Raw genomic sequence first — 54,494 nt, 5'->3', positions numbered from 1 at the left:
TCGCGATCCGCTCGAGTTCCTCGCCCAGTGCATGCGCGGCGGACATCGCCACGGGGCAGCGTGCATCGTCGGTCAGCACACCATGGACATCGAGACCGGCGCCGCCGATCAGCGCCATCAGCAGGCCTTCATCGCGTGTCATTCCCGCTGCGCAACACGGTGCGAGCAGGATCCGGCGACGCGATGTGCGGGCGAGATCGACCACGAGTGCGCGGGCCAGCAGCAACAATTTGCGGAACTCGCTCCCGGCCGCGTCGAGCGCCAACATCGTCGCGCGGGCATCGCTCAACCCGTGTCCGGCCAGCCTGCGGATGAGCACAAGCCCCAATGTCTGGTGCCGCCGCGCGGGTAGCGGAAGGTCGAGAGTGGTCGAATCATGCGAATGGGCCATGCGATCTCCTTTCCCGCCATGATATGCTACTGCAAATCATTCGCAAGTAAGAATCGAAGAACGCCCTCTCCGATATCTTCTATCTTCCGGGGCTAGCGTCCGAGGTAGGGCTCGCAGGCCACTCCGTCGTTGTCGCGGTCGAGCGCGCGGCGGTAGCCGGGCTGGCCGCGATGGATCGGCGCTGCGCCGGCGGCCCGCGCGGCATCGCAATTCGCAAAATAGACCCCGCCTTCGATCCGCGATGCGGGGGCCTGCTGCGTCGCGCGGCGATTGCGGTGACAATGATAGTCGCCCGTCTTGCGATTGTTGTGACAGCCCTCGGCATTCAATCCGCCCGGATGGGCGAATGCCGGCGAAGGCGGGCTGGCGAGTAGCGTCAGCGGCAAGAGCAGCACGAGGCGTTTCATCCTCGTATCCTTAGCACGAAATCGGTATCGCTCCCAGAAAAGGGAGGCCCATTGATGACCAAGACCATCGAATACATCTTCGATTTCGGCGCGCCGAACGGCTATCTTGCGTGGTATCCGCTCAAGGACATCGTCGCGCGGACCGGGGCGCAGCTCACCGTGACGCCGGTCTTCCTCGGCGGAATGCACAAGCTCACCGGCAATGCCCCGCCGATGATCCGCGATGCCGAAGTCAAGGGCAAGGTCGCCTATGCCGCGCTCGAGTTCCAGCGCTTCCTCGACCGGCATGCGATGGACAGGTTCAGGATGCATCCCGCGCTGCCGTTCAACTCGATCCTGCTCCAGCGCGTCCTGGTCGCCGCGCACGACGAGGCGGAGCGGCGCGCGATCGTGGACGCACTGCTCCCCGCGGTGTGGGAACGCAATATCGATTGCAGCGATGCCGAAGCGGTCGGGCGGGAATTGGCCGAAGCCGGCCTCGATGCCGAACGCCTTCTGGCAGCCACGCAGGACCCCGACGTCAAGGCGAAGCTTGCCGAGAACACCGAACACGCCGTGCAGCGCGGCGCCTTCGGTATCCCGACCTTCTACGTCGATGGCGAGATGTGGTTCGGCAAGGAACGCCTGGGCCAGCTCGAGGAATATCTCTCGGGCGGCAAACCCTAAGCGGCGAGGAGCAGCAGCGCGGGATAGGGCAGGGCGAGCGCCAGGGTGGCGATGCAATCGCCGCCGCGATCGCGTTTCAGGCGTCGGATGAAGGCGAATAGCATGTCCCAAGGTCCCCGCTTGCCAAATGTGCCGCCCCGGCAACTCAATGCGACCGACCAGTCGTGTCGGCAGGCCGAATCCGTCGGGGATAGCCTTGCGACAATGAACGGCTGGCGGTTAGAATTTTGTCATAATTCGCCGTAAACCCATCTTAACCATTGTTTGAAAGCCCGATTATACCGCCAGGCAGGGGAAATTTGCCGCGTAGCGCTTGCGCAGCGAGGCTGCGGCTTTAAACTGGACCTGTGATAAAGGAACTCTTCCAGCATGCCGCCATTACCGACGGGATCACCGTCCGGGTGGCGGTCAATTTCCTGCCCGAGCAATCGCGCCCGGATGCGGGCAAGTGGTTCTGGGTCTATCACATCCGTATCGAGAACGGCTCTCACGAGCGCGTCCAGCTGATGACGCGCCACTGGCGCATCACCGATGGCGCGGGCACGGTCAGCCATGTCGATGGTGACGGCGTGGTCGGCGAACAGCCGGTTCTGATGCCCGGGCAGAGCCATGATTATGTTTCCGGCTGCCCGCTCGACACGCCGCATGGGTCGATGGAAGGCTTCTATACCTTCCACGCCGAAGATGGCTCGCCGCTGGAAGTGCGCATCCCCTTCTTCCCGCTCGCGGCGCCTGCCACCGCTGATTGATCGTCAAGCGCGCAGCAACCGGCGCCAGCGTCGCTGTCGGTGAGCGTAGAAAATCCGCACGAAGGCGAGCACGAAGGGTGTGAGGATCCCGGCGGCGACATCGATCCGGTCGGTGTAGTGCGTCCTGCCGCCGGGCGCGGGCCGGACAAAGATCCAGTGATCCCAGGTCTTCGCCAGGTGGCCCGATCCGTTGTCGCGCAGGACCATCCCTTCGGGGCCCTCGGGAAACTCGATCCCGATGGTCTGGCTGCCCAGCGGGATAATGCCCAACAGCCGGAGCGAAGCCCGGTAGCGACCTTCCGCCCACGTCTCGGGAAAAGCGCCGTCATGGGGATGGAAGGCGAGGATCGGCGAGGCGACGAAGTCCAGTGTATCCGACCGGCGAACAAGATCCCAGACCCGCTGCGGGTCCGCCTCGAACACGCTCGAAACCCGCGTTTGCACGGGGGCGCTACTCCTCTTCCTCTTCATCCTCGATACCGGAAAAGTCGAAGCTTCCGATCTTGATCTTCGGCTTGAGGTCGAGCCACGTGGCGAGGATCTCGAAATCCTGGGTCGCCGGATAATTGGCCAGCGCGGCGCGGCTTTCGTCGAGCCGGAGCACGAGGCTCTTCTTCTTGCGGCGCAATGCGCTGGTGGTGAGCGAGACCCGGCTGCCCCCGCCGAGGCGGCGGGCCAGGCGATAGCCCAGTCCCCAGGTCATGCCTTCGCGCAGATCGTCGTCGCTGGCGAGTTCGCGCAGTTTCTCCGGCAGTTCGGTGCGGCCCATGCTGCCGAACAGGGCGGCGCAGATCATCGCGCGGCCGCGCGCGTCGAGGTCGATCCAGCGCTTGCCCAGCGCCCATTCGATCGCGTGGCTGACCCTCAGATTGGGCTCCACCCGCTGGAGCGCGCCGGACAGTTGCGCCGCAGCCAGCCGCAACCGCTCGTTCACGCTGCCGTCGCCATCCGCCAGTTCCACCGTCCACGCGACTAGCAGCGTCGCCTCGGTGATCGAGGCATCGCGCGGCTCGGCATAGGCGGTGACCCCGGCCAGCAGCGGGTCGGCCTTCATCTGCGCCGGCTCGAGCCGTTCGTAGAGCAGGCCTTCGCGGATGCCCCAGGAGGAGAACACCAGCTCGTCGGGCTCGATCTCGTCGAGCAGCGGGCGCAGCAGGGCGGCGGCATCGGGCAGGTAATGCGCGCGCATCGGGCTGATGCCGCTGATCTCCATCAGCCTTTCGGGTTTTGCGTCGACCAGCTCCTTGGCCAGGCGCCGCGCGTCGTCCGGAAGCAGGGTAAAGCCATGCGGATCGGTCAGCGGATAGTCGAAATAGCGCATCGCATAGGCGGCCAGGGCCCGCCAGGTGCCGCCGATCATATACATCGGCCCGGGATGCGCCGCGGCCCAACCGACCGAGGCCAGATGGTCGTGTACCGCGGCTTCGAAGGCATCCGGCCCGTCGGCGCGCAGCGCGGGGAGGCGCAACGTCCCGAGCGCCAGGCTCGATGCCTCGTGGCACTCGTTATCGGCGACCGATACCAGTTCGAGGCTGCCTCCGCCCAGATCGGCGACCACGCCCCTCGCGCCCGGGAACGCACCCAGCGCGCCCATGGCCGAGGCGCAGGCCTCTTCCTCGCCCGAAAGCAGGCGCGGTTCCAGGCCGAGATCGGCCACACGGCCGAGAAATTCCGCGCCGTTTTCCGCATCGCGCGCCGCCGCCGTGGCGACGGTCTGGACGTCTTCGATTCCCAGATCGCCGATAATCAGCGCATAGCGGGCGAGCGCGGCCAGCGCCTCTTCGGCAGCCTCCTCCGGAATACGCCCGGTTTCAGACAGGTCGCGACCGAGACGCGCGGCGACCTTCTCGTTCCACACCACTTCGGGGGCGCGGGCGGTGCCTTCGTAGATCACCATGCGCACCGTGTTCGAGCCGATGTCGATCACCGCGCGGGGAGGCTGGATCAGGCGGCGCTGCCATTTGGCCGAACGCGATTTGTTCACTTGCCGGCACCCCGCAGCGTCAGGCGCGGCACTTCATGGTCTTCGAGCGCCGCGCCGCGCCCGGACAGCGAGGGGTTGGCCATGAAATATTCGTGGCAGTTGAAGCCGCCTTCGCCCTGTCGGATGCGCCGATACTGCCCGTCGGGCTCAAGCTCCCAGCTCTGTTCGGTATCGAGAATATTGGCAAGCATGACTTGTCCCAGAACCTGATCGTGGACGGTCTTGTTGGTGATCGGCACCATCACTTCCACGCGGCGCAGCAGATTGCGGCTCATCGCATCGGCGCTGGTGACGTAGACCTTTGCCTGGCGGCTCGGCAGCGCCTTGCCGTTGGCGAAGGCCCAGACGCGCGAATGTTCGAGAAAGCGGCCGATGATCGACTTGACGCTGATATTTTCCGAAAGGCCGGGCAGGCCGGCGCGCAGGCTGCAGATGCCGCGGACAACCATGCGGATCTCGACCCCTGCCTGGCTGGCTTCGTAGAGCTTGTCGATCATCGCCTTGTTGGTGATCGAATTGAGCTTCACCCAGATGCCGGCCGGCTTGCCCGCCTCGGCATTGGCGATCTCGCGGTCGATCAGCGCGAACAGCTTTTCCTGCATGCCGTTCGGCGACAGCACGATCCGTTCCAGATCGTCGGGCTCGATGTAGCCGGTGATGAAATTGAACATCTTCGCCGCATCGCGCCCCAATGCCGGATCGGCGGTGAAGAAGCTGAGGTCGGTGTAGATCTTCGCGTTGATCGGGTGGTAGTTGCCCGTGCCGAAATGGCAGTAGGTGCGATAGCCGTCTTCCTCGCGGCGCACCACCAGGCTGACCTTGGCGTGGGTCTTCCATTCGGTAAAGCCGTAGATCACCTGCACGCCCGCGCGTTCCAGCTCGCTCGCCCAGTGGATGTTGCGCTCCTCGTCGAAGCGCGCCTTCAACTCGACCACCGCGGTCACCGCCTTGCCCGCCTGTGCCGCCTCGATCAGCGCAGCGATCACCGGCGACTGGTCGCCCGCGCGATAGAGCGTCTGCTTGATCGAGACGACCGCCGGATCGCGCGCCGCCTGGCGCAGGAAATCGACCACCACGTCGAAGCTCTCGAACGGGTGGTGGATGACGATGTCTTTCTCGCGGATCGCGGCGAAGCAGTCGCCGTCATGCTCGAGGATGCGCTCGGGATAGCGCGGGCTGAAGGGTTCGAACTTGAGGTCGGGGCGCGGTTCGCTGCAGATCGTGCCGAGATCGGCGAGCCCGAGCATCCCGTCGCTCTTGACGATCATCTCCTCCTCGACCTCGAGCTGTTCGCGCAGCAGCGCTTCGGCGCCCTCGTCGCATTCCTCGTCGAGTTCGAGCAGCACAACGTGCCCGCGCCGACGCCGCTGGATCGCGGTGCGGAAAAAGCGCACCAGATCCTCGGCCTCCTCCTCGACCTCGATATCGCTGTCGCGCAGCACGCGGAAGATCCCGTCGCCGAGGATCTTGAAGCCGGGAAACAGCTGGTCCGCAAAGCGCGTCACGAGCTGTTCGATCGTGACATAGACGGCTTTCTGCCCGGGCACGCGGACGAAGCGGGGGGCGCCGCTGGGGATGAGGACCATCTCGATCAGGTCCGCCTTGCGCCGCCCGCGTTTGAGGCGGAAAATCACGCCGATCCCCTTATTGGCAACGAAGGGGAAGGGGTGGCTGGGATCGATCGCCTGCGGCGTGATCAGCGGCAGAATATCGCTTTCGAAATATTCGCCGAGCCATTTGAGCTGGCTCTTCGTCAGATCGTCGATCGCGGCGAGCACGATGCCTTCGTCGGCGAGCAGCCCGCGAAGCGTTTCGAGGCTTTCCTGCTGGCGATCTTCCAGCCTGAGCAATTGCTCGCGGATCGCCGCGAGCTGCTGGCGCGGGCTGGTGCCGTCGATCCCCTGCGTCTCGATGCCGCGCTGGACCTGCCCTTCGAGCCCGGCGATGCGGACCATCGTGAACTCGTCGAGATTGCTCGCCGATATCGACAGGAAACGCAGGCGCTCCAGCAGCGGGTAACGCTCGTTCTCGCTCTCGGCGAGCACGCGGCGGTTGAACGAAAGCCAGCTGAGTTCACGATTGGTGTAGCGATCCGCCGGCGCGACGGGCGCGTCGATTCCGGCGTCGTTTGCCGGGATGCTCGGGGATGCTTCGGCAGTCATGCTGGTGCGGCTTTCGGGCATGGTCCTCGGATATGACGGTTCGGTTACAAGATGCTCTAGCGGCTCGCTAAAGGAAAGGTCTGGCCATCGCATCTTGTTTCCTGCGCGTGCCGCATTTATGTCGCATTGCACCATGAAGCGCACCCATCTGCCTCTCAACGCCCTGCGCGTTTACGATGCCGCTGCCCGGCATCTGTCCTTCACCCGCGCCGCGGACGAGCTGGCAGTAACGCCAGCCGCCGTGGGCCAGCAGATCAGGGCGCTGGAAGATCACCTGGGCACCGTTCTGTTCCGCCGCACCAGCAAGGGGCTGGAACTCACGCAGGAAGGCGCGGCCGGCCTGGACGCATTGCGTGAAGGATTCCTCAAATTCGAGGAAAGCGTGTCCGCCATGCAGGCAGGGCAGGCTTCCGACAGCTACACCATTGCCTGTCCGCGCGAATTCTATGCGCAGTGGCTTGCACCGCGCCTGGCCAAATTCGGCGAAGAGAACCCGGATATCAAATTCGTGTTCGTCGCCGATGAGAACGCCGATTTCACCGAAGCCAATCTCGATTGCGCGATCCGGCTGGTCGACGGTCCGGGCGATCTCCAGGGTATCGAACTCGACGAAGCCCGCCGGGTTACGGTGGCACGGCCAAAGGATAACGGCGGCGCGCCCGACAAGTGGATCGACTGGGGCCTGCCGTTGCAGGATGGCGTAGCTGCGCATGTCACGGTGTCGAACGCCGGACAGGCGTTGTCTTCGGCACTCGCAGGGCTGGGCAAGGCGATCCTGCCCGAATTGCTGGCCAAGGAATCGATCGACGGCGGCAAGCTCGAAGTGCTCGACGGGCCGGATACCGGTACGCGCGCCTATTGGCTGGTGGCACCGACGCCGCAATGGCGGACGAAGAAGGTCAAGGCCTTGGTTGCGTTTCTATCGCAATCCAAATGACATTCGCGAATTGAGGCGATTTGGCGCGTGGAATCTCCGATCCATTCGCAAGCGGTTTCGGCGTGAGGGGATCCTTTCGGCTCGCTTCGAGCAATTCATGGCATCGATGACTGCGCGGCGGTTTTCCCGGATTCTCGAATTTTAGGGGTCCGTTAACCACACTGGAGAAACTGCCCTTAACGGTGATCCGGCTAGCGCCACCGCACAGGGGGCTATCCGAATGGACCGCATGCTGCGAAGGCTTTGGAAAGACACGAAAGGCAATACGCTGGCGATCTTCGCGGCAGCGCTTGTGCCGCTTGTCGTGGTCATCGGCAGCGGGCTGGACCTCAGCTTCGCCTATATGGCCAAGGCGAAGCTTCAGAATGCCTGCGATGCCGCGGCGCTGGCAGGACGCCAGTCGATGGATGGCAATTCCTGGACAACGGCCAACGAGACCGAAGCGCGCAAATTCTTCGATTTCAACTTCCCCGATGGAACGCTGGGCGCCCAGAATCTGGCTTTCGACATCGATCAGGACCCCAACGACAATTCGCAGATCATCGGCATCGCCAGCGCGGCCATCCCCACCTCGCTGATGCACATTTTCGGCTTCGATACGATCGACATCCAGGCCAATTGCGATGCCAAGCGCGATCTGGGCCACAACGACGTGATGCTGGTGCTCGATACGACCGGATCGATGACCAATTCCCCCTCGATCGGCGGCGACACCAAGATCGTGCGTCTGCGCAATGGCGCATCGGGCCTCTATCGCGCGCTGGAAGACAGCGCCAATGGATCGATCACCCGCTTCGGCATCGTGTCCTATTCGCAGACGGTCAATGTCGCGCGCAGCCTGAAGAACCGCGACATCCTGAAAGAGCAATCCTACAATGACGGCACCTTCACATGGTCCGAATGCGACGTGTGGTGGGGCTATCTCTACAATTGCGAAAGCGACGGTGAGGTATACGACACGATAGCCGATACCCCCTATATCGGCTGGAACGGATCGAAATACGGCACCACGAGCTTCACGCATGTGGGCGAAAAGACGGTCCATATCGACAATACGCAATGGGCCAGCGCGGGCAATACGACCAACGAGAACCGCCGCGATTTCCGCAAGAGCGGGGACGGTTGCATCGAGGAGCGCTCGAGCATCGGACAGACGGTGAGCCCGGTGACGATACTGCAGACCGTATCGCAGAACGATATCGACGCCGTGGCGTCGAATGGCAACGACACGACCTATCAGTGGGGCCGCTACGACCCGGAAAGCCAGGAAGGCCAGAGTTCGAGCGCCTGCCCGTCCGAGTCGCAGAAACTGGCGACCTATGCTTCGGAAAGCGCCTTCAACACAGCGATCGACAATGCGACCGCCAACGTCACCGGCTATACCTATCACGATATCGGCATGCTGTGGGGCGCGCGCTTCCTCTCGCCCACGGGCATGTTTTCGGCCGACAATCCGACATCGCATGGCGTGGTCCCGGTCAACCGGCACATCGTCTTCATGACCGATGGCGCATTGGTGACCACGGGCAGCACCTATTCGGCTTATGGCATCGACAATTACCATGACCGGATCGACGGTACGGAAAGCCTGCAGGACAAGCACATCAACCGCTTCCATTCGATCTGCGACCTGGTGAAATCGACCGGCACCACGGTATGGGTGATCGCGCTCGACGTGACCGATACCGACGATATCGACGATTGCGCGACCAGTTCGGCGCATTTCTACACCTCCGACGGCTCGGACCTGGAGGAGATCTTCGAGAATATCGGGCGCGGTATCGGCAATCTGAGGCTGACGCGGTGAGGCGGCTGCGCGACACGACGCGCCGTCTGCGCGGCGAGGAACGCGGTGCGACGATCATCGAATTCGCGATGATCAGCGGGCCGATGCTGCTGCTGCTGATGGGCGGGCTCGAGCTTGGCTACAACAGCTATGTGCGCGCGACCATGCAGGGGGCGCTCAACGATGCGGCGCGTACCGCAGCGGTCGAGTTTCCGATCATCAACGTGCCGGGCAGCACGGTCGAAGAGCAGGTCGAAAACCTGATCAAGGAGACGGTCGAACACGTCGCGCCCAATGCCACGATCACCGTTACCCAGAAGAGCTATTTCGACTTCTCCGATATCGGCAATCCGGAAAAGCTGATGACCGATCATAACGGCAACGGCCAGTTCGATGCCGCCGATGGCGATTGCTACGAGGATGCCAACGGCAATGGCAATTACGATACCGATGCCGGCAAGACGGGCAATGGCGGGGCGGACGACGTGGTGCTCTACACCGCCAATATCAGCGCCCCGCGGATCCTGCCGCTCGACGGCTTCCTGCCCGGGGTCGGGTCGACGATCGACTACACGCTGGAAACCGCGGTGCGCAATCAGCCCTACGACCAGCAGGCAACGGCGGCGGTGGTCTGTGCTTAGGACGCTGCGACCTTTGCGCGCGCTGCGGCGCGATACGCGCGGGCTGGCGCTGACCGAATTCGCCTTCGCCGCGCCGGTCTTCCTCACGCTCGTCCTCACCGGGCTCGAACTGTCGAACCTCGCGCTCGCGCATTTGCGCGTGAGCCAGATGGCGATGACCGTGGCCGACAATGCCGGGCGCGTGACCACCGGCATCGACGAGGCGAATATCTACGAGGTCTTCACCGGCGCCGAATATGTCGGCAACGGGCTGGACTTCGCTGCCAATGGCCGCGTCGTGCTCTCCAGCCTCGAACACAACGGCCAGACCGGCTCGGACGAGGGGCAGACCATCGTCTGGCAGCGCTGCTGGGGCGATGCCACCACGGTCCAGCCCGCCTATGGCGTGGAAGGCGACGGGGCGGATGACGACAGCCTCGAAAGCGGCCTCGGCTCGGGCACCGACACGATCACCGCGCTGCCCGATACCGCGGTGATGTTCGTCGAGGCGACCTATGCCTACCAGCCGCTGGTCTCGACCGGCTTCTTCACCCCGCCCACGATCCGTTACGAAAGCGCCTTCAACGTGCGCGGGCGACAGAACAACGCCATCACCAATACGCAAAGCCTCACCGTGATGAGCTGCTGAGAGCTGCCGAGGCGCGCGGTCAGCCCGCCGCCAGCGCATCGAAATAGGCGAATACGTCCGCAACCCCCGGCGGCTCGCATTCCATCCGCAGCCGCTCCAGCGCCGGACCGATCTCGAGCCGGTATTCCGCCTGCGGCCCGTCCTGCCCAACGTGCTGCGCACCCAGCCGCCGGATGAAGCCGCGCGCGGCATCGTTCTCCGCCAGCACATGCGCGGAAAGCGCCTCCAGCCGCCCGCGCGCATCGAGCAGCAGCGTCGCGGTCAGCAGCCGCCCCAGGCCGAGCCCGTGATACTCGTCGACCACGCCGACCGAGAACTCGGCCACCGGGTCGCCCGCATCGGGCCGCATCGCATGGACCACGCCCATCGCGGGCTGCGCCGGGTCCGACAGGTCGATCGCCCCCCAGGCGAGATGCAGCACCCCGTCGACGTCCAGTAGCCGCTCGATGACCCAGTCGGGCGGGCTGGCCCCGCCGGAAAAGAACCGCAAATAGCGCGAGCGCGGGCTCATCCGCGCGATGCCGGTCCGCAGCCGCCCCTCGTCCTCGGGCGAGACGGTGCGGATGCAGATAGCCCGCCCGTCCTCCAGCCGCGTATTGATCGAGGCCTCGCCGCAGGCGCCCTGCCAGCGCAGATCTGCGGGAAACTCGCCTTCCTCAGCCATCGAGCCCGGCCTCCTTCACCGCGGCGCAAGGCGCCTGCGTGCCTCCCGCCATACAGCCTCGCCCGCCGGCATGCGAGCGCGCATCGCGGCGCTGCTCAGCCCCCATCGGGACCGTTCCGCAGCCAGGCGAGCGCACCCGGCGCCATTCCCTTGAACTTGGGCCAGCCCTCCGGCGCATCTGCCAGCGGCGCGCAGGCGAGCGCGGTGCCTTCGGGCAATTGCCGCTTGATCCGGTGGTAGAGCTTCGAGCGCGTCAGCCCCGAGCGCACCAGCCACAACCCGTCGGCCAGCGGATGCGCATCTCCATGCAGGTCGAGCGGCCCTTCCGGCGCAGCGGCCGGATCGTGCCACAGCAGGTAGAGCGCCGGCGTGGCGGCGGCGTCGTCGGCGTCGGTGTCGTCGTGGGGCGGGTCGGTCTCGGCGGATGGCAAGCGCGTGTCTCCTTGCCCGGTCCAGCGCATGGGCGCCGCGCCGGTTCCACGGGGCGTTGCGGTCAGAAGGGCGGGTCCTCCTCCATCTCGGCGAGGATTTCGCGCGCGCGTTCCATCGCGGGACCGGCCCAGTCGGGCAGCTCGGGACAGCCGTCGGGCCCGCTCGCATCCCACGCATCCTCGATGGGGCCGGCATCCGCGCCCGCCGCCTGCCGCTGACGCCAGAGCCGGCGGCGCCGGAACACCTGCAGCGCCATCGCGCGCGAGGTCACCTCCGCGCTCATCCGCCGCCGGATTTCGGCGATTTCGGCGCGCGCCTGCCCGGCCAGCTCGTCATAGGCGGGATGCCCTGGCCCCAGCTCCTGCGCCTGCGAGCCATAGCGCGCGGGCAGGCGGTGCGCGAGGAGGAAGCGCAGCAGCGCATTGTCGGGCTTGTCCCAATGGCCGAGGATTTCGCCGCCCGAGACGATCGGCGTGCGCGTGCCCAGCATGGCGCGCTCCATCGCGATATCCTCCAGCCGCGCCGCCCCGCGCGCGAGCGCCGCGTCCCAGGCCTCGGCAAACCCCTCCGCCCCGCGCCGCGCACGCAGCTTGTAAAGCGCCTCGAGGCTCTTCCCGATCCGCCTGGCGGCGACCTTGACGATGCCGGTCGCGGCAAGCGTGGCGACAAAGCGCCGCTGCAGGTCGGGCGTGATCGAATTGCGGCGCGGCGCCTTGTGGAGGAAGGGTTCGAAGGCGAGGAGGGGGTCGTCGGCATCGGGTTCGTCGGCGACGTAGGCGACCGCGGAGGTGGCCTGCCGGGCGATCTTGCGGGTGGGTTTGCTCATCTCTCACCAGTCATTGCGAGGAGCCGCAGGCGACGCGGCAATCCATCTTCTGGCCTCTCAACAAGGGGAAACGCCGGGAGATGGATTGCTTCGCTACGCTCGCAATGACGAGTAGGAAAATGGTTTCTGGCTGGCGAAATCACAGAGCCCAAGCCGAAGTTTAGCGAAGCAAAACCGGCGATTCCTGGACGACGGCGACCTCTCGTCGCGGCCTATGTGGTTCGTCCAGCGTACTAGGGACAGCAGGAAAATGCAGAAAGCTGGCGGACCCTGAATGTCTGGTGGGACGCGCAAAGCGTGGACCGAATTTTCTGTAAGATTGGCGCCGGCAATTCCGGAGGCTAATAGCAAGCGATCGTATTCAAACGAGTGATCAACATGAAGTTCGATATTCTTGGACGTATTCGCAATATGGGTCTGCCCGATGGGAAGACAGCAATTCTCTATTCGATCTATGAGGCGGTAAGCAATTCGCTGCATTCGATTGAGGATCGCTTTGGCGAAGATAAGATGTCCGACAAAGGCTGGATATACATTGAAATTGACACGGCTGAGGATGGCGACGTCGAAAAGATTGCGGTCACTGACAATGGAATTGGGTTCAACGAGGAGAACCTAGACTCGTTCGAAACTAGCGATAGTCGCCATAAGTACCAGCGTGGTGGAAAGGGTGTTGGTCGCTTCGTCTGGATAAAGACGTTTGACCGCATCGGCGTGTCGAGTGTCACTAAGAATGGGAATCGGAAAGAGAGAGTAACTTTTCGATTTATGCCAGAGAAAAACAATTCGATAGCGTATAAGAGGGTGAGGCCTGCGAAAGGGGAAGATTACGAGACCACGATCGAACTGTCAAAACTCAAGACTGAACAAAAGGGTCAGATCAGAATTGACTCTTACCTCAAAGATTTGGCGTTACATTTCTTTCCTCATTATATAAGTGGTAGACTTCCTGAAATTACAATCTGCCATAATGGCGATGAGGAGTCTCTTTTCGATTTCATTGACGAACGAGCCGATGAAGTAACTTCTAAGACTGTTACCATCGAAATAAATGGGAGGTCAGAGGTCTTCCATTTCGATCATCTGTACGTCGATTCTACCATGCCGCCGAAATTGAAGAATGCGTATCTTCTAACGGCTCACGGTCGGCTCGTCGGTGATCCTATATCTATAGCCAAAAAATTTGACCTTACGAATCTTGATAACGGAAAGGCCTATACGCTCGTTGTGTCTGGAGATTATTTAGACCAACGGGTTGATCAAGAACGGCTTGCATTTAAAATGCCGTCCGAAGCGCGAAAGTTGCTCGAAAAAGCAATTATGAAAGCTTCAAGCGAATTTCTTGCTGATCATCTTGTGGCGGTTCGTGGAAAGCAGCGTTCCGTTGTCGAGAAAGTGCTATTTGAGCATCCGCAACTGGCTAGTCAAATCGCGGATATCGACGAGTATGTCGAAAGTCTCTCGCCGGACATGGATGACGAGAAGATAGCTCAGAATTTGTTCGTCTTACTATTTCGCGATGAGCAGGATATCTTGGACGAGTTGTCGGAGCTTCGCGATCTTGAGTCGCTTGAAGGAGAGGCAAAATCGCGAGCCGAAGAAATCTTGGCCGAAGCCGAAAATCAAGAAAAACACCGATTGGCGGAGCTGGTCGTTAAGCGTCATCAGGTTCTGGAGATTGCGAACCTCCTTATCAAGTTCAAGGACGGAGAAGAGGGCGTCTATGAGAAAGAGGAAGCGATCCACGATCTGATTCTTCCGATGCGCGAAATGTTTCGATCAGGCGAGACATCAAATCACAATCTTTGGATACTGGATGACGCGTACGCACAGCACCAGTTCTTTGCCTCAGACAAGCCCATCAACTCGTTTGTTCGAGAAAAGGGAAGCGGCAAAGAGCCTGATGCTATATTTTTCAATCCGTTAGGATTCCGTCGTGAAGGTTCGAACGAACCGGTGGCACTTGTTGAATTTAAACGGCCGGGGGACGCGCAGCCGTCATCCGACCCCGTTGATCAGGTTCTCGGCTACATTGAAAAGCTAAGGGAGCATCGCGTAACCGGCTTCGATGGGGAGCCGATAACCGATGTTGACAAGGACACTCGCTTCGAATGCGTAATCGTCTGCGAACTTACGAAACAAGCTCGAAAGAAACTAGAGCGATCGTTAGCGCAAAACCCTACGCCAGATGGTGAAGGCTATTATGGTTGGTCGAGAGAGCACAAGGCTACTATTCGCGTCATATCGTTCAAGAAGATGCTTCGCGATGCAGAGCTCAGGAATCGGGCATTTTTTGACCGGTTGAAGCTGGGTAGTCCATCGGCCAAAGCAAAAGCGCGGCTCGCTCGGCGCATTTCGGAGAAGGAGAAGATCAAGATAGAGTGATCTCTCCTCTCCCTTGACCCCGCACCCCCATCCCACTATGTGCGCGGCCATCCGGTGTTGGACCCGCCTCGCGTGATTCCCCATCGGCCAGATAGAGCTGAACATTGCCGGTCATGTCCCGGGGGCCTGTCGCAGATGCGACGAGGCTCTTTTCTATTGCAGCGGAGGTCACTCCGTTCGGGGCAGCCGTCAAAGTAACCCGGTGGCCGTGTGGGCCGGTGGGTGGAGTGTTTCAGGCTCGCCGAAGGACGAGCCCCAACGCAGGCTGGGGTCTCCTGCCGCAAGCTCCACGAGAGTGGAGGGAGGTCCCAGCCTACGCTGGGAACCTGACGCGGCAAGGCGAACCCGATCACATCACCGATCAACCCATTAGTCGTCACCTTCATACGGTGAAGAGAAAGAACTCATATGCCGACGATCAACCAGCTGGTCCGCAAGGGCCGCGTTCCGCAGAAGGCCAAGAGCAAGGTCCCTGCGATGGAACAGAACCCGCAGAAGCGCGGTGTCTGCACCCGCGTCTACACGACGACCCCGAAGAAGCCGAACTCGGCTCTGCGTAAAGTTGCCAAGGTCCGCCTGACCAACCAGCGCGAAGTCATCTCCTACATCCCGGGCGAAGGCCACAACCTGCAGGAACACAGCGTCGTGCTGATCCGCGGCGGCCGTGTGCGCGACCTTCCCGGCGTGCGCTACCACGTCCTGCGCGGCGTGCTCGACACGCAGGGTGTCAAGGACCGCAAGCAGAGCCGCTCGAAGTACGGCGCCAAGCGGCCCAAATAAGGGGTTTTTGTTGGGTGCGCTGACGACATCCGTCGTCAGCTACGGCACCGGCCCGCTCCCCCACCCGGCCACCCATGGCATTATCCCGTTGGGGTAGCCGGGTGGGGAAGCGGACCGGCACCGAAGCCCAAGAGTTCTAACGCGGGGCCAGGCCTCTCCCCCACCCGGACACCATGCGAAGGTAGTCTCTGGGTGGCCGGGTGGGGGAGAGGGCTGGAGCCGCAGGGCGCTCACGGAGGTGAGCGACCACTCCGAAGGAGTTAACGAAAATGTCACGTCGTCGTCGTCCCGAGAAGCGGGAAATCCTGCCTGATCCCAAGTTCGGTGATCAGGTCCTGTCGAAGTTCATGAACAACCTCATGCTCGACGGTAAGAAGGCCGTTGCCGAGAAGATCGTCTATGGCGCTCTCGACACGGTCGAAGCCAAGGCCAAGGCCAATCCGGTGGAGGTGTTCCACGCCGCGCTGGACAACATCAAGCCGCAGGTCGAAGTGCGCAGCCGCCGTGTCGGCGGTGCAACCTACCAGGTGCCGGTCGAGGTGCGCCCCGAGCGTGCCCAGGCGCTGGCCATCCGCTGGCTGATCTCGGCCGCGCGCGGTCGCCCCGAAACGACCATGTCGGCGCGCCTCTCGGGCGAGCTGATGGATGCGTCGAACAACCGCGGCAATGCGGTCAAGAAGCGCGAAGACACGCACCGCATGGCGGACGCGAACCGCGCCTTCTCGCACTACCGCTGGTAAGGCCTGCCTCGGCGATCGTTTCCGCCTCATCGCGGAACGGTCGCCGGGCGGTCACATTAATGACCCATGGGGCGGCGAAATCGTCACCCCGAACCCACGAGGAATTCAACATGGCCCGCGATTATCCGCTGGAGCGGTACCGCAACATCGGCATCATGGCTCACATCGATGCCGGCAAGACCACCACGACCGAGCGTATCCTCTACTACACCGGCAAGTCCTACAAGATCGGCGAAGTCCACGACGGCGCCGCGACGATGGACTGGATGGAGCAGGAGCAGGAGCGCGGCATCACCATCACGTCGGCGGCGACCACGACCTTCTGGTCGGCCGAGGACGGTGAAGGTCCCAAGCACCGCATCAACATCATCGACACCCCCGGCCACGTCGACTTCACCATCGAAGTCGAACGCAGCCTGCGCGTCCTCGACGGCGCGGTCGCGGTGTTCGACGGCGTTGCCGGGGTGGAGCCCCAGTCCGAAACCGTATGGCGCCAGGCCGACAAATACGGTGTCCCCAGGATGTGCTTCATTAATAAATTGGACCGCACCGGCGCCGACTTCTACTACTGCGTCCAGTCGATCATCGACCGCCTCGGAGCGACCCCGCTGGTGCTCTATCTCCCGATCGGTGCCGAAAGCGACCTGCAGGGCGTTGTCGACCTCGTCAACAACCGCGCGATCGTGTGGGAGAACGACGGCCTGGGCGCGACGTTCAACTACGTCGACATTCCAGCCGACCTCACCGACAAGGCTGCCGAATACCGCGAGAAGCTGATCGAGACCGCCGTCGAGCAGGACGACGATGTCATGGAAGCCTATCTCGAAGGGGAAGAGCCCGATGCGGCGACGCTCAAGCGTCTCATCCGCAAGGGCACCATGGAACGCGCCTTCGTGCCCGTGCTGTGCGGTTCGGCGTTCAAGAACAAGGGCGTCCAGCCCCTGCTCGACGCCGTTGTCGACTACATGCCGTCGCCGCTCGACGTTCCGGCGATCAAGGGCGTGCTGCCCGACAGCGACGAAGAACAGACCCGTCCGTCTTCCGACGACGAGCCCTTCGCCGCGCTGGCCTTCAAGATCATGAACGACCCGTTCGTCGGCTCGCTCACCTTCACCCGCATCTATTCGGGCAAGCTGTCCAAGGGTTCGGTCCTGAACTCGGTGAAGGACAAGAAGGAAAAGATCGGCCGCATGCTGCTGATGCACTCGAACAACCGCGAGGACATCGATGAAGCATTCGCCGGCGACATCGTCGCGATCGCGGGCCTCAAGGAGACCACGACCGGCGACACGCTGTGCGATCCTTCGAAGCCGATCATCCTGGAGCGCATGGAATTCCCCGAGCCGGTCATCGAGCTGTCGGTCGAACCGAAGACCAAGGCCGACCAGGAAAAGATGGGCGTCGCGCTCAATCGCCTGGCTGCCGAGGACCCCAGCTTCCGCGTCAGCACCGACCACGAATCGGGCCAGACGATCATCAAGGGGATGGGCGAGCTTCACCTCGACATCCTGGTCGATCGCATGAAGCGCGAGTTCAAGGTCGAAGCCAATGTCGGCGCGCCGCAGGTTGCCTATCGCGAATACCTCGGCAAGCCGGTCGACGTCGACTACACCCACAAGAAGCAGTCGGGTGGTTCGGGTCAGTTCGGCCGCGTCAAGGTCAAGGTCACCCCGGGTGAGCGCGGCCAGGGCTTCGTCTTCGAAGACGAGATCAAGGGCGGCAACATTCCGAAGGAATACATCCCGGCGATCGAAAAGGGCTTCCGCGAGCAGGCCGAAAGCGGCCATCTCGTCGGCTTCCCGATCATCGACTTCACCGTCAACCTGTACGACGGTGCATACCACGACGTCGACTCGAGCGCGATCGCGTTCGAAATCGCCGGTCGCGGTGCAATGCGCGAAGTCGCAGACCGTGCGGGCATCAAGCTGCTCGAGCCGATCATGAAGGTCGAAGTCGTCACGCCCGAGGATTACCTCGGCGACGTCATCGGCGATCTCAACTCGCGTCGTGGCCAGATCCAGGGCACCGACAGCCGTGGCAACGCCCAGGCGGTCGACGCCTTCGTGCCGCTGGCGAACATGTTCGGTTACGTGAACGAGCTGCGCTCCTTCACCCAGGGCCGTGCTCAGTACTCGATGCAGTTCAGCCACTATGACGAAGTGCCGGCCAACGTCGCGCAGGAAGTCAAGGAGAAGCTTGCGTAAGCCAGCTTTGAGGTCTAGGGGCGGCGCCTGATTCCGCGGGCGCCGTTTCCTCCCCCGCAGAAATCCCAAATTTTAAGACAGAGGTTATTGGAAAAATGGCGAAGGAAAAGTTCGAGCGCACTAAGCCGCACGTCAACGTCGGCACCATCGGTCACGTCGACCACGGCAAGACCACGCTGACCGCGGCGATCACCAAGGTTCTCGGTTCGGCCGTCGACTTTGCAAACATCGACAAGGCTCCCGAAGAGCGCGAGCGCGGCATCACCATCTCGACCGCACACGTCGAGTACGAAACCGACAACCGCCACTATGCGCACGTCGACTGCCCGGGTCACGCCGACTACGTGAAGAACATGATCACCGGTGCCGCCCAGATGGACGGCGCGATCCTGGTCGTGAACGCAGCCGACGGCCCGATGCCGCAGACCCGCGAGCACATCCTGCTTTCGCGTCAGGTCGGCGTTCCGGCGCTGGTCGTCTACATGAACAAGGTCGACCAGGTCGACGACGAGGAAATCCTCGAACTCGTCGAACTGGAAGTCCGTGAACTCCTCAGCGAGTACGGCTTCGACGGCGACAACATTCCGATCGTCAAGGGTTCGGCTCTGGCCGCTCTCGAAGGCCGCGATCCGGAAATCGGCGAAAACTCCATCAAGGAACTGATGGAAGCCGTCGACACCACCATCCCGCAGCCCGATCGTCCGGTCGATCAGGACTTCCTGATGCCGATCGAAGACGTGTTCTCGATCTCGGGCCGCGGCACGGTTGTCACCGGCCGTGTCGAAACCGGCGTCGTGAACGTTGGCGACGAAGTCGAAATCGTCGGCATCAAGGACACTACCAAGACGACCGTGACCGGCGTCGAAATGTTCCGCAAGCTGCTCGATCGCGGTGAAGCCGGCGACAACATCGGTGCCCTGATCCGTGGCGTCGGCCGTGACGAAGTCGAGCGTGGCCAGGTTCTGGCGAAGCCGGGTTCGGTTACGCCGCACACCGAGTTCAGCGCCGAAGTCTACGTCCTGTCGAAGGACGAAGGCGGCCGTCACACGCCGTTCTTCGCGAACTACCGTCCGCAGTTCTACTTCCGCACCACCGACGTGACCGGCGAAGTGATCCTTCCCGAAGGCACCGAAATGGTGATGCCGGGCGACAACGTGACGATCAACGTCAAGCTGATCGCTCCGATCGCCATGGACGAAGGTCTGCGCTTCGCAATCCGCGAAGGCGGCCGCACCGTCGGCTCGGGCGTCGTTGCGAAGATCACCAAGTAATCTTCGCGCGCAAGCGCACTCAAATCGTGGGCCCGCTCCTCTTTCGCAGAGGGGCGGGCCTTCGCCTTTTAGTGAAGGCGTGCAAGCTGCGCTAATGCACGGTTTGTCGCGTCCGGTTCCGTCTCGCAAATTCGGGCGGAATTGAGGGGTTGCCAGATACGCGTCTCACCCGTATATGCGCGCCCACAGACGGGGATTCGTCCTCGGCACACAGTTTCAGTAGGGCCGCCCACTGACGGGAAACCGCAACGTGGGGCCGGCCTTTGTTTTTTGAGGGGTGGAAACGCTCCTTTGGCTCTTTCGCATCGGTGTAGGTAATGGAAGCTCAGAATATCCGCATTCGCCTCAAGGCGTTCGACCATCGCGTTCTCGACCAGGCAACTGGCGAAATCGCAGACACCGCGCGTCGTACGGGTGCTCTTATTCGTGGCCCCATTCCCATGCCGACGCGTATCGAGAAGTTCACCGTGAACCGCGGCCCGCACATCGACAAGAAGTCGCGCGAGCAGTTCGAGGTGCGCACCTACAAGCGGTTGCTCGACATCGTGCAGCCCAACGCCCAGACCGTCGACGCGCTGATGAAGCTCGACCTCGCCGCGGGCGTGAACGTAGAGATCAAGCTCGCTTGATCCGATTCCCCGCGAAGGCGGGGGTCTCAGTCCGCCTGGTAGGACTCTAAACGACCGGGGAGTTCAGAGGTCGCGCCCAGCGGCCTGAGGTTTCTGCCTCCGCAGGAACTCTCGAAGACAAAAGGGATACCGCCGGATCTGATCCGGGCCTGCGTCCCCCGTCTCGCTACCAAGGCATTCTTGCCGCGGTGGCACTCAGCCCGGACGGGGCGACGCATCACAAAACGGGCTGGCAAGCACCTCGGATGGGCCGGGGTGCCTCTGTTTAGGAGTTTTACGATGCGCACTGGCGTTATCGCAAAGAAAGTCGGGATGACCCGCCTCTTCCAGGAGGACGGTCGGCACGTGCCGGTCACCGTTCTCGCGCTGGAAAACTGCCAGGTCACCGCTCACCGCACCGAAGATCGCGATGGTTACTTCGCGGTCCAGGTCGGCTCGGGCGAAGCCAAGCAGAAGAACGTGAACAAGCCGCAGCGCGAAGCTTTCGCCAAGGCCGAAGTTCCGCTGAAGATGAAGGTCGCCGAATTCCGCGTCGACACCGAAGAAGCGCTTCTTCCGGTCGGTGCCCGCATTTCGGCAGAGCACTTCATTGCCGGCCAGAAGGTCGACATCACCGGTCACACCCAGGGTAAGGGCTTTGCCGGCGCCATGAAGCGTTGGGGCTTCGGCGGTCTGCGCGCCACCCACGGTGTCTCGCTCTCGCACCGCTCGCATGGTTCGACGGGTAACCGTCAGGATCCGGGCCGCGTGTTCAAGGGCAAGAAGATGGCCGGTCACATGGGTGATCGCCAGCGTACGCAGCAGAACCTCGAAATCGTGCGCACCGACGCCGATCGCGGCCTGCTCTTCGTCAAGGGTTCGGTCCCGGGTTCGAAGAATGGCTGGCTGCTGGTCAAGGACGCGGTCAAGATCGATCACGGCGAGCTGCCGTTTCCCGGCGTGATGCGTCGCAACGAAGACCAGTTCAAGACCGAAGAGGCCGATGCCGGCCTGGTCGAGAGCGCTGCCGAGCACGAAGTCGGCACGGAGATTTCCGCCGAACAGCAGGAAAAGCTGCTGAAGGAACAGGAAGCCGGTGCCGAAAGCGAAACCACCACCGATACGCCCGCAGCCGACACCGGCTCGGACGAGAACAAGGAGGGCTGATCCGTGAAGGTGAAGGTCCAGAAAATCGACGGCAAGGCGTCGGGCGACATCGAACTGAACGATGACGTGTTCGGTGTCGAGCCGCGTGCCGATATCCTGCATCGCGTTGTCACCTGGCAACTCGAGAACCGCCGCGGCACCGCCCGCCCGACGCGCGAGCGTTCGGACGTTGCCCGCACCGGCAAGAAGTGGGGTCGCCAGAAGGGCGGCGGCACGGCTCGCCACGGCGACCGCGGCGCCCCGATCTTCATCGGCGGCGGCAAGGCCCACGGTGCGCGCAAGCGTGACTTCGAGCAGTCGCTGAACAAGAAGGTTCGCGCGCTCGGTCTCAAGATGGCCCTGTCGAGCAAGGCGAAGGACGGCCTCGTCGTCGTCGACAGCCTCGAGCTCAAGGACGCCAAGACCAAGGCTCTCAAGGGTCACTTCGACAAGGCCGGCTGGAACGGCAAGGTCCTCGTGATCGACGGCGAAAGCGTCAACGACGGTTTCAGCAAGGCTGCCCGCAACCTGCCCGGCGTCAACGTGCTGCCGGCCATGGGCGCCAACGTCTACGACATCCTGAAGCACGACACGCTGGTCCTCACCAAGGACGCGGTCGAAAAGCTGGAGGCCCGGTTCAATGGCTAAGAAGCAGGAAGTGGAAGCGCGTCACTACGACGTCGTGCTCGCACCGCATATCACCGAGAAGGCTACGCTGGCGTCGGAAAACAACGCCGTTGTCTTCAAGGTCGCCAACGATGCCACCAAGCCGCAGATCAAGGAAGCGGTCGAGGCGATCTTCGGCGTGAGTGTGACGGGCGTGAACACCATCAACGTGAAGGGCAAGACCAAGCGCTGGAAGGGTAAGCCCTACAAGCGCAACGACCTCAAGAAGGCCGTGGTCACCCTGAAGGACGGCGACTCGATCGACGTCACCAGCGGTATCTGAGGGCAGATAAGAAATGGCACTCAAGAACTACAAACCAACGAGCCCGGGCCGTCGCGGCCTGATCCTCGTCGACAAGTCGGGCCTGTACAAGGGCAAGCCGGTCAAGTCGCTCGTCGAAGGCAAGCGCAAGACCGGTGGCCGCAACAACAAGGGCCACGTCACGTCGCGCGGCATGGCCGGCGGCCACAAGCAGAAGTACCGCTATGTCGACTTCAAGCGTCGCAAGTGGGACGTCGAAGGCACCGTCGAGCGGATCGAATACGATCCCAACCGCACCGCGTTCATCGCGCTGGTGAAGTATGACGACGGCGAGTTGGCCTACATCCTCGCTCCGCAGCGTCTGGCTGTCGGCGACAAGGTCATCGCTGCCGAGAAGGCCGACACCAAGCCGGGCAACGCCATGCTGCTCGGCCAGATGCCGGTCGGTACGATCTGCCACAATGTGGAAATGAAGCCGGGCAAGGGCGGCCAGATCGCCCGCGCCGCAGGCTCTTACGTCCAGCTGGTCGGTCGCGATCGCGGCATGGTCATCGTCAGGCTCAATTCAGGTGAGCAGCGCTATCTGCGCGCCGACTGCATGGGCACCGTCGGTGCCGTGTCGAACCCGGACAACCAGAACCAGAACCTGGGCAAGGCCGGTCGTCGTCGCTGGATGGGCATCAAGCCGCTGACCCGCGGTGTCGCCAAGAACCCGGTCGACCACCCGCACGGCGGTGGTGAAGGCCGCACGAGCGGTGGCCGTCATCCGGTCACTCCGTGGGGCAAGCCGACCAAGGGCGCCCGCACCCGCAAGAACAAGCAGACGGACAAGATGATCATCCGTTCGCGCCACGCGAAGAAGAAGAGGTAATCCGACATGGCTCGTTCCGTCTGGAAAGGTCCGTTCGTCGAGCTCAGCCTTCTGAAGAAGGCCGAGACCGCCCAGGACGCCGGTGGCACCAAGCCGATCAAGACCTGGTCGCGCCGTTCCACCATCCTGCCGCAGTTCGTTGGTCTGACGTTCAACGTCTACAACGGTCACAAGTTCATCCCGGTCTCCGTTTCGGAAGAGATGGTCGGCCACAAGCTCGGTGAATTTGCGCCCACGCGCACCTTCCCGGGCCATGCTGCCGACAAGAAGGGTAAGCGCTGATGAGCAAGCAGAAAGCACCCCGTCGCGTAGCCGACAACGAGGCGCTCGCCGTCGGAACCACGATCCGTGGTTCGGCGCAGAAGCTCAACCTCGTTGCCGAACTGATCCGCGGCAAGAAGGCCGAAGAGGCGCTCAACATCCTCGCTTTCTCGAAGAAGGCGATGGCGAAGGACGCCACCAAGGTTCTCGCATCGGCGATCGCCAATGCGGAAAACAACCACAACCTCGATGTCGACGCGCTGGTCGTTGCCGAGGCTTCGGTTGGCAAGTCGATTACCATGAAGCGTTTCCACACCCGTGGTCGCGGCAAGTCGACGCGCATCCTGAAGCCGTTCAGCCGCCTTCGTATCGTCGTCCGCGAGCAGGAAGAGGCGTAAGATGGGCCAGAAGAGCAATCCGATCGGTCTGCGCCTGCAGATCAACCGTACCTGGGACAGCCGCTGGTACGCCGAAGGGCGTGACTATGCCAAGCTCCTCAGCGAAGATATCGAAATCCGCAAGCACATCGTCGAGAGCCTGCCGCAGGCAGCCATCTCGAAGGTCGTGATCGAGCGTCCGGCCAAGCTGTGCCGCATCTCGATCTATGCGGCTCGCCCCGGTGTCATCATCGGCAAGAAGGGCGCGGACATCGAGAAGCTGCGAACCAAACTGGCGAAGATGACCGAAAGCGAAGTGAAGCTGAACATCGTCGAAATCCGCAAGCCGGAAATCGACGCGAAGCTCGTCGCCCAGGGCATCGCCGATCAGCTGATCCGCCGCGTCGCTTTCCGCCGCGCCATGAAGCGCGCCGTGCAGTCGGCCCTTCGTCTCGGCGCGGAAGGCATCAAGATCGTCTGCGGCGGCCGTCTCGGCGGCGCGGAAATCGCGCGTGTGGAATGGTATCGCGAAGGCCGTGTGCCGCTTCACACCCTGCGCGCCAACGTCGACTATGCGGAAGCCGAAGCGCTGACCGCCTACGGGATCATCGGCATCAAGTGCTGGATCTTCAAGGGCGAGATCATGGCGCATGACCCGACCGCGCAGGATCGCCTCATGATGGAAGCCCAGACCTCGGGCGTCCGTCCGGCGCGCTGATTGCAGGATTAGGAAAGAACCATGCTGCAACCGAAGAAAACCAAGTACCGCAAGGCCTTCAAGGGCAAGATCAAGGGCGACGCCAAAGGCGGCACGACCTTGAACTTCGGCTCCTACGGCCTGAAGGCGCTCGAGCCCGAGCGGATCACCGCTCGCCAGATCGAAGCGGCTCGCCGTGCGATCACCCGTCACATCAAGCGTCAGGGTCGTCTGTGGATCCGCGTGTTCCCCGATGTGCCGGTGTCGAAGAAGCCTGCCGAAGTCCGTCAGGGTAAGGGCAAGGGTTCGGTCGAATATTGGGCTGCTCGCGTGAAGCCGGGCCGCATCCTGTTCGAACTCGACGGCGTCGCCGGCCCGCTGGCTGCCGAAGCATTCGAACGTGCAGCGATGAAGCTGCCGATCAAGACCAAGGTCGTTGCCCGCCTGGGCGACACCGCCCACCTGGGAGGCGAATGATGGCCAAGACCGAAGACCTGCGCCAGAAGTCGGACGACCAGCTGGCCGAAGAACTGACCACGCTGAAGCGCGAGCAGTTCAACCTGCGCTTCCAGTCGGCGACGAACCAGCTCGAGGCGCCGGCCCGCATCCGCGAAGTCCGCCGCACGATCGCCAAGATCAAGACGCTGCAGAACGAGCGTTCGCGCTCGGCCGAAGCGAAGGCTTAAGGAGTAGACCATGCCCAAGCGTATCCTGATCGGGACCGTCACCTCCGACAAGACCGACAAGACCGTGACCGTGCTCGTCGAGCGTAAGGTGAAGCATCCCCTCTACGGGAAGATCATCCGTCGTTCGAAGAAGTACCATGCCCATGACGAGAAGAACGAGTTCACCCTCGGCGACGTCGTGCGCATCGAAGAAACCAAGCCGATCTCCAAGACCAAGACCTGGCAGGTGATCGATCGCGTTACCGCTGGCGGCACGCAGGCTGTCGAGGCTGACCTCGAAGTCGAAGCCGCAGGTAACTGAAGCTAGTTTGACGTAGGAACTGCCGGGCAAACGTCCCGGCAAGCCATTGAGAAGGAACCGGATCGATGATCCAGATGCAATCCAATCTCGACGTCGCGGACAACAGCGGCGCGAAGCGCGTCCAGTGCATCAAGGTACTGGGCGGCTCGAAGCGCCGGACTGCCTCCGTGGGCGACGTGATCGTGGTTTCCGTCAAGGAAGCCCAGCCGCGCACCAAGGTGAAGAAGGGCGATGTCCATCGCGCCGTCATCGTGCGCACGAAAAAGGACGTCCGCCGCCCCGATGGCAGCGTGATCCGCTTCGACAGCAATGCCGCGGTGCTCGTGAACAAGAGCGAAGAGCCGATCGGCACCCGTATCTTCGGACCCGTCGTGCGCGAACTGCGCGGCCGCGGCTTCATGAAGATCATCTCGCTTGCTCCGGAGGTGCTGTAATGGCCGCCGCTAAGATCAAGAAGGGTGACAGCGTCGTCGTCCTGTCCGGCAAGGACAAGGGCAAGACCGGTACTGTCGCGAAGGTCATGCCGAAGGATGGCAAGATCGTCGTCGAAGGCGTGAACGTCGCCGCCCGTCACCGCAAGCCGACCCAGCAGAACCCGCAGGGTGGCATCGACCGCTTCGAAGCGCCGATGGCCATCAGCAAGGTTGCGCTGGCAGATCCGAAGGATGGCAAGCCCACCCGCGTCCGTTTCGAAGAAAAGGACGGCAAGAAGGTGCGCGTTGCCGTGAAATCCGGGGAGACCATCGATGGCTGATTATACGCCCCGCATGAAGCAGCGCTATGACGACCAGATCGTCAAGGCGATGACCGAGAAGTTCGGATACAAGAACCGTCTCGAAGTCCCGAAGCTGGAAAAGATCACGCTCAACATGGGCGTCGGCGAAGCCAGCCAGGACAAGAAGAAGGTCCAGACGGCCGCCGAGGAAATGGCGCTGATCGCCGGCCAGAAGCCGGTCATCACCAAGGCCAAGAAGTCGATCGCGCAGTTCAAGCTGCGCGAAGGCATGCCGATCGGCTGCAAGGTCACCCTGCGCCGCGACCGCATGTACGAGTTCATGGATCGCCTGGTGACCGTGGCCATGCCGCGCATCCGCGACTTCCGTGGCCTCAACCCGAAGTCGTTCGACGGCCGTGGCAACTACGCCATGGGCCTGAAGGAACAGATCATCTTTCCCGAGATCAGCTACGATCAGATCGACAAGGTCCGGGGGATGGACATCATCGTAACCACGACGGCGAAGACCGACGAAGAGGCGCGCGAACTGCTCCGCCTGTTCGGCTTCCCGTTCCCGGCCGAAGCGTCGGAAGAGAAGGAGGCGGCGTGAGCCGCTAGAAGAGGAACTTAAGTCCAATGGCGAAACTGAGTTCGATCAACAAGAACGAGCGTCGCAAGAAGCTCGTCAAGCAGTATGCGGACAAGTACGCGAAGCTGAAGGCTATCGCGAACGATGAAAGCCTCGACGAGAGCGAGCGTCTTATCGCGCGCCTCAAGATGGCGGAACTGCCGCGCAATGCGAACCCGACCCGGGTGCGCAACCGCTGCTCCACCACCGGCCGCCCGCGCGGCTATTACCGCAAGTTCGGCCTCAACCGCATCGAACTGCGCGACCTCGGCAACAAGGGCCTGATCCCGGGCCTGACCAAGTCGAGCTGGTGAGGTAAAGACAGATGGCTATGACCGATCCCCTGGGTGATATGCTCACCCGCATCCGCAACGGCCAGCGCGCGAAGAAGGACAGCGTCCTTTCGCCCGCCAGCAAGCTGCGTGCGAACGTCCTCGAAGTGCTCCAGCGCGAAGGCTACATCCGTGGCTACAGCGAAGACGCTTCGGCCAAGCACGCACAGCTGCGGATCGAACTGAAGTATTTCGAGGGCGAACCTGCGATCAAGCACGTTGCCCGCGTCTCCAAGCCTGGCCGCCGCGTCTATTCGGGTTCGAAGGAACTCCCGGTTGTGCGCAACGGCCTGGGCATCACCATCGTCTCGACGCCCAAGGGCGTGCTTTCGGACAACGAAGCGCGCACCGAGAACGTCGGCGGCGAAGTGCTGGCGGAGGTGTTCTGATGAGCCGCATCGGCAAGAAGCCGGTGGCGATCCCTAGCGGCGTCACCGCCAATATCGATAATGGCACGCTCAGCGTGAAAGGGCCCAAGGGCACCCTCACCATGGGCCTGTCGGACCTGATCGAATACAAGCTCGAAGACGGCGAGATTTCGGTCAAGCCGGCCAACGACACACGCGCTGCCCGCAACCACTGGGGCATGCAGCGCACCATGGTGTCGAATCTGGTCGAAGGCGTGACCGAAGGCTTCACCAAGGTCCTCGAGATCAGCGGTGTCGGTTACCGTGCGCAGGCGCAGGGTAAGAAGCTCAAGCTTCAGCTCGGCTATTCGCACGACGTCGACCTGGACGTGCCGGAAGGCATCGAAGTGAAGACGCCCGATCAGACCACCGTCGAGATCAGCGGTATCGATAAGCAGGCCGTGGGCCAGTTCGCGGCGAACGTCCGCAAGTGGCGTAAGCCCGAGCCCTACAAGGGCAAGGGCATCAAATACCGCGGCGAATATGTCTTCCGCAAGGAAGGGAAGAAGAAGTAAGATGGCAAAGCTCTCTCTCTTTGAACGTCGCCGTCGCCGCGTCCGCACCGCGCTTCGCAACGTGTCGGGTGGCAAGCCCCGCCTGTCGGTGCACCGCACCGGCAAGCACATCTACGCGCAGATCATCGACGATGCTGCCGGCAAGACCGTTGCCGCCGCCTCGACGCTGGGCGCGAAGGGCTCGGGCGCCAATGTCGATGCCGCCAAGAAGGTCGGCAGCGATATCGCCGCTGCTGCCAAGAAGGCCGGCGTGACCACCGTCGTGTTCGATCGCGGCGGCTTCCTATTCCATGGCCGCGTCAAGGCGCTGGCCGACGCCGCTCGCGAAGGCGGGCTGGAGTTCTGATGATGGCTGACGACAAGAAAACCGAAAACACCGAAGCGGAAACCAAGGTCGAGGAGACCAAGGTTGAAGCGACCGAGGCGAAGGCCGAGACCGAAGCAGCCGTGACCAAGGAAGAGCCGGCAGTAGCCGATACTCCCTCGGAAGCCGCCGCCAACCAGAGCCCTGCTCAGGGTGCCGAAGGGCAGCCGCAGCAGCGCGAAGGTCGTGGCCGCGGTGGCCGCGGTGGCAACGATCGCGGACGCGGTCGTGGCGGCCGCGACAACCGTCGCGGCAACCGCCGCGAGGAAGAGGACGACGGCATCATCGAGAAGCTCGTCCACATCAACCGCGTCAGCAAGACGGTGAAGGGCGGTAAGCGCTTCGGTTTCGCTGCACTCGTGGTTGTCGGTGACGGCCAGGGCCGTGTCGGCTTCGGCAAGGGCAAGGCCCGCGAAGTTCCCGAGGCGATCAGCAAGGCGACCGCCGCTGCGCGCAAGAAGATGATCCGCGTCGCGCTGAAGGAGGGCCGTACCCTCCATCACGACGGCAAGGGCCACTTCGGTGCCGGCAAGGTCACCGTCCGCACCGCGCCTGCGGGTACCGGTATCATCGCCGGTGGTCCGATGCGTGCCGTGTTCGAGAGCCTCGGCGTCGCCGACGTGGTGACCAAGTCGGTCGGCACCTCGAACCCCTACAACATGATCCGCGCCACTTTCGACGCGCTGCAGGACCAGACTTCGCCGAAGTCGGTTGCCCAGCGTCGCGGCAAGAAGGTCGCCGACCTGCTCGGCCGTGGTGGCGCTTCGGAGGCCGAGGCTGAAGCCGACGCCGCCGCTATCGCGGAGTAAGATCGATGGCCAAAGCGAAAACCATCAAGATCAAGCAGATCGGTTCGCCGATCCGTCGCCCGGAAAGCCAGAAAAAGATCCTGGTCGGCCTGGGCCTCGACAAGATGCACAAGGTCGTCGAACGTCAGGACACCCCCGAGGTGCGCGGCGCGATCGCCAAGATCCCGCATCTGGTAGCGGTGGTCGACTGAACGTAACCGCGGCGAGGGGGTTTGCCCCTCGCCATTCCCGCCTCGGTGGGGATCCGGCCTGCGATGCGCGTTGCAGGCCCGGGCACAGCAAACCGGTTCCCCGCCTGGGCGGGGACGAACTATAGCGAGTGCAGAATAATGAAACTGAATGACATCCGCGACAACTCGGGCGCACGCAAGAACCGCATCCGTGTCGGCCGTGGCATCGGCTCGGGCAAGGGCAAGACCGGCGGCCGTGGCCAGAAGGGCCAGAAGAGCCGTTCGGGCGTGGCCATCAAGGGCTTCGAAGGCGGCCAGATGCCGCTCCACATGCGTCTGCCGAAGCGTGGCTTCAACAATCCCTTCGGCAAGGACTACGCCGAAGTGAACATCGGCATGGTCCAGAAGTTCATCGACGCCAAGAAGCTCGACGGCAAGAAGGTCGTCGACCACGAAGCGCTGCAGGCCGCCGGCCTCGCGCGTGGTGGCAAGGACGGCGTCCGCCTCCTCGGCAAGGGCGAGCTCAAGGCCAAGGTCAGCTTCAAGGTCGCCGGCGCTTCGAAGGGCGCCATCAAGGCGGTCGAAAAGGCTGGCGGCAAGGTCGAAGTGATCGCGCCGAAGCAGGCTGAAAAGGCTGACGCCGAATAATCGGCGGGAAATTCGGGGAGCGGGGTTCGACATTCCGCTCCCCGCTTCCTATCTAGCCTTCCTGTGCCGGGAGGGACCGGCGCCAATTCAGGATTGAACAGATTCCCATGGCATCACGCGCCGACAATATCGCGAGCAATATGAGCCTCGCAAACTTCTCCAAGGCCACCGAGCTGAAGAACCGTATCTGGTTCACCATCGGGGCCCTGATCGTCTTCCGCTTCCTCAGCTTCGTTCCGCTCCCGGGTGTGAATCCGCTGATCCTGAGCGACCTCTACGATCAGACGCGGGGCGGCATCCTCGACCTGTTCAACACATTTTCGGGCGGCAGCCTTGAGCGCATGAGCCTCATCGCGCTCGGCGTCATGCCTTACATCACCGCCTCGATCGTCGTGCAGCTGGCCGCAGCCCTGCATCCGACGCTGGCCGCGCTCAAGAAAGAGGGCTCTGCCGGGCGGCAGAAGCTCAACCAGTACACCCGCTACGGCACCGTGTTCCTCTGCGCGATCCAGGGCTGGTTCCTGGCCTCGGGCCTGGAAAGTTTCGGGGCGCAGAGCGGCATGCAGGCCGTGGTCGATCCGGGCGTCATGTTCCGCGTGGGCGCGGTCATCAGTCTCGTCGGTGGCACCATGTTCCTGCTGTGGCTGGGCGAGCAGATCACCAGCCGCGGTATCGGCAACGGCGTTTCGCTGATCATTATGGCGGGCATCGTGGCGCAGTTTCCGACCTTCGTCTCGAACCTCGGTTCGGGCTATTCGGAAGGCTCGATCGCTACCGGCATCATCGTCGGCCTGATTGCAATGGTCGTGATCCTGATCCTCGTCATCTGCTTCATGGAGCGTGCGCAGCGCCGTCTGCTGATCCAGTATCCCAAGCGCGCGACCCAGAAGGGCATGATGCAGGCCGACCGCTCGCACCTTCCGCTGAAGCTGAATACCGCCGGCGTCATCCCGCCGATTTTCGCCAGCTCGCTGCTGCTGTTGCCGCTCACGATAACCCAGTTCGCCGGCAATACGGTCGACACCGATACTGCCGCGGGCGGGGCTCTGCAGACGACGCTGCAATATCTCCAGCACGGCCAGCCCCTCTACATGACGCTGTACGGTCTTGGCATCATCTTCTTCTGTTTCTTCTACACCGCGATCGTCTTCAATCCGGAAGAGACCGCCGAGAACCTGAAGAAGAACGGCGGCTTCATTCCCGGCATCCGTCCGGGCAAGCGGACCGAGGAATATCTCGACTACGTGCTGACCCGCATTACCGTGATCGGAGCGATCTATCTCACGGTGGTCTGCGTGCTGCCCGAATATATGATCGCGCAGACGGGCGTTCCGCTGTTCCTTGGTGGGACCAGCCTGCTCATCGTCGTCAACGTGACGGTCGATACGATAAGCCAGGTCCAGTCGCATTTGCTGGCGCACCAATATGGCGATCTCATCAAAAAGGCGAAGTTGAAGGGCCGCCTGCGATAAGGCACAGCAGGCGCGAAGGGGACTTTACGCAATGGACATCATCCTCCTGGGCCCTCCGGGCGCTGGCAAGGGAACGCAGGCACAGCGACTGGTCGAGCATCACGGGATGCGCCAGCTTTCGACCGGCGACATGCTGCGCGAAACGCGCAAGGCCGATACCGAATTGGGCCGCAAGGTGGCGGACATCATGGATACCGGCGGGCTGGTGTCCGACGAGATCGTCTCGGCCATGATCGATGCGAAGCTGGCCGACATGGGCCCCGAAATCGGTGCGATCTTCGACGGGTATCCGCGAACCGCGGCGCAGGCCGACCAGCTGGACGAGATCCTCGCCAAGCACGGTCGTAAGCTCGACCACGTGATCGAGCTCGAGGTGAACGAGGATGCTCTGGTCGAGCGTATCACCGGCCGCTTTACTTGCGCGAATTGCGGCGCTGGCTATCACGATGTCTTCAATCAGCCGGCAAAACCGGGCGTGTGCGACAAGTGTGGCTCGACCGAATTCAAGCGCCGCCCCGACGACAATGAGGAAACCGTGCGCAAGCGGATGCAGGAATATCGCGGCAAGACCGCGCCGATCCTGCCGGGTTACGAAGCACGCGGTATCGTGACGCGGATCGACGGCATGGGCTCGATCGATGAAGTGACGCATGCGATCGACGCGATCCTTTCGCGCTGACGCCGCAGGTGCTTTCAAAGCTTCCTGACTTCGCTTAGGGCTTCTCCCCAATCAGGGAGAGAGGTCTTATGCGTCCAGTAGCCACCGTCCTAGCAGCCGCTGCCGCGCTCGGAGCGGCTCCGCTTTCGGCCAAGGTCGCCGAGACGAGCGAGACCGGTTTCGTCACACAGGACATGGCCGAAGTGGCGGCGAGTCCGTTGGACACATGGCTCGCGCTGACCCGCCCGGGCACATGGTGGAACGACGCGCACACCTGGTCGGGCGATGCCGACAATATGACGCTGACCCCGCAGGCCGGCGGATGCTTCTGTGAGCGCGTGCCCGGAGAAGATCGAGCGGACGGTTTCTCGCTCGACGGCAGCGTGCAGCACATGAGTGTCGTGCAGGCCTATCCGCTCAGAAACCTGCGTATGCGCGGGGGGCTCGGCCCGTTGCAGGGCGAACCGGCCACGGGCGTGCTGACGATCACGCTCGAGGAAATCGAGGGCGGCACGCGGATCCGCTGGGAATATGTCGTGGGCGGCCACATGCGTTACGAGATCGATACGATTTCGAAAGCCGTCGATGGCGTGATGAGCCAACAGCTTGCCGGACTGCGCGATCAACTCGGTGCGCTGGAAAGTGCCGATGCGCCGCAGGAGGACGCGGATAATGTCCCGGACGAGGAACCGAGCATCGAGGCGCAGATTGATGCCATGCAGGACACCGAATAGGACAAGCTGAGAAGCACCCGGTTCGCGGGTGCCGCGGTCGCCTGGATCAATCGCCCGATCGGGCAGCAGGGGAGGTGCACCATGGCATCCGTCTATGACAGGCACGTGGATCTTTCGACCTTCATAGAGGGTGTGAAGAAGCGCAATCCGGGACAGCACGAGTTCGTCCAGGCGGTCCAGGAGGTGGCGCAGGACGTCTTCGAATTCATCGAGGACAAGGAGGAATATCACGAGGCGCAGATCCTGCGCCGGATCGCCGAACCCGACCGCGTGGTCAGCTTTCGTGTCTGCTGGGAGGACGACAATCACTGCATCCGCGTCCAGCGCGGGTGGCGGGTGCAGAACAACAATGCGATCGGGCCCTATAAGGGCGGCATTCGCTTCCACCCCACCGTCAACGAAAGCGTGCTCAAGTTCCTCGCTTTCGAGCAGACATTCAAGAACTCGCTCACCGGCCTGCCGATGGGCGGCGGCAAGGGCGGGGCGAACTTCAATCCCAAGGGCAAGAGCGACAGCGAGGTCATGCGCTTCTGCCAGAGCTTCATGACCGAACTGCAGCGCCATATCGGCCCCGATACCGACGTTCCGGCGGGCGACATCGGCGTCGGCAGCCGCGAGATCGGCTATATGTTCGGCCAGTACAAGCGGATCACCAACCGCTGGGAAGGCGTGCTGACCGGCAAGGGCACCGAATATGGCGGCTCGAAGATGCGGCCCGAGGCGACCGGCTACGGCGCGGTCTATTTCCTCCAGAATATGCTCAAGCATGCGGGCCAGGACGTCGAAGGCAGGACTGCGGTCATTTCGGGTTCCGGAAACGTCGCAACGCATGCCGCGGAAAAGCTCGTCAGCCTGGGCGGCAAGGTCGTCACCCTGTCGGACAGCGACGGTTTCATCCACGATCCCGACGGGATCGACCAGGAGAAGATCGACTGGGTCAAGCGGCTCAAGAACGAGCGACGCGGCCGGATCAGCGAATATGCCGATCACTTCACCAATGCCACGTTTCACGAGGGCAAGCGTCCATGGAATGTCGACTGCGATCTGGCGCTGCCCTGCGCGACGCAGAACGAACTCAACGAAGACGAAGCGAAGGCGCTGGTCGACAATGGCTGCATCGCCGTGTCCGAGGGGGCCAACATGCCGACCACGCTCGATGGTGTGAAGGTCTTCCACGATGCCAAGATCATGTACGGTCCGGGTAAGGCGGCCAATGCCGGCGGGGTGGCGGTTTCGGGCCTCGAGATGAGCCAGAATGCCGAGCGCATCAGCTGGAACCACGATCGGCTCGGCGAGATGCTCACCGAGTTGATGGAGGGTATCCACGGAAAATGCGTCGAATATGGCGAGAACGGCGACTACGTCGACTATGTCCGCGGGGCCAATATCGCGGGGTTCAAGAAGGTCGCGGACGCCATGCTTGCCTTCGGCGTGATGTAAGGGTTTTGACCTGGCCGCTCGCAAGGGCTAGAAGGGTTGCATCTTCCGGCGGGCCGCCCATATCGGTGGCCTCGCGCTTTTGCGTGCGCTGGACGGTTGACGCGGCAGGCGAATCCTCCTAAGCGCGCGGTTCATTCGACATTGCGGTGAGTCCGGCAGGCGGCAGCCAATTGTGCGCCATCCGGGCTTTTTGCGTTAGGCAAGCCGCCGGAACCATCGAATGAATGGAGCGATGAGATAGGGAAACCGGACACACCGGCCCCTGTGGAGCATGGAGAAGTAAGTGGCTCGTATTGCCGGGGTCAATATCCCCACCAACAAGCGCGTTATCATCGCGCTCACCTACATTCACGGAATCGGCCGCACCAAGGCCGTCGAAATCGCCGACAAGCTCGGCATCGATCACGCGCGCCGCGTGCAGGACCTGTCCGACGAGGAAGTCCTGCGTATCCGCGAAACGATCGATGCGGATTTCACCGTGGAAGGCGACCTTCGTCGCGAAACCGCGATGAACATCAAGCGGCTCATGGACCTCAAGTCCTATCGCGGCCTGCGTCACCGTGCCGGCCTGCCCGTTCGCGGCCAGCGCACTCACACCAACGCCCGCACCCGCAAGGGCAAGGCCAAGCCGATCGCCGGCAAGAAGAAGTAAGCTTCGGCTCGTCCGTCAGCTTTTCCCTTCTTGATAGACTGTAAGGAAGACACACCATGGCACGCGAACCCGGCCGCGTAAGGCGCCGCGACAAAAAGAACATTTCGAGCGGCGTTGCGCACATCAACGCCAGCTTCAACAACACGATGATCACCATCACCGACGCGCAGGGCAATGCGATCAGCTGGTCCAGCGCCGGCATGATGGGCTTCAAGGGCAGCCGCAAGTCGACTCCCTATGCCGCCCAGGTCGCCGCCGACGATGCAGGCCGCAAGGCAGCAGAGCACGGCGTGCGCACTCTCGAAGTCGAAGTGAAGGGCCCGGGTTCGGGCCGTGAAAGCGCGCTGCGCGGTCTCGCCGCAGTCGGTTTCACGATCACCTCGATCCGCGATGTGACGCCGATCCCGCACAACGGTGTCCGTCCGTCCAAGCGTCGTCGCGTCTGATCCGTACCTGCCTGGCGGCTTGGCTTGCTGAGCCGCCGACACCCTTTCACGGACCGGACGCTCCCATAAAGAGCGCCGGTCCCGCCCGCATCCGAACCAGGGGATTTTCATGTCCGTCAACATCAAGAACTGGCAGGAACTCAAGAAACCCAATGTCCTTGATATCAAGGAAACCGGCGACAAGGCCCGCAAGGCGACCTTCGTGGCCGAACCGCTCGAGCGTGGCTTCGGCCTGACGCTCGGCAATGCGCTGCGCCGCGTGCTCCTGAGCTCGCTTCAGGGTGCCGCGATCACCTCGATCAAGATCGAGAACGTCCTCCACGAATTCAGCAGCCTCGCCGGCGTGCGCGAAGACGTGACCGACATCGTCCTCAACGTGAAGCAGATCGCGCTGAAAATGGAAGGCGAAGGCATGAAGCGCCTGCAGCTTTCCGCAACCGGTCCGGGCGAAGTCAAGGCCGGCGACATCGCCGTTTCGGGCGACATCGAGATCATGAACAAGGATCTCGTGATCTGCCACCTCGATGAAGGCGCCACGCTCAACATGGAGCTGACCGCCGATACCGGTAAGGGCTATCGCCCGGCCGTCATGAACCGTCCGGCCGATGCGCCGATCGGCCTCATCCCGGTCGACAGCCTGTATTCGCCGGTCCGCCAGGTGAGCTACAAGGTCGAGAACGCCCGCGTCGGCCAGGAACTGGACTACGACAAGCTCTCGCTGACCGTCGAAACCGACGGCACCGTCACTCCGGAAGACGCCGTGGCCTATGCCGCGCGCATCCTCCAGGACCAGCTGACGCTGTTCGTCCACTTCGAAGACGGTATCCCGCAGCCGACCTCGGCCATGATCGGCCAGGCCGCGGAGCCGCAGGAAAGCGACACCAACCAGCTCAACCGTTACCTGCTCAAGAAGGTCGACGAGCTGGAACTGTCGGTCCGCTCGGCGAACTGCCTCAAGAACGACAACATCATCTATATCGGCGACCTGGTCCAAAAGACCGAGGCCGAGATGCTCCGCACGCCGAACTTCGGCCGCAAGTCGTTGAACGAAATCAAGGAAGTGCTCTCGTCGATGGGTCTGCGCCTCGGCATGGACATTCCCGGCTGGCCGCCGGAAAACATCGAGGAAATGGCCAAGAAGCTCGAACAGGAGCTGCTGGGCTAAGACGATCGGTGAGCCCCGGCGAAGGCTGGGGCCTCCTTCCACCGGCGTATTGCCGATGGAGGTCCCAGCCTGCGCTGGGACGCAAGAATGGGCGAAGGTGACGGCCAAAACGGTCACCGGCTACGGGCTACCTAGAACGGGCCCCTATCGAACGAAGGACAAGATACGATGCGTCACAAGATTTCCGGCCGTAAGCTTCAGCGCAAGACCGGCCACCGCAATGCGATGTTCCGCAACATGGCTGCCGCGCTGATCAAGCACGAGCAGATCATGACCACGCTGCCCAAGGCGAAGGAAATGCGGCCCTACATCGAGAAGCTGATCACGCTGGCAAAGCGTGGCGGTCTTTCGAACCGTCGCCTCGCCATGAGCCGCCTGCAGGACGAAACCCAGCTCAAGAAGCTGTTCGACGTCCTCGCCGAGCGTTACGCTGATCGTGAAGGCGGCTACACCCGCGTGATCAAGGCCGGCTACCGCGGCAGCGACGCCGCCCAGATGGCCGTCATCGAACTCGTCGACCGTGACGAAGACGCCAAGGGCCAGGATTCGGGCCCCGTCATGAACGACGAGGACATGGAAGACGCGTAAGCGCGTAGCGTCCTCGCGAAGGCGGGGACCTCGGGCCGCAAGCGCCGATCCATATTCCTGAGACCCCCGCCTTCGCGAGGGATCAATAGGGCCGGGAGGGAGACCTTCCGGCCGTTTTGTTTTGCGCGTAGGTGAAGCCGTGGCACAAGGCGCGCATGATCAGACACGCCCTGGCAGCTGCAGCGCTGCTCGCCTCAGCCCCTCTCGCCGCGCAGTCGACCTCGCAAGACGAAATCGAGGCGCGCTACGACCGCGCTCTCGCGGCAGGCTACAAGGCGCTGTTCCTGTGCAGCGCGATTGCCAATGCCGAACGCAACGGAGCGACACGGACGCCCGAAAGCGTCGAGGCATGGGAGCTGACCGGTATTCAAGCGCCGCTCGACGAAATCGTTGCCGATTTGCCCTACCGGATCCTTCGCGATCCCGACGGAGAGTTGAACCAGGTATCGGTGGAATGGGCTGGCGACATGCCGCCGCGCGTGGCGGTGCACGATTCCCGCCGTGGTTGCCAGCAGATGCCAATCGGCGGGGCGCCGCATCCCATCCGGACCAAGCGACCACATGCCGGGAGCGAGCATATCGCGGTCGTGCCGCCGACCGGGCTATTGGCCGAGAGTCTCTCGCGCGCCTTTGGCGGAGCGCATGGTGAAGGCACGCGGACCACTGCGGTATTGGTCCAGCGAGGCGCCAGCACACTCGCCGAGCAATATGCGCCCGATTTCGGGCCCGCCGTGCCGCAGCGCACGTGGTCGGTCGCGAAGAGCATCGCTGCGACGTTGGTCGGTGTCGCGGTCCATGACGGGCAAGCGGAGGTGAACCGCAGCGCCGGCCTCGCGGTCGCGCCCAACGACCGCAGGCGAGCAATCACCATCGACCACCTGCTGCGCATGGCCTCGGGCCGATTCTCGGACACGGCGGGCAACCGAACCAATCCACTCTATTACGGTGGGTCGAGCGTGGCGGAGACGGCCATGCACTGGCCGCTGGTCAATGCACCAGGCACCGTGTTCCGTTATGCCAACAACGATACGCTCGCCGCGGTGAAGGCGATCGAGAGCGCGCTCGAAGCGCAGTCGCCGGCCCAAGTCTTTGCACGGATCGGAATGCACGACACCGTCGCCGAGACCGACTGGCGCGGCGATTACATCCTCTCCAGCCAGGTCTGGTCGACCGCGCGCGATCTGGCGAAACTCGGGCAGCTCTATCTGGACGATGGCGTGCTGCCCTCGGGCAAGCGCATCCTGCCCGAAGGCTGGGTGGAGTATGTGTCCTCCCCATCCGGGCCGCAGCCCGATGGTCCCTTCGGCTATGGTGCGGGCTTCTGGCTGTTCGACAAGTCCGAGGGCATTCCCCGCGACACATTCGCCGCCATGGGCAATCGCGGGCAATTCATCGTGATCGTCCCGAGCCTGAACACGGTCATCGTCCGGCGGGGCGAGGATCCCGCCGGCCACCGCTTCGATATCGCCGGTTTCACGCGCGATGTGCTTGAAAGCCTTGCGGAATAGGCGTTCAGAAAAGTATCCATTAAACTGAACAGTTCCTGTAACCCAAGTTCAGCGTGACCTCACGGCGCCTCGTCTAGAACGCTTCTCACAGCCGGGGCAGTCCCGCCGCGGCCTCGATGAGGAGGACCTCGAGATGAAACTATTTCCCAAGGCGTTCGCGAAAGGTGGGATCGCAACGGCTGCAGTCGGCGCGATGGCGCTGGCCGGAGCCACCCCGGTGCAGGCCGGCGACCGCGACGGCGATGGAATTTCCGTCGGCGACGTTATCGCCGGTGCCGTGATCATCGGTGGCATTGCTGCCATTGCGAGCGCGGCCAGCAAGGATCGCGATTATTACCGCGGCGGTCGCTACTATCGCGATGGTCGCTATTACCGCGACGGGCGCGACTATCGTCGTCATCACTATGCGCGCCGCGGCAATCCGCGCAGGGCCGTCAAGCGCTGCGTCAGGGCGGCACAGCGGGACGCTCGCCGCTATGGCTATCGCTATGCCCAGGTGACCGATATCCGCGATGTAGACGACACGCGCTACGGCTGGCGGGTCAAGGGTCGGATCGTGGTCGAGGGGCAGCGTGGCTATTACAACAGCCGCTATGATCGACGGGGCCGCTATGATCGCCGGGGCCGTCATGACCGCTGGGGCGGCTACGACCGCGGGTACCACGACCGTGATCGCGGCAGGTTCACCTGCTATATCGAGCGTGGCCGCGTCGCAGGGGTCGATTTCCGCGGTATCCGCGGACTCTAATCCCCACATTACCCGAACGCCATGGGCGGTTCAGGCAGTATTTAGCCTGGACCGCCTATACGTATGGGATTGTCAATCATGCGCCTTGGTGGGGGTGCGCCAAACGGGGTAACGGACCATGCCGTCCAAGCAATCGCTCTTAGCCGCGCCGGCCATGTTCGCAGCGCTGTCCCTCACCGCCACTCCGGTCCAGGCTGCCGAACTGCCCATGCCAAGCGTGCCGCCGGCTGTCCATGTCGCGCCGGTATGGGCTCCCGGCGACGATACTGCAGCCAAGCACCGTCGCTACCGCCACTATCGTCATCATCGCCATCGCGGTGTTGGCGCAGGTGATATCCTGGCCGGCATCCTGATCATCGGCGGGATTGCCGCAATCGCCAGCGCCGCCGAGAAGTCGCGCGATCGCTATCCGCGCCGCGAGACGCGTTATCCGCAGCCGCGCCGGGGCGATTATCGCTATGACGACGGGCGCGGGATCGACCGTGCGGTCACGATGTGCGTCGACGAAATCGAGCGCAACGCGCGGGTCGAAACGGTCGATACGGTCAATCGCAACGCACGCGGGTGGAGCGTTACCGGAACGCTCTTCGACGGCCAGGGCTTCACCTGCTCGATCGGAGAGGACGGCCGGATCGAGGCGCTCGACTATGGCCAGGGCAATACGCGCTATGGCGCTGAGGGTTCTACCGCGGGGGCCTATGGGATGGACACAGCGGACGCGGACCGCCAGCACGGCGACGACGTCTATCGGGCTGCCCGGGCGCGCAGCGAGACGGCTCAACCCGCCTATCCCGGCGGGCCGCTGCCCGGCGAGGACGAGGGCGCAATCGATGCCGATATCGAATACGGCACCGGCTATCAGGGCGCGCCTCGTTAGTCGCGGCCGTAGGCGGGCAAGGCGAGATTCCACCTGATCGCGGCGAGCCGCAGGCCATAGCCCGCGGCCGTTGCGCCGACCCAGACCCATTCGCGCATGATCCCGACAAATTCGCCCAGGACGGTCAGGCTGGCCGAAAGCGCTGCTGCGGTCACATAGAGTTCGGGACGCATCAGGATCGACGGTCGCCCGGCGACGACGTCGCGGATAATCCCGCCCACGCAGCCCGTGATGACGCCCATCAGGGCGGCGGGCACCGGCGGCAGTCCGTATTCGAGCGCCTTGGCGGCGCCCAGCACGGCATAGGCGGCGAGACCCAGCCCATCGGCGATCGATAGGAACCGGCCCTCCCACCAGCGCGTGGGTGTGAACCAGGCGAATAGCGCGACGCCCAGGCACACGCCCGCCACCCAGGCATCGTGGATCCAGAACACCGGCGCGCCGATCAGCAGGTCGCGCACCGTGCCGCCTCCGACGCCGGTAACCAGCGCGAAGAAGGCCAGCGTGACGAAAGTCTGCTTCTCCTTCGCCGCGACCAGTGCGCCCGTGAGCGCGAAGATCGCCACGCCGGCAAGGTCGAGCCAGTCGAGGACGGGTGTGAGGACCGCCGGGTTCACTTCGGCACGACGCGCGTTTTGCGGCGGCGGAACATCAGGATGCAGCCGAACAGCGCGCCGATCACCGACAATATGGCGAACAGGATCAGGACCGGGTGGCTCGTGTCCTCGCGGGTTTGCAGGTCCATGATATGCAGACCCCAGACGAAGTCGAAGGTGCGCCACCATTGCGTGCGCACGGCCTCGATGCGTCCGGTTTCGGTGCCGACATAGACGTGGGTGCCATCGGCAAGTGCAACCTGCCAGACGGGCATCGGGCGGCGGAAATCGAACGGCACGTCATCGGCGTCGAACCGCGCCGTTCCGGTCACGGCTTCGCCGCCGACGATGCCCTCGGCGACGATCAGCCGCGCCTCGACCTCGCTCAGCGGGCCCATGGGGCTTCCATCGGGACGGAAGCGCTCGGTCGTCCCGTCCATATAGGCGATCCGCGTGATCGTCTCGCCGCGTTCGACCTGCGTGGTGACCGAGCGCACCGGCCGGGTGCTTTCGGCGGGCAGCGAGACCGCGATTTCGGTATCGGCGGGCAGCGCGCGTTCGGGCACATCCATGCGCAAGTGGTTGCCGCGCACTTCCTCGATCGGCTTGGCGACCATGACGAGGCCGGTGACCGTCCACATCAGGATCGGGAAACCGACCAGCCACCCCAGCCAGATATGCCATCTGGCAAAGCGTTGCATGACGCGCTGATTGCCCATTGACGTCGTGGCTCCCTAGCCGTGGAGGATCTGTCCGATCGCTTCTGCCGCGGCGATGCAATCGAGGTCCGCCCACCTGCGCGATATGACCTGTATGCCGCAAGGCAGGCCACCCGTTTCGCCCACAGGCAAGACCGTCGCCGGAAGATTGGGAAAGGTCGCGAGGCCCGCCCAGCACAGCGTGCTGCCACCCGGCTGCTCGCCGCCATTGATCGTTACCGTCCCGTCGAAGATGCGGCCTTCGCGATGCGGCACGGCGAGGACGGGGGCGGGCGGGGTGAGCACGAAATCGTAGGTCTCGAACAACTTAGCCCAGGCGTTTTCATTGCGCGCCTGCGTGTCGAGCATGTCGAACCAGTCGGTCGCGCTGGCGCGCTTGCCGTTGGGCCCCGGCATTCCGCGCGCCATGGCGACATTGAGCATCCGCATATAGTCGGCCTGTTGGGCTTCGAGGTCGGGAACGAGATCGCTCGTGCGGTCCACTCTCACCCCCGCTTTCTCGATTTCGGCGAGGGCAGCCTCGATGGGTGCCCGCACGGCGTCGTCGGTTGGGCAGGACGGGTGATCGACCAGCGCGAGCAGGCGGCAGTCCTTCAGCGGTTTTCCTTTTGCAGTCAGCGGGATCGTCTGCGTCAGCCCGAGCAGCAGGCGCAGGTCGGCAGCATTGCGGGCCAACGGACCGGCGATCGACAGCGCGCCGTCATGCGCATCGCGGCCCGCCATCAGCGGATGATCGTGCCCCTGTTTCGACACCAGCCCCCAGCTGCTCTTATGTCCCCAGATACCGCAGAAATGCGCTGGTACGCGAACCGATCCGCCGATATCGGTGCCGTATTCGCAGGGCACCATGCCACTGGCGACCGCGGCGGCCGATCCGCCCGACGAACCGCCGGGCGAGCGCTCGTGATCGTGCGGATTGTTGGTACGGCCATAGACGGGATTGTTCGATTGCCAGTCGGCAAGGTCGGGCGGGATATTGGTCTTGCCGAGGAAGATCGCGCCCGCAGCCTTCAGCTGGCGCACGACTTTCGCATCGCGTTTGGCGATGTTGTCGGCATATTCCTCGTGCCCCCAGCAGGTCGGCAGACCCTCGATGTCGAAGCTTTCCTTAATCGTCATCGGCACGCCGAACAGCGGTTGGTCTTCGCCCCTCTGCTGGTCCGTCATCTGCCTTGCGCGGTCTCGAGCGCGGTCGAAATCGGTGACCACCACGGCATTGATATGCGCATCGAGACGCTCGATTCGGGCAATCACCGCCTCGACCGCTTCGAGCGGCGACAGCTCGCCTTTCCGGATCGCTGCCGCAGTCTCGATTGCGCCCGGTTTTTTCGTCAGCTTCGGATAGCTCATCGACTTTCCCCCCTCGGCGGAAGGAATGTCGGACTAGCAGGGCGCGGTCAATCGCACTCTTGGCCCAGAGGTGATCCTCCATCCCGGGCCGAGAGGTACCTCACTCGCGGGTTGCGAGCGTTTCGCTGCCGCCTTGAGACAGGGTGACCGAAACGACTTCATTCTCGTCATTGCGATTGAAGGCCAGCTGCGCATCGACGACCTTGAGGAAGAACCGATCCGGACCTTCGGCAAAGACGGGGTAGGCATCCTGCCCGGTGGCCTGCGTCACCAGCGCACCGTCCTCGACGCGGAAGGCGATCTTGAAATGGTCCGTTACCGCATAGGAGCCGGCATATTCTGCAAGCTGCTGGGCAGTCAGATCGACCGTCGCGCGTTCGCCAGCCAGCGTCACTTCGCCGCCGCGGGCGAGCTTCGTCAGCGACTGGCCGAGCGTGTTGGCTTCGCCGCCATTGAGGTTGGCCAGCACCACCACGGTGATGTCGCGTGCCGGATCATGCCCGAGCCAGGCATTGAACCCTTCGATCCCGCCGCCGTGCCATATCAGCGTGCCTTCCTCATTTTCGGTAACGAGCAAACCCATGCCGTAAGACGACTGACGCACGGCCTCGACTGCCGGACGGGTCATCTCGGCCAGGCTCCGGGTATTCACGACCTTGCCGCCGAACAGGCCTCGCTGCCATTTCAGCAGGTCGTGCGTGGTCGAATAGAGCGCGCCGGCACCCTGCGGGATGCCCATATCGACATAGTCGGCGTTGACGACCCCGGACGGGGAAGGGGAGTAGCCTTCCGCCCGGCGAGGCACGATTGCACTGGTCACATCGATCGCCGTGTCGGTCATGCCGAGCGGGCGGAAGATGTTTTCTTCGACGAATTCGGCATAGGGCTTGCCGGACGCATCCTCGACGACCGCCGACAGCAGGAGATAGCCCGAATTCGAATAGCTCCATTTCTCGCCCGGCGTGAATTCGAGAGGCCTCTCGGCGAAGCGGGCGATCAGCTTTTCGCGCGTCGTCGGGAGGTATTTCCACGTTCCGAAATCGTCGAAATCGGTCAGGTTCGGTATGCCGGAAGTGTGGTGGAGCAGATGTCGCAAGGTGACGGCGTCCCAGCTTGCAGGCGTGTCCGACAGATAGGTACCGACCGGCTGGTCGATATCGAGCTGGCCACGCTCCTGCAGCAACAGGATCGAAGCCGCGGTGAACTGCTTGGTGACCGAGCCGATACGGAATTTGGTGTCGGGCGTGTTGGCGATATTCCATTCGAGGTCGGCGGAGCCGAAGCCTTCGTCGAGCAGGATCTCGTCACCGATGGCCACCAGGGCCGCACCCATGAACTTACGTTCGTCGGCCGAAGCCGAAACAACCTGCTCCATCCGCTCGGCATTCTGGGCAAGGGCGGATGAGCCGGCGACCAGCATGGCCAGCGGCGAAAGGGCCAGTACGACCCGACGAGTTGCAAACATGCGATACCTCCCAAGTGATTTAGTGATCTAATACACTAAAGAGGAGGCCGATCAATTGTCAGGTCCCGTCATCGCCCGTCGTTCGTCGAGGCCCGGCAACCGCCAGTCCGATGGCAAGGCCGAAGCCGAGGATCGGTGCGGCTCCGTAACCGATGAGGATGGTCGGATAATTCGACACCACCGCCGCGAGCGAAAAGCCGAACAGGCAACCCGCCAGAGAGTGCCGAACCGCCTTTTCCGCGCGGATGCCATGCGCCATCAGAAAGAAGGATGCCAGTAGCGCCAGGGCGAGCCCCATCGCCGCGAGGGGTTGATAGAAGGCGAGGCTTACCAGCACGCGCTCGACGAAGGGCTGGGCAGGCAATTCGCCCCGCAATCCTGCAACCAGGCTCGCGAAGAACGCGATCCCCGCCACCGGGACCAGCCGCCAGTCGCCGCGCGCATTGTAGAGCCCGACGGCCGCCAGCATTACCGCGAGGCCGGTTGCCGCATCGGGCTGGAGCGAGGAAGCCAACAGCGCGGCGAGCAGGATCGGCGGCGCGAAGTCCTCGTCCCGCGCGGCGAGTACGACGATGGAGGGGAGACACAGCGCGCCCGCATGCAGGGCGAAAGGGCCAAGCGGCAGCCAGCGCGCGATCCCGTTGACGTGCGGCCCGAAGAGGAGCGGCACGAAGAGCAGTGCGATGAGAACGACCGCAAGGATGCGGCGCGCCTTGGCAGTCTGTAGTGCCGGGACCGTGAGAACGAGAGCCGCCGCCAGGCCCAGCGCCGCCGCATTGATCGCCGAATAGGCCAGCGGCGCCGCCATCATCCAGAGATATGCGATCCCGGCGAGGACGGGGATTGCCAGCGCGAACAGGGCAGGGCTGCGCCCGCGCATTCAGCCGGCCCCGTCGGTTTCGTAGAGGCCCGCCGTCATCGTCACGTCAGATGTGGATCGGCTTGCCCTGGACCGCCATGGCCGCTTCCTTGATCGCTTCGGAATGCGTCGGATGGGCGTGGCAGGTATAGGCGATGTCCTCGCTGGTGGCGCCGAATTCCATCGCCTGGGCGGCCTGCGCGATCATCGTACCGGCGACGCTGGCGATGGCCCAGACGCCCAGCACGCGGTCGGTTTCGGCCTCGGCGATAACCTTCACGAATCCGAAGGGCTCGTGGTTGGTTTTCGCCCGGCTGTTGGCCAGCATCGGGAACTTGCCTACCTTTACCTTGGCCTTGTCGCCGCCCATCTTCTCGATGGCTTCTTCCGTGGTCAGGCCGACGCCTGCGAATTCGGGCCAGGTGTAGACCACGCCCGGAATGATATCGTGATTGACGATGCCGGTCTGGCCCGCGACATTTTCGGCGCAGGCAATGCCTTCATCCTCGGCCTTGTGCGCGAGCATCGGACCGGGGACGCAATCGCCGATGGCCCAGACGCCGTCGACCGAGGTGCGGAAATCGTGATCGATCTCGATCTGGCCGCGCTGGTTGACCTCGAGCCCGATGTTTTCCAGGCCGAGGCCCTCGGTGTTCGGGCGGCGGCCGATCGAGACCAGCACGCAATCGGCTTCGAGCGTTTCCTCGTCGCCGCCGGCGCTGGGTTCGAGTGTCAGAGTGGCTTTCTTGCCCTTGACCGTGCAGCCGGTGACCTTGGTCGACAGGCGCAATTCCATGCCCTGCTTCTTGAAGATCTTGGCCGCTTCCTTGCGCACATCGTCGTCCATGCCGGGCAGCAGCTTGTCGAGGAATTCGACCACGACCACTTCCGCGCCGAGCCGGTTCCAGACCGAGCCGAGTTCCAGCCCGATCACACCGCCGCCGATGACGACCATTTTTTTCGGCACCTTGGGCAGTTCGAGCGCGCCGGTGGAATCGACGACGATGTGCTTATCGTTATCGACCTCGACGCCTGGCAGCGGAGTGACCGAGGAACCGGTAGCGATGATCACGTCCTTGGCGGTGACCGTCTCGTCGCCGACCTTGACCGTGTGGGCGTCCTGGAAGGTCGCGAGACCCTTCTTCCAGTCGATCTTGTTCTTCTTGAACAAGAGCTCGATTCCACCTGTCAGCCCCTTCACCGCATCGCGGCGCTGGGCGTGCATTGTGTCGAGATTGAGCTTGGGCGCGACCTCGATGCCCATGTCGGCCATCTTGCCGCTCGATGCGGCGTCGAAATATTCGGACGCATGCAACATCGCCTTGGAAGGGATGCAGCCTACGTTGAGGCAGGTCCCGCCCAGCGTTTCGCGGCTTTCCGCGCATGCGGTCTTCAGCCCCAGCTGCGCCGCGCGGATCGCGGCGACATAGCCACCCGGGCCGGCGCCGATGACGAGGACGTCGTAGTCGTAATTCTGATCAGCCATTGATTGCCTCCGCAGGCTCGCCTGCCGGTTCGCCCGGCTGCGCCTGCACACATGTTTTCAGAACTTCTTCGATGCGATCCCGATTGATTTCGAGCTCGCCATCCGCCGCATCGGCGGAGAATTTGTCGGCGCTGCATTCGCAGGCAGGCGCCACCAGATCGCCCGCAAATCCATTGTCGCTGGCGATCTGTTCGCATTGCTGCACGAACTGCGTGCGGATCTCGCCCTTGATCGCATCGCCGGCCATTTCGGTGGCGACATCGCATGCGCCGAGAGAGACGGCGGCAAGCGGCAGAGCAAGGAATTGCGGTCGAAACGGCATGGAAAAGCTCCCCGGCGGGTTCCTAGAGGTCGATCAGCATCCGGGTCGGATCCTCGATCGCTTCCTTGATGATCTTGAGGGCGGTCACCGCTTCGCGGCCGTCGATCAGGCGGTGGTCGTAGCTGAGCGCGATATACATCATCGGGCGGATGACGATCTCGCCATCGACCACGACCGGGCGGTCCTCGATCCGGTGCAGGCCGAGCACGGCGCTCTGCGGCGGGTTGATGATCGGGGTCGACATCAGCGATCCGAACACACCGCCATTGGAGATCGTGAAGGTGCCGCCCTTCATGTCTTCCATCGTCAGCGTGCCTTCCTTGGCGCGCTTGCCGAAGTCGGCGATGTCCTTTTCGATGCGGGCGAAGCCCTTGTCCTGCGCATCGCGGATGACCGGGACCACGAGTCCGTTGGGTGCCGACACCGCAACCGAGATATCGACGTAGTCATGGTAGACGATCTCGTCGCCCTCGATATAGGCGTTGACCGCCGGCACGTCCTTCAGCGCAAGGCAGGCGGCCTTGGCGAAGAAGCCCATGAAGCCGAGACGGATGTCGTGCTTCTTGGCGAACAAATCCTTGTACTTCGCGCGCGCTTCCATGACGGCCGACATGTCGACGTCGTTGAAAGTGGTGAGCAGCGCGGCGTTTTCCTGCGCGCCCTTCAGCCGCTTGGCGATGGTCTGGCGCATGCGCGTCATCTTGACGCGTTCCTCGCGACGCTCGCCGGCGGTTGCGGCGGGGGCTGCCGAGCTTGCGGCCGGAGCCGAGCCGCCCGACTTCTTGGCCTGCGCCGCGGCGATTACGTCTTCCTTCGTCAGGCGTCCGTCCTTGCCGGTACCCTTGATGGTCGACGGATCTACGCCGTGTTCGAGCACGGCGCGGCGTACCGCGGGCGAGAGCGTCTGCGCGGCGTCCGAGGAGGCTGCGGGTGCCGGCGCGGCAGCGCGCTCGTCCTTGCCCTCTTCGCGCTCTTCCTTGGCGCGGCCGGCTTCGTCGCCCTTGGCGGCGGGTGCGGCGCCTTCCTCGACAATCGCGATCACCGCATCGACCTCGACCGTGTCGCCGACCTCGACCTTGATCTCCTTGATCACACCGGCGACGGGCGAGGGCGCCTCGACCGCTACCTTGTCGGTCTCCAGGCTGATTAGCGGCTCGTCGACCGCGACGGCATCGCCGACGTTCTTGAGCAATTCGCCGACGGTCGCTTCGGTGACCGACTCGCCCAATGTTGGGACTTTGACTTCGGTGGCCATGTGTTGTGGTTCCTTCGGCCTTCTTGGATCAGTTGCAGTCGCTGCGGACTTTGGGGTCGGACCCGTTCAGTCCCAGCGCGATGTTGACGAGAGCTTCCTGCTGCACCTGGTGGCGGCTGGCATAGCCCGTGGCGGGAGAGGCCGCGACCTCGCGCCCGGCATAGCAGGGGCGCATGCCATCCTTGCCCGCGGCGGTCAGCGATTCCTCGATCAGGCGGTCGACGAAGAACCAGGCGCCATTGTTCTTCGGCTCTTCCTGGCACCAGACCACGGTTTCGAGATTGCTCATGCGTTCGAGGCGCACCGCCAGCGGTTCGCCCGGGAAGGGGTAGATCTGCTCGATCCGCACGATCGAGACGTCTTCCAAGCCAGCTTCGTCGCGGCGCTGCATCAGATCGTAGGCGACCTTGCCGCTGCACAGCACGAGGCGCTTCACCTTCTCGTCGGCAATCTCGGTCATGTCGGACTTGATCCGCATGAAGTGGTGATCGCCCATGAACTCTTCGGCGCTCGATTTGGCCAGCGGATGGCGCAGCAGCGACTTGGGAGTCATGATGACCATCGGCTTGCGGAAACTGCGCAGCATCTGGCGGCGAAGGACGTGGAAGTAGTTCGCCGGCGTGGTGATGTTGAGCACCTGGATATTGTCGTTCGCGCACAGCTGCAGGAAGCGTTCGAGGCGGGCCGAGCTGTGCTCGGGACCCTGGCCTTCATAGCCATGCGGCAGCAGCAGCACGAGGCCGTTGGCGCGCAGCCACTTGACCTCGCCCGCGGCGATGAACTGGTCGATCATGATCTGCGCGCCATTGGCGAAATCGCCGAACTGCGCTTCCCACATCACCAGGCTCTTCGGATCGGCCATGGCGAAGCCGTATTCGAAGCCGAGCACGCCGTATTCGCTCAAGGGGCTGTCGTAGACCTCGAACTTGCCATGCGGCAGCGTGGTAAGCGGGATGTATTTGCGCTCGTCCTTCTGGTCGACCCAGACGGCATGGCGCTGGCTGAACGTGCCGCGTCCCGAATCCTGGCCGGACAGGCGCACGCCGAAGCCTTCGGTGACGAGGCTTCCGAACGCCAGCGCCTCCGCGGTCGCCCAGTCGAAACCTTCGCCCTTAGCGAACATGTCTTCCTTGGCCTTGAGCACGCGGCCCAGGGTCTTGTGGATGGTGAGGTCGTCCGGCACGGATGTGAGCGTGCGACCGAGGCTGTCGAACAGCTTCTTCTCGATCGCGGTTTCGACATTGCGGCGCGCGGTTTCGGGGTCGGCGGGCTTGTTCATGCCCGACCAGCGGCCCCCGAACCAGTCGGCCTGGTCGGGCTTGTAATCCTTGGCAGCGGCGAATTCCTGCTCGAGCAGTTCGGTGAACTCGGCGGTCAGATCGTCGGCATAGCCTTTCTCGATCACCCCCTCTTCCTCGAGGCGCGCCGTGTAGATCTTGCTCACCTTGGGGTGCTGGCGGATTTCGTCATACATCAGCGGCTGGGTGAACTTGGGCTCGTCGCCCTCATTGTGACCGAAGCGGCGATAGCACCACATGTCGATCACGATGTCGCGGCCGAAGGTCTGGCGATATTCGATCGCCAGCTTGCAGGCGAAGGTCACCGCTTCGGGATCGTCGCCATTGACATGGAGGATCGGCGCCTGGACGCCCTTGGCCACATCGCTGGGATAGGGCGACGAACGCGCGAACTGCGGGCTCGTCGTGAAGCCGATCTGATTGTTAATGACGAAGTGCAGGCAGCCGCCGGTGTTGTAGCCGCGCACGCCCGAGAAGCCGAGGCATTCCCACACGATGCCCTGGCCGGCAAAGGCCGCATCGCCGTGGAGGAGGACGGGCAGGACCTGCTCGTGCTGCTTCAGATCGTCGCGGATCGCCTGCTGCGCCCTGGATTTGCCGAGCACGACGGGGTTCACCGCCTCGAGATGGCTGGGATTGGGAACGAGCGACATATGCACGTTGATGCCGTCGAATTCACGGTCGGTGCTGGTGCCGAGGTGGTATTTCACATCGCCCGAACCGCCGACATCGTCGGGATTGGCGCTGCCGCCCGAGAATTCGTGGAAGATGACCTTGTAGGGCTTGCCCATCACGTTGGCGAGCACGTTTAGCCGGCCGCGGTGGGCCATGCCGTAGATGATCTCGCGCACGCCGAGCTGGCCGCCATATTTGATCACCGCCTCGAGCGCGGGGATCATCGATTCGCCGCCATCGAGACCGAACCGCTTGGTGCCGACGTATTTCTTGCCGAGGAAGGCTTCATACTGCTCGCCGCGGATCACCGAGGCGAGGATCGCGCGCTTGCCTTCCGGAGTGAACTGGATCGTGTCCTCGGGCGTCTCGAACTTGTCCTGGAGGAAGCGGCGCTCCTCCGTGTCCGAGATATGCATGTATTCGAGCCCGACATTGCCGCAATAGGTCTCGCGCAGCACGCGGTAGAGTTCACGCACGGTGACCCATTCGAAACCGAACACGCCGCCGACGTAGACTTCCTTGTCTTCCTGCCCGGCAAAGCCATGCCATTCGAGCGTCAGGTCTTCGGGTACGTCGCGGTTCGAGAGGCCGAGCGGGTCGAGATTGGCGGCGAGATGGCCGCGCACGCGGTAGAGACGCACCAGCAGCATGGCGCGGATCGAATCGTCCGCCGCCTGCTCGATCGCTTTGGGATCGAGCGCCTTGCCCGCCTTTTCCGCCGCCTGCGCGATGGCCAGGCGCATCTGCGTCGGGTCGAGCGCAGCGGTCAGGTCTGCGCCGCTGTCGACCACTTCGGCCAGCCAGTTGGGGTTGCCCCAGCTCGGGCCCTGCTGCGGGCCGTCCTGGTCGCCCATTTCGGGCAGGAAATCGTGGCTTTCGTTACCCATCCGGGTCACCTTTCGCGCGCCGACCTGCTGTCGGCTCCTTATGGCAATGCCTCAGCGGCGCGGACGGTCCCGGGGAGGAGGGGGTCCGCGCCAGCTATCACGCCATCTCCTTCAGCATCGCATCAAGCGTGGTGCCGAGTTCGCTGGGCGAGGGCGACACGCGGATGCCCGCAGCCTCCATCGCGGCGATCTTGTCGTCGGCGCCGCCCTGGCCGCCCGAGACGATCGCACCGGCATGGCCCATGCGGCGGCCCGGAGGCGCCGTGCGGCCGGCGATGAAGCCGACGGTCGGCTTCGAACGGCCCTTGGCGGCTTCCTGCTTGATGAATTCGGCCGCTTCCTCTTCCGCGGAGCCGCCGATCTCGCCGATCATGATGATCGACTTGGTATCCTCATCGTCGAGGAAGAGGTCGAGTACATCGATGAAATTGGTGCCGTTCACGGGATCGCCACCAATGCCGACCGCGGTGGTCTGGCCGAGGCCGACCTGCGTGGTCTGGTGGACGGCTTCATAGGTCAGAGTGCCCGAGCGCGAGACGACGCCGACGCTGCCCTTCTTGAAGATGCTGCCGGGCATGATGCCGATCTTGCATTCGCCGGGGGTCAGTACGCCGGGGCAGTTCGGGCCGATCAGGCGCGACTTCGAGCCTTCCAAAGCGCGCTTCACGCGGACCATGTCGAGCACGGGGATGCCTTCGGTGATCGCGACGATCAGTTCCATCTCGGCATCGATCGCCTCGAGGATCGAATCTGCCGCGAAGGGCGGCGGAACGTAAATGCACGATGCGGTCGCGCCGGTTTCGGCCTTGGCTTCGGACACGGTGTTGAAAACCGGCAGGTCGATATGCGTGGTGCCGCCCTTGCCGGGGGTAACGCCCGCAACCATCTGCGTGCCATAGGCAAGCGCCTGCTGCGTGTGGAAGGTGCCGGTGTCACCGGTCATCCCCTGGGTGATGACCTTGGTGTTCTTGTCTACGAGGATGGACATGATCTTCCTTCGACTAAATTAGGAGTGATGCGGCGAAAGTGGGTATTGCGACGACTATCAGGTAGGATGCCAGAAATTCTAAAGTTCGGCCCCGCCATCGCTTACGTTCGAGAATTCCGAATAGTGGTGGAACAATCAGAGCAAAAAGCAAAAACGGTGCGAGCCAAAGAATGACATAGGCAACCGCAAACGAGATAATGGCGCCCACCCCATAGATCAGAACCACATCCTTGTGCGGAGACGGTCCTATTCGCTTGGGGTAGCCAGACTTCGCCATTACGCCAGCGAGCTATCCAGACCCTTGCAGGCTTCCAGCAGTTCCTCGACCGCGTCGGTCGAGACCTTGAGGTTGCTCTTCTCTTCGTCCGACAGCTCGATCTCGATGACATCCTCGGTGCCGTCCGCGCCGAGCACGGTCGGGACGCCCACGTAGAGGCCGTCGAGGCCATACTTGCCTTCGACGTAGCTGGCGCAGGGCAGGATGCGCTTCTGGTCGCCCAGATACGCCTCGGCCATGGCGATCGCGCTGGTAGCCGGCGCGTAATAGGCCGAGCCGTTGCCGAGCAGGCCGACGATCTCGCCGCCGCCGCCGCGGGTGCGCTTGACGATTTCGTCGAGGCGATCTTCGGAGACGCCCTTGATCTTGGCCATGTCCTTCACGGGAATGCCATTAATGGTGGAATAGGACAGAACCGGGACCATCGTGTCTCCGTGGCCGCCCAGCACGAAGGCGTTCACGTCCTTGACCGACACGTCGAATTCCCAGGCGAGGAAGGTGGCGAAACGCGCGCTGTCAAGCACGCCGGCCATGCCGACGACCTTGTTGTGCGGCAGGCCGCTGAATTCGCGCAGCGCCCAGACCATCGCGTCGAGCGGGTTGGTGATGCAGATCACGAATGCGTCAGGGCAGTTGTTCTTGATACCTTCGCCAACCGCTTTCATCACCTTGAGGTTGATGCCGAGCAAATCGTCGCGGCTCATGCCGGGCTTGCGCGGCACGCCGGCGGTGACGATCACCACGTCGGCGCCGGCGATGTCGGCATAGTCGTTCGAACCGGTGATCTTGGCGTCGAAGCCTTCGATCGGGCCGCACTGCGACAGATCGAGCGCCTTGCCCTGCGGCATGCCTTCGGCGATGTCGAACAGGACGATGTCGCCCATTTCCTTCTTCGCCGCGAGGTGGGCGAGGGTGCCTCCGATCATTCCGGAGCCGATGAGGGCGATCTTCTTGCGTGCCATGGAGGGTAGCGTCCTTGTTCCTGCCGTGCGGGACAGTGATGATACCCGGACCGTCGCTGGGCCGCGCTACATGTGTCCCGCAAAGGAAGCACGGCACCCGGTCGATTGCGCGTGCGGCCTAGGCTGCCGCGCAGACGAATGCAACCGGCAATCGACCCTGGGAAAGAACTATCTTTGCAAATAGTTCGCAATTGCAATAAATAGGTGAAAACTCGACGTTTGCACCGCATCGACGCATGGTGCGGCATTCGGTTCCGGGTGCAGTAGGCGCTGCGTCAACCGGCACGCAGACGGGCCTGCCTGGAAGCGCCAGCGGTCCGCTCGTCGGCCAGCAACTGCGCTGCTATCTCGCTCGGGACCGCGCGACCGAAATGATAGCCCTGGCCGAGCGTACATCCCGCCGCACGAACCAGGCGGACCTGCTTGCGTGTTTCAATTCCTTCGGCCACGATCTCGATCCCCAGCGTCCGGCCCATCTGCGCGACTGCATAGATGATCGCGTCGCTCTTGCGCCCGGCGCGCGCGCCCGAGACGAAGCTGCGATCGACCTTGATCTTCGAGAACGGCCACTGGCTGATATAGCCGAGCGAGGAATAGCCCGCGCCGAAATCGTCGAGCGCGAAACGCACGCCTGCCCGAGACAATTCCTCGATGAACAGTGCGATGTGCGGACTGTCTTCGAGAAAGAGGTTTTCGGTCACCTCGAGTTCGAGACGTTCGGGCGGCAGGCCCGCTTCGCGGATCGCCCTGAGGATGCCCAGCGCCGAACCGGGCGCCCGGATCTGGAGCGGCGAAAGATTGACCGCCACGCGCACGTCGCTCGGCCAGCTTGCCGCGGCTCGCGCCGCTTCGCCGGTGAGCCAGTTGCCCAGCGAGACGATGGCACCGCAATCCTCGGCAATCGGAATGAACACGTCGGGCCGAATCTCGCCGAGCTTCGGGTGGGTCCAG

The 54,494-nt window shown here is 63.2% G+C and carries 63 protein-coding genes (2 of these 63 only partly in view); 43 read left to right on the top strand and 20 right to left on the bottom strand.

The window, feature by feature from the left end:
• Window positions 1-391, bottom strand: partial view of a DUF6628 family protein gene (locus ACQY4G_RS15110; protein WP_421992071.1) — the 5' portion only. Its footprint begins 23 nt before the window's first position; the window shows 391 of its 414 coding nt (coding positions 1-391); it begins with the start codon at window positions 389-391; the stop codon falls past the left edge of the window.
• Window positions 392-483: 92 nt separating this feature from the next.
• Window positions 484-798, bottom strand: a complete 315-nt coding sequence (locus ACQY4G_RS15105; RefSeq protein ID WP_421992069.1) for an excalibur calcium-binding domain-containing protein — start codon at window positions 796-798, stop codon at window positions 484-486.
• Window positions 799-852: 54 nt separating this feature from the next.
• Between ACQY4G_RS15105 and ACQY4G_RS15100 the strand changes: the two genes are divergently transcribed.
• Window positions 853-1,464: a 2-hydroxychromene-2-carboxylate isomerase gene (locus ACQY4G_RS15100; RefSeq protein WP_421992067.1), complete on the top strand. Its 612-nt coding sequence runs from the start codon at window positions 853-855 to the stop codon at window positions 1,462-1,464.
• Window positions 1,465-1,814: 350 nt separating this feature from the next.
• Window positions 1,815-2,213 carry a Co2+/Mg2+ efflux protein ApaG gene (apaG, locus tag ACQY4G_RS15095; RefSeq protein ID WP_067690444.1) on the top strand — a complete coding sequence of 133 codons (399 nt, stop codon included), beginning with the start codon at window positions 1,815-1,817 and terminating at the stop codon, window positions 2,211-2,213.
• A 3-nt stretch (window positions 2,214-2,216) separates the two neighbouring features.
• On the opposite strand, the gene ACQY4G_RS15090 is transcribed toward apaG, so the two are convergent.
• The 3 genes from ACQY4G_RS15090 to ACQY4G_RS15080 are packed head-to-tail and all read right to left on the bottom strand — an operon-like array spanning window position 2,217 to window position 6,380.
• Complete coding sequence (locus tag ACQY4G_RS15090) at window positions 2,217-2,657, bottom strand: hypothetical protein (protein ID WP_421992065.1); 441 nt, start codon at window positions 2,655-2,657, stop codon at window positions 2,217-2,219.
• Between the two features lie 7 nt (window positions 2,658-2,664).
• Window positions 2,665-4,197, bottom strand: coding sequence for a Ppx/GppA family phosphatase (locus tag ACQY4G_RS15085; protein ID WP_421992063.1), 1,533 nt, complete (start codon window positions 4,195-4,197; stop codon window positions 2,665-2,667).
• Window positions 4,194-6,380, bottom strand: coding sequence for an RNA degradosome polyphosphate kinase (locus ACQY4G_RS15080; protein WP_421992061.1), 2,187 nt, complete (start codon window positions 6,378-6,380; stop codon window positions 4,194-4,196). The genes ACQY4G_RS15085 and ACQY4G_RS15080 overlap by 4 nt, the downstream gene beginning before the upstream one ends.
• A 112-nt stretch (window positions 6,381-6,492) precedes the next feature.
• On the opposite strand from ACQY4G_RS15080, the gene ACQY4G_RS15075 reads away from it, so the two are divergent.
• The 4 genes from ACQY4G_RS15075 (at window position 6,493) to ACQY4G_RS15060 (ending at window position 10,351) form a co-directional block, all read left to right on the top strand.
• Window positions 6,493-7,296: a LysR family transcriptional regulator gene (locus ACQY4G_RS15075; RefSeq protein WP_067690157.1), complete on the top strand. Its 804-nt coding sequence runs from the start codon at window positions 6,493-6,495 to the stop codon at window positions 7,294-7,296.
• A gap of 229 nt (window positions 7,297-7,525) precedes the next feature.
• Window positions 7,526-9,103, top strand: coding sequence for a pilus assembly protein (locus ACQY4G_RS15070; protein WP_421992059.1), 1,578 nt, complete (start codon window positions 7,526-7,528; stop codon window positions 9,101-9,103).
• Entirely contained in the window at window positions 9,100-9,723 is a 624-nt protein-coding gene (locus ACQY4G_RS15065; protein ID WP_421992057.1) for a TadE/TadG family type IV pilus assembly protein, read from the top strand. The genes ACQY4G_RS15070 and ACQY4G_RS15065 overlap by 4 nt, the downstream gene beginning before the upstream one ends.
• A 13-nt stretch (window positions 9,724-9,736) precedes the next feature.
• The gene (locus ACQY4G_RS15060) at window positions 9,737-10,351 is read left to right on the top strand and encodes a TadE/TadG family type IV pilus assembly protein (protein WP_234002312.1); all 615 of its coding nucleotides are present in this window, start codon (window positions 9,737-9,739) and stop codon (window positions 10,349-10,351) included.
• A gap of 19 nt (window positions 10,352-10,370) precedes the next feature.
• Here the strand turns inward: ACQY4G_RS15060 and ACQY4G_RS15055 are convergent, their stop codons facing one another.
• The 3 genes from ACQY4G_RS15055 to ACQY4G_RS15045 all read right to left on the bottom strand — a co-directional run bounded on the left by ACQY4G_RS15055 (window position 10,371) and on the right by ACQY4G_RS15045 (window position 12,273).
• The gene (locus ACQY4G_RS15055) at window positions 10,371-11,015 is read right to left on the bottom strand and encodes a GNAT family N-acetyltransferase (protein ID WP_421992055.1); all 645 of its coding nucleotides are present in this window, start codon (window positions 11,013-11,015) and stop codon (window positions 10,371-10,373) included.
• A 95-nt stretch (window positions 11,016-11,110) separates the two neighbouring features.
• Window positions 11,111-11,446 carry a hypothetical protein gene (locus ACQY4G_RS15050; RefSeq protein WP_421992053.1) on the bottom strand — a complete coding sequence of 112 codons (336 nt, stop codon included), beginning with the start codon at window positions 11,444-11,446 and terminating at the stop codon, window positions 11,111-11,113.
• A 62-nt stretch (window positions 11,447-11,508) separates the two neighbouring features.
• Window positions 11,509-12,273, bottom strand: a complete 765-nt coding sequence (locus ACQY4G_RS15045) for a hypothetical protein (RefSeq protein ID WP_421992051.1) — start codon at window positions 12,271-12,273, stop codon at window positions 11,509-11,511.
• A 378-nt stretch (window positions 12,274-12,651) separates the two neighbouring features.
• On the opposite strand from ACQY4G_RS15045, the gene ACQY4G_RS15040 reads away from it, so the two are divergent.
• From ACQY4G_RS15040 to ACQY4G_RS14860, 37 genes are all read left to right on the top strand, one after another.
• Entirely contained in the window at window positions 12,652-14,658 is a 2,007-nt protein-coding gene (locus ACQY4G_RS15040) for an ATP-binding protein (RefSeq protein WP_421992049.1), read from the top strand.
• Window positions 14,659-15,066: 408 nt separating this feature from the next.
• Window positions 15,067-15,438, top strand: a complete 372-nt coding sequence (rpsL, locus tag ACQY4G_RS15035) for a 30S ribosomal protein S12 (RefSeq protein ID WP_006831873.1) — start codon at window positions 15,067-15,069, stop codon at window positions 15,436-15,438.
• 269 nt (window positions 15,439-15,707) lie between these two features.
• Window positions 15,708-16,178, top strand: coding sequence for a 30S ribosomal protein S7 (gene rpsG, locus ACQY4G_RS15030; protein WP_067690140.1), 471 nt, complete (start codon window positions 15,708-15,710; stop codon window positions 16,176-16,178).
• A gap of 110 nt (window positions 16,179-16,288) precedes the next feature.
• A complete protein-coding gene (gene fusA, locus ACQY4G_RS15025) occupies window positions 16,289-18,382 on the top strand; it encodes an elongation factor G (protein ID WP_067690138.1) in 2,094 nt (697 codons plus the stop codon).
• Between the two features lie 95 nt (window positions 18,383-18,477).
• A complete protein-coding gene (gene tuf, locus ACQY4G_RS15020) occupies window positions 18,478-19,653 on the top strand; it encodes an elongation factor Tu (RefSeq protein ID WP_067690137.1) in 1,176 nt (391 codons plus the stop codon).
• Between the two features lie 317 nt (window positions 19,654-19,970).
• Window positions 19,971-20,282 carry a 30S ribosomal protein S10 gene (gene rpsJ / locus ACQY4G_RS15015; RefSeq protein ID WP_006831877.1) on the top strand — a complete coding sequence of 104 codons (312 nt, stop codon included), beginning with the start codon at window positions 19,971-19,973 and terminating at the stop codon, window positions 20,280-20,282.
• Window positions 20,283-20,561: 279 nt separating this feature from the next.
• Window positions 20,562-21,428, top strand: a complete 867-nt coding sequence (rplC, locus tag ACQY4G_RS15010; protein WP_067690135.1) for a 50S ribosomal protein L3 — start codon at window positions 20,562-20,564, stop codon at window positions 21,426-21,428.
• 3 nt (window positions 21,429-21,431) lie between these two features.
• Entirely contained in the window at window positions 21,432-22,055 is a 624-nt protein-coding gene (gene rplD / locus ACQY4G_RS15005) for a 50S ribosomal protein L4 (protein WP_291172776.1), read from the top strand.
• The gene (locus tag ACQY4G_RS15000; protein WP_067690130.1) at window positions 22,048-22,356 is read left to right on the top strand and encodes a 50S ribosomal protein L23; all 309 of its coding nucleotides are present in this window, start codon (window positions 22,048-22,050) and stop codon (window positions 22,354-22,356) included. Before rplD ends, ACQY4G_RS15000 begins: the two co-directional genes overlap by 8 nt.
• Before the next feature lie 13 nt (window positions 22,357-22,369).
• Entirely contained in the window at window positions 22,370-23,206 is an 837-nt protein-coding gene (rplB, locus tag ACQY4G_RS14995) for a 50S ribosomal protein L2 (protein ID WP_067690127.1), read from the top strand.
• Window positions 23,207-23,212: 6 nt separating this feature from the next.
• Entirely contained in the window at window positions 23,213-23,488 is a 276-nt protein-coding gene (rpsS, locus tag ACQY4G_RS14990) for a 30S ribosomal protein S19 (RefSeq protein ID WP_067690124.1), read from the top strand.
• Window positions 23,488-23,865: a 50S ribosomal protein L22 gene (gene rplV / locus ACQY4G_RS14985; protein ID WP_067690121.1), complete on the top strand. Its 378-nt coding sequence runs from the start codon at window positions 23,488-23,490 to the stop codon at window positions 23,863-23,865. The genes rpsS and rplV overlap by 1 nt, the downstream gene beginning before the upstream one ends.
• Window position 23,866: 1 nt before the next feature.
• Window positions 23,867-24,562 (top strand): 30S ribosomal protein S3, encoded by a 696-nt coding sequence (rpsC, locus tag ACQY4G_RS14980; protein ID WP_291172768.1) that lies wholly within the window; start codon window positions 23,867-23,869, stop codon window positions 24,560-24,562.
• Between the two features lie 21 nt (window positions 24,563-24,583).
• Complete coding sequence (gene rplP, locus ACQY4G_RS14975; RefSeq protein ID WP_067690115.1) at window positions 24,584-25,018, top strand: 50S ribosomal protein L16; 435 nt, start codon at window positions 24,584-24,586, stop codon at window positions 25,016-25,018.
• Complete coding sequence (gene rpmC, locus ACQY4G_RS14970; protein WP_067690436.1) at window positions 25,018-25,227, top strand: 50S ribosomal protein L29; 210 nt, start codon at window positions 25,018-25,020, stop codon at window positions 25,225-25,227. The genes rplP and rpmC overlap by 1 nt, the downstream gene beginning before the upstream one ends.
• A 10-nt stretch (window positions 25,228-25,237) precedes the next feature.
• Window positions 25,238-25,528: a 30S ribosomal protein S17 gene (gene rpsQ, locus ACQY4G_RS14965; protein ID WP_067690112.1), complete on the top strand. Its 291-nt coding sequence runs from the start codon at window positions 25,238-25,240 to the stop codon at window positions 25,526-25,528.
• 65 nt (window positions 25,529-25,593) lie between these two features.
• On the top strand, window positions 25,594-25,962 hold the full coding sequence (gene rplN / locus ACQY4G_RS14960; RefSeq protein WP_067464754.1) for a 50S ribosomal protein L14: 369 nt from the start codon (window positions 25,594-25,596) through the stop codon (window positions 25,960-25,962).
• The gene (rplX, locus tag ACQY4G_RS14955; RefSeq protein ID WP_067690109.1) at window positions 25,962-26,282 is read left to right on the top strand and encodes a 50S ribosomal protein L24; all 321 of its coding nucleotides are present in this window, start codon (window positions 25,962-25,964) and stop codon (window positions 26,280-26,282) included. Before rplN ends, rplX begins: the two co-directional genes overlap by 1 nt.
• A complete protein-coding gene (rplE, locus tag ACQY4G_RS14950) occupies window positions 26,275-26,853 on the top strand; it encodes a 50S ribosomal protein L5 (RefSeq protein ID WP_291172757.1) in 579 nt (192 codons plus the stop codon). Before rplX ends, rplE begins: the two co-directional genes overlap by 8 nt.
• Window positions 26,854-26,879: 26 nt before the next feature.
• Complete coding sequence (rpsN, locus tag ACQY4G_RS14945) at window positions 26,880-27,185, top strand: 30S ribosomal protein S14 (protein WP_067690105.1); 306 nt, start codon at window positions 26,880-26,882, stop codon at window positions 27,183-27,185.
• An 11-nt stretch (window positions 27,186-27,196) separates the two neighbouring features.
• On the top strand, window positions 27,197-27,592 hold the full coding sequence (gene rpsH, locus ACQY4G_RS14940) for a 30S ribosomal protein S8 (RefSeq protein WP_067690104.1): 396 nt from the start codon (window positions 27,197-27,199) through the stop codon (window positions 27,590-27,592).
• Complete coding sequence (rplF, locus tag ACQY4G_RS14935) at window positions 27,592-28,125, top strand: 50S ribosomal protein L6 (RefSeq protein WP_291172750.1); 534 nt, start codon at window positions 27,592-27,594, stop codon at window positions 28,123-28,125. The genes rpsH and rplF overlap by 1 nt, the downstream gene beginning before the upstream one ends.
• Window position 28,126: 1 nt before the next feature.
• A complete protein-coding gene (gene rplR / locus ACQY4G_RS14930; protein ID WP_067690102.1) occupies window positions 28,127-28,471 on the top strand; it encodes a 50S ribosomal protein L18 in 345 nt (114 codons plus the stop codon).
• Window positions 28,471-29,298, top strand: coding sequence for a 30S ribosomal protein S5 (gene rpsE, locus ACQY4G_RS14925; protein ID WP_234002309.1), 828 nt, complete (start codon window positions 28,471-28,473; stop codon window positions 29,296-29,298). Before rplR ends, rpsE begins: the two co-directional genes overlap by 1 nt.
• Window positions 29,299-29,303: 5 nt before the next feature.
• The gene (gene rpmD / locus ACQY4G_RS14920) at window positions 29,304-29,489 is read left to right on the top strand and encodes a 50S ribosomal protein L30 (protein ID WP_067690099.1); all 186 of its coding nucleotides are present in this window, start codon (window positions 29,304-29,306) and stop codon (window positions 29,487-29,489) included.
• A gap of 138 nt (window positions 29,490-29,627) precedes the next feature.
• A complete protein-coding gene (gene rplO / locus ACQY4G_RS14915) occupies window positions 29,628-30,116 on the top strand; it encodes a 50S ribosomal protein L15 (protein ID WP_421992047.1) in 489 nt (162 codons plus the stop codon).
• A gap of 107 nt (window positions 30,117-30,223) precedes the next feature.
• A complete protein-coding gene (secY, locus tag ACQY4G_RS14910) occupies window positions 30,224-31,588 on the top strand; it encodes a preprotein translocase subunit SecY (protein ID WP_067690096.1) in 1,365 nt (454 codons plus the stop codon).
• A 31-nt stretch (window positions 31,589-31,619) separates the two neighbouring features.
• Complete coding sequence (locus ACQY4G_RS14905) at window positions 31,620-32,267, top strand: adenylate kinase (RefSeq protein ID WP_291172732.1); 648 nt, start codon at window positions 31,620-31,622, stop codon at window positions 32,265-32,267.
• A 68-nt stretch (window positions 32,268-32,335) separates the two neighbouring features.
• Window positions 32,336-32,980, top strand: coding sequence for an SRPBCC family protein (locus ACQY4G_RS14900; RefSeq protein WP_421992045.1), 645 nt, complete (start codon window positions 32,336-32,338; stop codon window positions 32,978-32,980).
• Between the two features lie 81 nt (window positions 32,981-33,061).
• The gene (gene gdhA, locus ACQY4G_RS14895) at window positions 33,062-34,420 is read left to right on the top strand and encodes an NADP-specific glutamate dehydrogenase (RefSeq protein ID WP_421992043.1); all 1,359 of its coding nucleotides are present in this window, start codon (window positions 33,062-33,064) and stop codon (window positions 34,418-34,420) included.
• Window positions 34,421-34,703: 283 nt separating this feature from the next.
• Complete coding sequence (gene rpsM, locus ACQY4G_RS14890; protein ID WP_067464710.1) at window positions 34,704-35,072, top strand: 30S ribosomal protein S13; 369 nt, start codon at window positions 34,704-34,706, stop codon at window positions 35,070-35,072.
• A 56-nt stretch (window positions 35,073-35,128) separates the two neighbouring features.
• Window positions 35,129-35,518 (top strand): 30S ribosomal protein S11, encoded by a 390-nt coding sequence (rpsK, locus tag ACQY4G_RS14885; protein WP_006831904.1) that lies wholly within the window; start codon window positions 35,129-35,131, stop codon window positions 35,516-35,518.
• Between the two features lie 109 nt (window positions 35,519-35,627).
• Window positions 35,628-36,683, top strand: coding sequence for a DNA-directed RNA polymerase subunit alpha (locus ACQY4G_RS14880; protein ID WP_421992041.1), 1,056 nt, complete (start codon window positions 35,628-35,630; stop codon window positions 36,681-36,683).
• 168 nt (window positions 36,684-36,851) lie between these two features.
• The gene (gene rplQ / locus ACQY4G_RS14875) at window positions 36,852-37,271 is read left to right on the top strand and encodes a 50S ribosomal protein L17 (protein ID WP_291176031.1); all 420 of its coding nucleotides are present in this window, start codon (window positions 36,852-36,854) and stop codon (window positions 37,269-37,271) included.
• A gap of 155 nt (window positions 37,272-37,426) precedes the next feature.
• Window positions 37,427-38,779: a serine hydrolase domain-containing protein gene (locus tag ACQY4G_RS14870; RefSeq protein ID WP_421992039.1), complete on the top strand. Its 1,353-nt coding sequence runs from the start codon at window positions 37,427-37,429 to the stop codon at window positions 38,777-38,779.
• 133 nt (window positions 38,780-38,912) lie between these two features.
• Window positions 38,913-39,527, top strand: coding sequence for a hypothetical protein (locus tag ACQY4G_RS14865; protein ID WP_421992037.1), 615 nt, complete (start codon window positions 38,913-38,915; stop codon window positions 39,525-39,527).
• Between the two features lie 154 nt (window positions 39,528-39,681).
• Window positions 39,682-40,404: a hypothetical protein gene (locus tag ACQY4G_RS14860; protein ID WP_421992035.1), complete on the top strand. Its 723-nt coding sequence runs from the start codon at window positions 39,682-39,684 to the stop codon at window positions 40,402-40,404.
• Here ACQY4G_RS14860 and ACQY4G_RS14855 read toward each other — a convergent pair.
• The 12 genes from ACQY4G_RS14855 to ACQY4G_RS14800 all read right to left on the bottom strand — a co-directional run.
• Entirely contained in the window at window positions 40,401-41,021 is a 621-nt protein-coding gene (locus ACQY4G_RS14855) for a trimeric intracellular cation channel family protein (protein WP_421992033.1), read from the bottom strand. The genes ACQY4G_RS14860 and ACQY4G_RS14855 overlap by 4 nt on opposite strands.
• The gene (locus ACQY4G_RS14850; RefSeq protein WP_421992031.1) at window positions 41,018-41,719 is read right to left on the bottom strand and encodes a PepSY domain-containing protein; all 702 of its coding nucleotides are present in this window, start codon (window positions 41,717-41,719) and stop codon (window positions 41,018-41,020) included. The genes ACQY4G_RS14855 and ACQY4G_RS14850 overlap by 4 nt, the downstream gene beginning before the upstream one ends.
• A gap of 15 nt (window positions 41,720-41,734) precedes the next feature.
• Entirely contained in the window at window positions 41,735-43,069 is a 1,335-nt protein-coding gene (locus tag ACQY4G_RS14845) for an amidase family protein (protein ID WP_421992029.1), read from the bottom strand.
• A gap of 100 nt (window positions 43,070-43,169) precedes the next feature.
• Window positions 43,170-44,534: a serine hydrolase gene (locus ACQY4G_RS14840; RefSeq protein ID WP_421992027.1), complete on the bottom strand. Its 1,365-nt coding sequence runs from the start codon at window positions 44,532-44,534 to the stop codon at window positions 43,170-43,172.
• Between the two features lie 58 nt (window positions 44,535-44,592).
• Window positions 44,593-45,414, bottom strand: a complete 822-nt coding sequence (locus ACQY4G_RS14835; RefSeq protein ID WP_421992025.1) for a hypothetical protein — start codon at window positions 45,412-45,414, stop codon at window positions 44,593-44,595.
• A gap of 46 nt (window positions 45,415-45,460) precedes the next feature.
• Entirely contained in the window at window positions 45,461-46,879 is a 1,419-nt protein-coding gene (gene lpdA, locus ACQY4G_RS14830) for a dihydrolipoyl dehydrogenase (protein ID WP_421992023.1), read from the bottom strand.
• Window positions 46,872-47,201 (bottom strand): hypothetical protein, encoded by a 330-nt coding sequence (locus tag ACQY4G_RS14825; protein ID WP_421992021.1) that lies wholly within the window; start codon window positions 47,199-47,201, stop codon window positions 46,872-46,874. Before ACQY4G_RS14825 ends, lpdA begins: the two co-directional genes overlap by 8 nt.
• 22 nt (window positions 47,202-47,223) lie before the next feature.
• Window positions 47,224-48,456, bottom strand: a complete 1,233-nt coding sequence (odhB, locus tag ACQY4G_RS14820) for a 2-oxoglutarate dehydrogenase complex dihydrolipoyllysine-residue succinyltransferase (RefSeq protein WP_421992019.1) — start codon at window positions 48,454-48,456, stop codon at window positions 47,224-47,226.
• Window positions 48,457-48,484: 28 nt separating this feature from the next.
• Window positions 48,485-51,316, bottom strand: a complete 2,832-nt coding sequence (locus tag ACQY4G_RS14815) for a 2-oxoglutarate dehydrogenase E1 component (protein ID WP_421993526.1) — start codon at window positions 51,314-51,316, stop codon at window positions 48,485-48,487.
• Between the two features lie 97 nt (window positions 51,317-51,413).
• Entirely contained in the window at window positions 51,414-52,304 is an 891-nt protein-coding gene (gene sucD, locus ACQY4G_RS14810) for a succinate--CoA ligase subunit alpha (RefSeq protein ID WP_421992017.1), read from the bottom strand.
• Window positions 52,305-52,580: 276 nt separating this feature from the next.
• On the bottom strand, window positions 52,581-53,543 hold the full coding sequence (mdh, locus tag ACQY4G_RS14805) for a malate dehydrogenase (RefSeq protein ID WP_291172672.1): 963 nt from the start codon (window positions 53,541-53,543) through the stop codon (window positions 52,581-52,583).
• Window positions 53,544-53,818: 275 nt separating this feature from the next.
• A protein-coding gene (locus ACQY4G_RS14800) for a putative bifunctional diguanylate cyclase/phosphodiesterase (RefSeq protein WP_421992015.1) crosses the window boundary here: on the bottom strand, window positions 53,819-54,494 show its final stretch. Its footprint extends 1,298 nt past the window's final position; only the last 676 of its 1,974 coding nucleotides appear in the window; its start codon lies beyond the right edge, outside the window; the stop codon is at window positions 53,819-53,821.

The organism is Qipengyuania sp., from assembly GCF_965277845.1.
Lineage (GTDB): Bacteria > Pseudomonadota > Alphaproteobacteria > Sphingomonadales > Sphingomonadaceae > Qipengyuania.
Note: the sequence above shows the minus strand (reverse complement) of the source record. Positions and strands in the feature narration are given on the sequence as shown.

Coding starts and splice junctions, on each gene's coding strand:
- rplV (WP_067690121.1), top strand. CDS start 23,488: ATGAGCAAGCAGAAAGCACCCCGTCGCGTAGCCGACAACGAGGCGCTC.
- rplR (WP_067690102.1), top strand. CDS start 28,127: ATGGCAAAGCTCTCTCTCTTTGAACGTCGCCGTCGCCGCGTCCGCACC.
- rplC (WP_067690135.1), top strand. CDS start 20,562: ATGCGCACTGGCGTTATCGCAAAGAAAGTCGGGATGACCCGCCTCTTC.
- ACQY4G_RS14840 (WP_421992027.1), bottom strand. CDS start 44,534: ATGTTTGCAACTCGTCGGGTCGTACTGGCCCTTTCGCCGCTGGCCATG.
- ACQY4G_RS15100 (WP_421992067.1), top strand. CDS start 853: ATGACCAAGACCATCGAATACATCTTCGATTTCGGCGCGCCGAACGGC.
- ACQY4G_RS14880 (WP_421992041.1), top strand. CDS start 35,628: ATGTCCGTCAACATCAAGAACTGGCAGGAACTCAAGAAACCCAATGTC.
- ACQY4G_RS14845 (WP_421992029.1), bottom strand. CDS start 43,069: ATGAGCTATCCGAAGCTGACGAAAAAACCGGGCGCAATCGAGACTGCG.
- ACQY4G_RS15075 (WP_067690157.1), top strand. CDS start 6,493: ATGAAGCGCACCCATCTGCCTCTCAACGCCCTGCGCGTTTACGATGCC.
- rpmD (WP_067690099.1), top strand. CDS start 29,304: ATGGCCAAAGCGAAAACCATCAAGATCAAGCAGATCGGTTCGCCGATC.
- ACQY4G_RS14900 (WP_421992045.1), top strand. CDS start 32,336: ATGCGTCCAGTAGCCACCGTCCTAGCAGCCGCTGCCGCGCTCGGAGCG.
- ACQY4G_RS15105 (WP_421992069.1), bottom strand. CDS start 798: ATGAAACGCCTCGTGCTGCTCTTGCCGCTGACGCTACTCGCCAGCCCG.
- rpsG (WP_067690140.1), top strand. CDS start 15,708: ATGTCACGTCGTCGTCGTCCCGAGAAGCGGGAAATCCTGCCTGATCCC.
- rpsQ (WP_067690112.1), top strand. CDS start 25,238: ATGCCCAAGCGTATCCTGATCGGGACCGTCACCTCCGACAAGACCGAC.
- ACQY4G_RS14815 (WP_421993526.1), bottom strand. CDS start 51,316: ATGGGTAACGAAAGCCACGATTTCCTGCCCGAAATGGGCGACCAGGAC.
- odhB (WP_421992019.1), bottom strand. CDS start 48,456: ATGGCCACCGAAGTCAAAGTCCCAACATTGGGCGAGTCGGTCACCGAA.
- rplF (WP_291172750.1), top strand. CDS start 27,592: ATGAGCCGCATCGGCAAGAAGCCGGTGGCGATCCCTAGCGGCGTCACC.
- ACQY4G_RS14850 (WP_421992031.1), bottom strand. CDS start 41,719: ATGGGCAATCAGCGCGTCATGCAACGCTTTGCCAGATGGCATATCTGG.
- rpsC (WP_291172768.1), top strand. CDS start 23,867: ATGGGCCAGAAGAGCAATCCGATCGGTCTGCGCCTGCAGATCAACCGT.
- ACQY4G_RS15055 (WP_421992055.1), bottom strand. CDS start 11,015: ATGGCTGAGGAAGGCGAGTTTCCCGCAGATCTGCGCTGGCAGGGCGCC.
- ACQY4G_RS15070 (WP_421992059.1), top strand. CDS start 7,526: ATGCTGCGAAGGCTTTGGAAAGACACGAAAGGCAATACGCTGGCGATC.
- rpsK (WP_006831904.1), top strand. CDS start 35,129: ATGGCACGCGAACCCGGCCGCGTAAGGCGCCGCGACAAAAAGAACATT.
- ACQY4G_RS15045 (WP_421992051.1), bottom strand. CDS start 12,273: ATGAGCAAACCCACCCGCAAGATCGCCCGGCAGGCCACCTCCGCGGTC.
- sucD (WP_421992017.1), bottom strand. CDS start 52,304: ATGTCCATCCTCGTAGACAAGAACACCAAGGTCATCACCCAGGGGATG.
- ACQY4G_RS15080 (WP_421992061.1), bottom strand. CDS start 6,380: ATGCCCGAAAGCCGCACCAGCATGACTGCCGAAGCATCCCCGAGCATC.
- ACQY4G_RS14825 (WP_421992021.1), bottom strand. CDS start 47,201: ATGCCGTTTCGACCGCAATTCCTTGCTCTGCCGCTTGCCGCCGTCTCT.
- rpsH (WP_067690104.1), top strand. CDS start 27,197: ATGGCTATGACCGATCCCCTGGGTGATATGCTCACCCGCATCCGCAAC.
- rplX (WP_067690109.1), top strand. CDS start 25,962: ATGGCCGCCGCTAAGATCAAGAAGGGTGACAGCGTCGTCGTCCTGTCC.
- ACQY4G_RS14905 (WP_291172732.1), top strand. CDS start 31,620: ATGGACATCATCCTCCTGGGCCCTCCGGGCGCTGGCAAGGGAACGCAG.
- rplO (WP_421992047.1), top strand. CDS start 29,628: ATGAAACTGAATGACATCCGCGACAACTCGGGCGCACGCAAGAACCGC.
- mdh (WP_291172672.1), bottom strand. CDS start 53,543: ATGGCACGCAAGAAGATCGCCCTCATCGGCTCCGGAATGATCGGAGGC.
- rpsE (WP_234002309.1), top strand. CDS start 28,471: ATGATGGCTGACGACAAGAAAACCGAAAACACCGAAGCGGAAACCAAG.
- ACQY4G_RS15040 (WP_421992049.1), top strand. CDS start 12,652: ATGAAGTTCGATATTCTTGGACGTATTCGCAATATGGGTCTGCCCGAT.
- lpdA (WP_421992023.1), bottom strand. CDS start 46,879: ATGGCTGATCAGAATTACGACTACGACGTCCTCGTCATCGGCGCCGGC.
- secY (WP_067690096.1), top strand. CDS start 30,224: ATGGCATCACGCGCCGACAATATCGCGAGCAATATGAGCCTCGCAAAC.
- rpsL (WP_006831873.1), top strand. CDS start 15,067: ATGCCGACGATCAACCAGCTGGTCCGCAAGGGCCGCGTTCCGCAGAAG.
- rplQ (WP_291176031.1), top strand. CDS start 36,852: ATGCGTCACAAGATTTCCGGCCGTAAGCTTCAGCGCAAGACCGGCCAC.
- rplP (WP_067690115.1), top strand. CDS start 24,584: ATGCTGCAACCGAAGAAAACCAAGTACCGCAAGGCCTTCAAGGGCAAG.
- ACQY4G_RS14860 (WP_421992035.1), top strand. CDS start 39,682: ATGTTCGCAGCGCTGTCCCTCACCGCCACTCCGGTCCAGGCTGCCGAA.
- ACQY4G_RS14835 (WP_421992025.1), bottom strand. CDS start 45,414: ATGCGCGGGCGCAGCCCTGCCCTGTTCGCGCTGGCAATCCCCGTCCTC.
- fusA (WP_067690138.1), top strand. CDS start 16,289: ATGGCCCGCGATTATCCGCTGGAGCGGTACCGCAACATCGGCATCATG.
- rpsJ (WP_006831877.1), top strand. CDS start 19,971: ATGGAAGCTCAGAATATCCGCATTCGCCTCAAGGCGTTCGACCATCGC.
- rpmC (WP_067690436.1), top strand. CDS start 25,018: ATGGCCAAGACCGAAGACCTGCGCCAGAAGTCGGACGACCAGCTGGCC.
- rplN (WP_067464754.1), top strand. CDS start 25,594: ATGATCCAGATGCAATCCAATCTCGACGTCGCGGACAACAGCGGCGCG.
- ACQY4G_RS14870 (WP_421992039.1), top strand. CDS start 37,427: ATGATCAGACACGCCCTGGCAGCTGCAGCGCTGCTCGCCTCAGCCCCT.
- rplB (WP_067690127.1), top strand. CDS start 22,370: ATGGCACTCAAGAACTACAAACCAACGAGCCCGGGCCGTCGCGGCCTG.
- rpsS (WP_067690124.1), top strand. CDS start 23,213: ATGGCTCGTTCCGTCTGGAAAGGTCCGTTCGTCGAGCTCAGCCTTCTG.
- ACQY4G_RS15000 (WP_067690130.1), top strand. CDS start 22,048: ATGGCTAAGAAGCAGGAAGTGGAAGCGCGTCACTACGACGTCGTGCTC.
- tuf (WP_067690137.1), top strand. CDS start 18,478: ATGGCGAAGGAAAAGTTCGAGCGCACTAAGCCGCACGTCAACGTCGGC.
- rplE (WP_291172757.1), top strand. CDS start 26,275: ATGGCTGATTATACGCCCCGCATGAAGCAGCGCTATGACGACCAGATC.
- rpsN (WP_067690105.1), top strand. CDS start 26,880: ATGGCGAAACTGAGTTCGATCAACAAGAACGAGCGTCGCAAGAAGCTC.
- gdhA (WP_421992043.1), top strand. CDS start 33,062: ATGGCATCCGTCTATGACAGGCACGTGGATCTTTCGACCTTCATAGAG.
- ACQY4G_RS14865 (WP_421992037.1), top strand. CDS start 38,913: ATGAAACTATTTCCCAAGGCGTTCGCGAAAGGTGGGATCGCAACGGCT.